Annotated in this window: 58 protein-coding genes, 1 rRNA gene and 1 other annotated feature (1 of these 60 only partly in view); of the genes, 39 read left to right on the top strand and 20 right to left on the bottom strand. The window is 43.0% G+C overall.

Annotation, left to right across the window (positions count from 1 at the left end; genetic code table 11):
• A 5S ribosomal RNA gene (gene rrf / locus NCCP2222_RS11775) occupies window positions 1-83 on the top strand; the annotation flags it as partial.
• A gap of 494 nt (window positions 84-577) precedes the next feature.
• On the opposite strand, the gene NCCP2222_RS11770 is transcribed toward rrf, so the two are convergent.
• Window positions 578-748 (bottom strand): hypothetical protein, encoded by a 171-nt coding sequence (locus NCCP2222_RS11770; protein ID WP_248512539.1) that lies wholly within the window; start codon window positions 746-748, stop codon window positions 578-580.
• 309 nt (window positions 749-1,057) lie between these two features.
• Between NCCP2222_RS11770 and NCCP2222_RS11765 the strand changes: the two genes are divergently transcribed.
• The 9 genes from NCCP2222_RS11765 (at window position 1,058) to NCCP2222_RS11725 (ending at window position 9,568) form a co-directional block, all read left to right on the top strand.
• Window positions 1,058-1,972 carry an MBL fold metallo-hydrolase gene (locus NCCP2222_RS11765; RefSeq protein WP_248512538.1) on the top strand — a complete coding sequence of 305 codons (915 nt, stop codon included), beginning with the start codon at window positions 1,058-1,060 and terminating at the stop codon, window positions 1,970-1,972.
• A gap of 86 nt (window positions 1,973-2,058) precedes the next feature.
• A complete protein-coding gene (locus NCCP2222_RS11760) occupies window positions 2,059-2,883 on the top strand; it encodes a YihY/virulence factor BrkB family protein (RefSeq protein ID WP_248512537.1) in 825 nt (274 codons plus the stop codon).
• Window positions 2,880-3,551 carry a response regulator transcription factor gene (locus NCCP2222_RS11755; protein ID WP_248512536.1) on the top strand — a complete coding sequence of 224 codons (672 nt, stop codon included), beginning with the start codon at window positions 2,880-2,882 and terminating at the stop codon, window positions 3,549-3,551. Before NCCP2222_RS11760 ends, NCCP2222_RS11755 begins: the two co-directional genes overlap by 4 nt.
• Window positions 3,548-4,927, top strand: coding sequence for a sensor histidine kinase (locus tag NCCP2222_RS11750; protein WP_248512535.1), 1,380 nt, complete (start codon window positions 3,548-3,550; stop codon window positions 4,925-4,927). Before NCCP2222_RS11755 ends, NCCP2222_RS11750 begins: the two co-directional genes overlap by 4 nt.
• Window positions 4,928-5,002: 75 nt before the next feature.
• Window positions 5,003-5,401, top strand: coding sequence for a hypothetical protein (locus tag NCCP2222_RS11745; protein ID WP_248512534.1), 399 nt, complete (start codon window positions 5,003-5,005; stop codon window positions 5,399-5,401).
• The gene (locus tag NCCP2222_RS11740; RefSeq protein ID WP_248512533.1) at window positions 5,398-7,515 is read left to right on the top strand and encodes an MMPL family transporter; all 2,118 of its coding nucleotides are present in this window, start codon (window positions 5,398-5,400) and stop codon (window positions 7,513-7,515) included. Before NCCP2222_RS11745 ends, NCCP2222_RS11740 begins: the two co-directional genes overlap by 4 nt.
• Before the next feature lie 233 nt (window positions 7,516-7,748).
• Complete coding sequence (locus NCCP2222_RS11735) at window positions 7,749-8,486, top strand: sigma-70 family RNA polymerase sigma factor (RefSeq protein ID WP_248512532.1); 738 nt, start codon at window positions 7,749-7,751, stop codon at window positions 8,484-8,486.
• The gene (locus NCCP2222_RS20810; RefSeq protein ID WP_309295960.1) at window positions 8,476-8,775 is read left to right on the top strand and encodes a YvrJ family protein; all 300 of its coding nucleotides are present in this window, start codon (window positions 8,476-8,478) and stop codon (window positions 8,773-8,775) included. Before NCCP2222_RS11735 ends, NCCP2222_RS20810 begins: the two co-directional genes overlap by 11 nt.
• 253 nt (window positions 8,776-9,028) lie before the next feature.
• The gene (locus NCCP2222_RS11725; RefSeq protein WP_248512531.1) at window positions 9,029-9,568 is read left to right on the top strand and encodes a peptidoglycan recognition protein family protein; all 540 of its coding nucleotides are present in this window, start codon (window positions 9,029-9,031) and stop codon (window positions 9,566-9,568) included.
• 410 nt (window positions 9,569-9,978) lie between these two features.
• Here NCCP2222_RS11725 and NCCP2222_RS11720 read toward each other — a convergent pair whose 3' ends face one another.
• Both NCCP2222_RS11720 and NCCP2222_RS11715 read right to left on the bottom strand, forming a co-directional pair.
• On the bottom strand, window positions 9,979-10,131 hold the full coding sequence (locus NCCP2222_RS11720; RefSeq protein ID WP_248512530.1) for a YvrJ family protein: 153 nt from the start codon (window positions 10,129-10,131) through the stop codon (window positions 9,979-9,981).
• Between the two features lie 173 nt (window positions 10,132-10,304).
• Window positions 10,305-10,499 (bottom strand): hypothetical protein, encoded by a 195-nt coding sequence (locus NCCP2222_RS11715; RefSeq protein WP_248512529.1) that lies wholly within the window; start codon window positions 10,497-10,499, stop codon window positions 10,305-10,307.
• A gap of 1,048 nt (window positions 10,500-11,547) precedes the next feature.
• Here NCCP2222_RS11715 and NCCP2222_RS11710 point away from each other — a divergent pair.
• Complete coding sequence (locus NCCP2222_RS11710; RefSeq protein WP_248512528.1) at window positions 11,548-12,903, top strand: sigma-54 interaction domain-containing protein; 1,356 nt, start codon at window positions 11,548-11,550, stop codon at window positions 12,901-12,903.
• A gap of 175 nt (window positions 12,904-13,078) precedes the next feature.
• Window positions 13,079-14,413, top strand: a complete 1,335-nt coding sequence (gene brnQ / locus NCCP2222_RS11705; RefSeq protein WP_248512527.1) for a branched-chain amino acid transport system II carrier protein — start codon at window positions 13,079-13,081, stop codon at window positions 14,411-14,413.
• Window positions 14,414-14,458: 45 nt separating this feature from the next.
• Here brnQ and NCCP2222_RS11700 read toward each other — a convergent pair whose 3' ends face one another.
• Window positions 14,459-16,594 (bottom strand): type IA DNA topoisomerase, encoded by a 2,136-nt coding sequence (locus NCCP2222_RS11700; RefSeq protein ID WP_248512526.1) that lies wholly within the window; start codon window positions 16,592-16,594, stop codon window positions 14,459-14,461.
• Between the two features lie 207 nt (window positions 16,595-16,801).
• On the opposite strand from NCCP2222_RS11700, the gene NCCP2222_RS11695 reads away from it, so the two are divergent.
• On the top strand, window positions 16,802-16,912 hold the full coding sequence (locus NCCP2222_RS11695; RefSeq protein WP_248512525.1) for a putative holin-like toxin: 111 nt from the start codon (window positions 16,802-16,804) through the stop codon (window positions 16,910-16,912).
• 226 nt (window positions 16,913-17,138) lie between these two features.
• Here the strand turns inward: NCCP2222_RS11695 and NCCP2222_RS11690 are convergent, their stop codons facing one another.
• The gene (locus NCCP2222_RS11690; RefSeq protein ID WP_248512524.1) at window positions 17,139-17,417 is read right to left on the bottom strand and encodes a hypothetical protein; all 279 of its coding nucleotides are present in this window, start codon (window positions 17,415-17,417) and stop codon (window positions 17,139-17,141) included.
• 292 nt (window positions 17,418-17,709) lie between these two features.
• Here NCCP2222_RS11690 and pdxR point away from each other — a divergent pair, with 292 nt between their 5' ends.
• The 6 genes from pdxR (at window position 17,710) to NCCP2222_RS11660 (ending at window position 23,873) form a co-directional block, all read left to right on the top strand.
• Window positions 17,710-19,143 carry a MocR-like pyridoxine biosynthesis transcription factor PdxR gene (pdxR, locus tag NCCP2222_RS11685; RefSeq protein WP_248512523.1) on the top strand — a complete coding sequence of 478 codons (1,434 nt, stop codon included), beginning with the start codon at window positions 17,710-17,712 and terminating at the stop codon, window positions 19,141-19,143.
• Between the two features lie 874 nt (window positions 19,144-20,017).
• A complete protein-coding gene (locus NCCP2222_RS11680; RefSeq protein ID WP_248512522.1) occupies window positions 20,018-20,593 on the top strand; it encodes a hypothetical protein in 576 nt (191 codons plus the stop codon).
• Window positions 20,594-20,816: 223 nt separating this feature from the next.
• Entirely contained in the window at window positions 20,817-21,152 is a 336-nt protein-coding gene (locus NCCP2222_RS11675; protein ID WP_248512521.1) for a PadR family transcriptional regulator, read from the top strand.
• Complete coding sequence (locus NCCP2222_RS11670) at window positions 21,153-21,692, top strand: DUF2812 domain-containing protein (protein WP_248512520.1); 540 nt, start codon at window positions 21,153-21,155, stop codon at window positions 21,690-21,692. It begins immediately after the preceding gene.
• Between the two features lie 32 nt (window positions 21,693-21,724).
• A complete protein-coding gene (locus tag NCCP2222_RS11665; RefSeq protein WP_248512519.1) occupies window positions 21,725-22,666 on the top strand; it encodes an ABC transporter ATP-binding protein in 942 nt (313 codons plus the stop codon).
• Entirely contained in the window at window positions 22,659-23,873 is a 1,215-nt protein-coding gene (locus NCCP2222_RS11660) for an ABC transporter permease (RefSeq protein WP_248512518.1), read from the top strand. Before NCCP2222_RS11665 ends, NCCP2222_RS11660 begins: the two co-directional genes overlap by 8 nt.
• A gap of 676 nt (window positions 23,874-24,549) precedes the next feature.
• On the opposite strand, the gene NCCP2222_RS11655 is transcribed toward NCCP2222_RS11660, so the two are convergent.
• From NCCP2222_RS11655 to NCCP2222_RS11650, 3 genes are all read right to left on the bottom strand, one after another.
• Complete coding sequence (locus NCCP2222_RS11655; RefSeq protein ID WP_248512517.1) at window positions 24,550-25,305, bottom strand: AAA family ATPase; 756 nt, start codon at window positions 25,303-25,305, stop codon at window positions 24,550-24,552.
• Window positions 25,306-25,313: 8 nt separating this feature from the next.
• The gene (locus NCCP2222_RS20735) at window positions 25,314-25,436 is read right to left on the bottom strand and encodes a hypothetical protein (RefSeq protein ID WP_282570696.1); all 123 of its coding nucleotides are present in this window, start codon (window positions 25,434-25,436) and stop codon (window positions 25,314-25,316) included.
• 135 nt (window positions 25,437-25,571) lie between these two features.
• Entirely contained in the window at window positions 25,572-26,159 is a 588-nt protein-coding gene (locus NCCP2222_RS11650) for a LysE family transporter (protein ID WP_248512516.1), read from the bottom strand.
• Window positions 26,160-26,271: 112 nt separating this feature from the next.
• Here NCCP2222_RS11650 and NCCP2222_RS11645 point away from each other — a divergent pair, with 112 nt between their 5' ends.
• From NCCP2222_RS11645 to NCCP2222_RS11625, 5 genes are all read left to right on the top strand, one after another.
• Complete coding sequence (locus NCCP2222_RS11645) at window positions 26,272-26,826, top strand: helix-turn-helix domain-containing protein (protein WP_248512515.1); 555 nt, start codon at window positions 26,272-26,274, stop codon at window positions 26,824-26,826.
• 92 nt (window positions 26,827-26,918) lie between these two features.
• Window positions 26,919-27,614 (top strand): response regulator transcription factor, encoded by a 696-nt coding sequence (locus NCCP2222_RS11640; protein WP_282570695.1) that lies wholly within the window; start codon window positions 26,919-26,921, stop codon window positions 27,612-27,614.
• Window position 27,615: 1 nt separating this feature from the next.
• A complete protein-coding gene (locus NCCP2222_RS11635) occupies window positions 27,616-28,554 on the top strand; it encodes a sensor histidine kinase (RefSeq protein WP_248512514.1) in 939 nt (312 codons plus the stop codon).
• Window positions 28,555-28,637: 83 nt separating this feature from the next.
• Complete coding sequence (locus NCCP2222_RS11630) at window positions 28,638-29,594, top strand: ABC transporter ATP-binding protein (RefSeq protein ID WP_248512513.1); 957 nt, start codon at window positions 28,638-28,640, stop codon at window positions 29,592-29,594.
• A gap of 59 nt (window positions 29,595-29,653) precedes the next feature.
• The gene (locus NCCP2222_RS11625) at window positions 29,654-30,325 is read left to right on the top strand and encodes an ABC transporter permease (protein ID WP_248512512.1); all 672 of its coding nucleotides are present in this window, start codon (window positions 29,654-29,656) and stop codon (window positions 30,323-30,325) included.
• Between the two features lie 106 nt (window positions 30,326-30,431).
• Here the strand turns inward: NCCP2222_RS11625 and NCCP2222_RS11620 are convergent, their stop codons facing one another.
• The 4 genes from NCCP2222_RS11620 to NCCP2222_RS11605 are packed head-to-tail and all read right to left on the bottom strand — an operon-like array spanning window position 30,432 to window position 33,510.
• The gene (locus NCCP2222_RS11620) at window positions 30,432-30,998 is read right to left on the bottom strand and encodes an NADPH-dependent FMN reductase (protein ID WP_248512511.1); all 567 of its coding nucleotides are present in this window, start codon (window positions 30,996-30,998) and stop codon (window positions 30,432-30,434) included.
• A 15-nt stretch (window positions 30,999-31,013) separates the two neighbouring features.
• The gene (locus NCCP2222_RS11615) at window positions 31,014-32,069 is read right to left on the bottom strand and encodes an LLM class flavin-dependent oxidoreductase (protein ID WP_248512510.1); all 1,056 of its coding nucleotides are present in this window, start codon (window positions 32,067-32,069) and stop codon (window positions 31,014-31,016) included.
• A gap of 2 nt (window positions 32,070-32,071) precedes the next feature.
• A complete protein-coding gene (locus tag NCCP2222_RS11610; protein ID WP_248512509.1) occupies window positions 32,072-33,016 on the bottom strand; it encodes a ring-cleaving dioxygenase in 945 nt (314 codons plus the stop codon).
• Between the two features lie 50 nt (window positions 33,017-33,066).
• Window positions 33,067-33,510 carry a MarR family winged helix-turn-helix transcriptional regulator gene (locus tag NCCP2222_RS11605; protein WP_248512508.1) on the bottom strand — a complete coding sequence of 148 codons (444 nt, stop codon included), beginning with the start codon at window positions 33,508-33,510 and terminating at the stop codon, window positions 33,067-33,069.
• Between the two features lie 245 nt (window positions 33,511-33,755).
• On the opposite strand from NCCP2222_RS11605, the gene NCCP2222_RS11600 reads away from it, so the two are divergent.
• The 5 genes from NCCP2222_RS11600 to NCCP2222_RS11580 are packed head-to-tail and all read left to right on the top strand — an operon-like array spanning window position 33,756 to window position 37,741.
• Window positions 33,756-34,433, top strand: coding sequence for a response regulator transcription factor (locus NCCP2222_RS11600; RefSeq protein WP_248512507.1), 678 nt, complete (start codon window positions 33,756-33,758; stop codon window positions 34,431-34,433).
• Window positions 34,430-35,485 carry a HAMP domain-containing sensor histidine kinase gene (locus tag NCCP2222_RS11595; RefSeq protein WP_248512506.1) on the top strand — a complete coding sequence of 352 codons (1,056 nt, stop codon included), beginning with the start codon at window positions 34,430-34,432 and terminating at the stop codon, window positions 35,483-35,485. The genes NCCP2222_RS11600 and NCCP2222_RS11595 overlap by 4 nt, the downstream gene beginning before the upstream one ends.
• Before the next feature lie 47 nt (window positions 35,486-35,532).
• A complete protein-coding gene (locus NCCP2222_RS11590; RefSeq protein ID WP_248512505.1) occupies window positions 35,533-36,246 on the top strand; it encodes an ABC transporter ATP-binding protein in 714 nt (237 codons plus the stop codon).
• Window positions 36,243-36,986: an ABC transporter permease gene (locus tag NCCP2222_RS11585; RefSeq protein ID WP_248512504.1), complete on the top strand. Its 744-nt coding sequence runs from the start codon at window positions 36,243-36,245 to the stop codon at window positions 36,984-36,986. The genes NCCP2222_RS11590 and NCCP2222_RS11585 overlap by 4 nt, the downstream gene beginning before the upstream one ends.
• Window positions 36,983-37,741, top strand: a complete 759-nt coding sequence (locus tag NCCP2222_RS11580; protein WP_248512503.1) for an ABC transporter permease — start codon at window positions 36,983-36,985, stop codon at window positions 37,739-37,741. Before NCCP2222_RS11585 ends, NCCP2222_RS11580 begins: the two co-directional genes overlap by 4 nt.
• Before the next feature lie 52 nt (window positions 37,742-37,793).
• On the opposite strand, the gene NCCP2222_RS11575 is transcribed toward NCCP2222_RS11580, so the two are convergent.
• Both NCCP2222_RS11575 and NCCP2222_RS11570 read right to left on the bottom strand, forming a co-directional pair.
• On the bottom strand, window positions 37,794-39,377 hold the full coding sequence (locus tag NCCP2222_RS11575; RefSeq protein WP_248512502.1) for a DUF4179 domain-containing protein: 1,584 nt from the start codon (window positions 39,375-39,377) through the stop codon (window positions 37,794-37,796).
• Window positions 39,367-39,894, bottom strand: coding sequence for an RNA polymerase sigma factor (locus NCCP2222_RS11570; protein ID WP_248512501.1), 528 nt, complete (start codon window positions 39,892-39,894; stop codon window positions 39,367-39,369). The genes NCCP2222_RS11575 and NCCP2222_RS11570 overlap by 11 nt, the downstream gene beginning before the upstream one ends.
• Window positions 39,895-40,101: 207 nt before the next feature.
• On the opposite strand from NCCP2222_RS11570, the gene NCCP2222_RS11565 reads away from it, so the two are divergent.
• From NCCP2222_RS11565 to NCCP2222_RS11550, 4 genes are all read left to right on the top strand, one after another.
• Complete coding sequence (locus tag NCCP2222_RS11565; RefSeq protein ID WP_248512500.1) at window positions 40,102-40,260, top strand: hypothetical protein; 159 nt, start codon at window positions 40,102-40,104, stop codon at window positions 40,258-40,260.
• Window positions 40,261-40,311: 51 nt separating this feature from the next.
• Window positions 40,312-40,548: a permease gene (locus NCCP2222_RS11560; RefSeq protein WP_248512499.1), complete on the top strand. Its 237-nt coding sequence runs from the start codon at window positions 40,312-40,314 to the stop codon at window positions 40,546-40,548.
• A 44-nt stretch (window positions 40,549-40,592) separates the two neighbouring features.
• Window positions 40,593-41,069 carry a hypothetical protein gene (locus tag NCCP2222_RS11555; RefSeq protein ID WP_248512498.1) on the top strand — a complete coding sequence of 159 codons (477 nt, stop codon included), beginning with the start codon at window positions 40,593-40,595 and terminating at the stop codon, window positions 41,067-41,069.
• 244 nt (window positions 41,070-41,313) lie between these two features.
• Entirely contained in the window at window positions 41,314-41,724 is a 411-nt protein-coding gene (locus tag NCCP2222_RS11550) for a GNAT family N-acetyltransferase (protein ID WP_248512497.1), read from the top strand.
• 83 nt (window positions 41,725-41,807) lie between these two features.
• On the opposite strand, the gene yedF is transcribed toward NCCP2222_RS11550, so the two are convergent.
• Together yedF and yedE are read right to left on the bottom strand one after the other, a co-directional pair.
• Entirely contained in the window at window positions 41,808-42,047 is a 240-nt protein-coding gene (gene yedF, locus NCCP2222_RS11545) for a sulfurtransferase-like selenium metabolism protein YedF (protein WP_248512496.1), read from the bottom strand.
• On the bottom strand, window positions 42,037-43,239 hold the full coding sequence (gene yedE / locus NCCP2222_RS11540; protein ID WP_248512495.1) for a selenium metabolism membrane protein YedE/FdhT: 1,203 nt from the start codon (window positions 43,237-43,239) through the stop codon (window positions 42,037-42,039). The genes yedF and yedE overlap by 11 nt, the downstream gene beginning before the upstream one ends.
• Window positions 43,240-43,325: 86 nt before the next feature.
• Between yedE and NCCP2222_RS11535 the strand changes: the two genes are divergently transcribed.
• Window positions 43,326-43,559 (top strand): protein rep, encoded by a 234-nt coding sequence (locus NCCP2222_RS11535; protein ID WP_282570698.1) that lies wholly within the window; start codon window positions 43,326-43,328, stop codon window positions 43,557-43,559.
• Window positions 43,560-43,843: 284 nt separating this feature from the next.
• The gene (locus tag NCCP2222_RS11530; protein WP_248512490.1) at window positions 43,844-44,497 is read left to right on the top strand and encodes a class I SAM-dependent methyltransferase; all 654 of its coding nucleotides are present in this window, start codon (window positions 43,844-43,846) and stop codon (window positions 44,495-44,497) included.
• Between the two features lie 128 nt (window positions 44,498-44,625).
• Here the strand turns inward: NCCP2222_RS11530 and NCCP2222_RS11525 are convergent, their stop codons facing one another.
• Complete coding sequence (locus NCCP2222_RS11525; RefSeq protein WP_248512488.1) at window positions 44,626-45,192, bottom strand: nitroreductase family protein; 567 nt, start codon at window positions 45,190-45,192, stop codon at window positions 44,626-44,628.
• Window positions 45,193-45,350: 158 nt separating this feature from the next.
• Here NCCP2222_RS11525 and NCCP2222_RS11520 point away from each other — a divergent pair, with 158 nt between their 5' ends.
• Together NCCP2222_RS11520 and NCCP2222_RS11515 are read left to right on the top strand one after the other, a co-directional pair.
• Entirely contained in the window at window positions 45,351-45,902 is a 552-nt protein-coding gene (locus NCCP2222_RS11520) for a hypothetical protein (protein WP_248512486.1), read from the top strand.
• Between the two features lie 495 nt (window positions 45,903-46,397).
• Window positions 46,398-47,567 (top strand): MFS transporter, encoded by a 1,170-nt coding sequence (locus NCCP2222_RS11515; protein WP_248512483.1) that lies wholly within the window; start codon window positions 46,398-46,400, stop codon window positions 47,565-47,567.
• Window positions 47,568-47,701: 134 nt separating this feature from the next.
• Here the strand turns inward: NCCP2222_RS11515 and NCCP2222_RS11510 are convergent, their stop codons facing one another.
• On the bottom strand, window positions 47,702-48,130 hold the full coding sequence (locus NCCP2222_RS11510; RefSeq protein WP_248512481.1) for a GatB/YqeY domain-containing protein: 429 nt from the start codon (window positions 48,128-48,130) through the stop codon (window positions 47,702-47,704).
• Between the two features lie 137 nt (window positions 48,131-48,267).
• Here NCCP2222_RS11510 and NCCP2222_RS11505 point away from each other — a divergent pair, with 137 nt between their 5' ends.
• Both NCCP2222_RS11505 and proS read left to right on the top strand, forming a co-directional pair.
• Window positions 48,268-49,011 (top strand): hypothetical protein, encoded by a 744-nt coding sequence (locus NCCP2222_RS11505; RefSeq protein ID WP_248512479.1) that lies wholly within the window; start codon window positions 48,268-48,270, stop codon window positions 49,009-49,011.
• 44 nt (window positions 49,012-49,055) lie between these two features.
• Window positions 49,056-49,270, top strand: a binding site (T-box leader).
• Between the two features lie 26 nt (window positions 49,271-49,296).
• The gene (gene proS / locus NCCP2222_RS11500; protein ID WP_248512477.1) at window positions 49,297-50,754 is read left to right on the top strand and encodes a proline--tRNA ligase; all 1,458 of its coding nucleotides are present in this window, start codon (window positions 49,297-49,299) and stop codon (window positions 50,752-50,754) included.
• A 29-nt stretch (window positions 50,755-50,783) separates the two neighbouring features.
• Here the strand turns inward: proS and NCCP2222_RS11495 are convergent, their stop codons facing one another.
• Both NCCP2222_RS11495 and NCCP2222_RS11490 read right to left on the bottom strand, forming a co-directional pair.
• Window positions 50,784-51,515 (bottom strand): HAD-IIB family hydrolase, encoded by a 732-nt coding sequence (locus NCCP2222_RS11495; RefSeq protein WP_248512475.1) that lies wholly within the window; start codon window positions 51,513-51,515, stop codon window positions 50,784-50,786.
• Window positions 51,484-51,828: the 3' end of a glycosyltransferase gene (locus NCCP2222_RS11490; RefSeq protein WP_248512473.1), read on the bottom strand. 876 nt of this gene lie beyond the right edge of the window; 345 of the gene's 1,221 nt are visible here — the last part of the coding sequence; the start codon falls outside the window, past its right edge; it ends in the stop codon at window positions 51,484-51,486. The genes NCCP2222_RS11495 and NCCP2222_RS11490 overlap by 32 nt, the downstream gene beginning before the upstream one ends.

Below are 51,828 nucleotides of genomic sequence, written 5' to 3'. Positions count from 1 at the left end.
CCCATACCGAACACGGAAGTTAAGTTCTTCAGCGCCGATGGTAGTAGGGGGCTTCCCCCTGTGAGAGTAGGACGTCGCCGGGCAAAGGCCATCCCCTGTGGGGGATGGTTTTTTTGTGCTTGAATCTAATAGATACCGTAAGGTATCTTTAAAGATCTTATAAGAAACACTTATTGCAAGCAGGAACCGAAGGCTAGTAAAGCGGCTTTGCCGCAAGAGCTTCCCTTTGGAGCGAGATCCTGAGAGATGATCAAATCGCCAATCTCCTTGAATTCCTTTCTATCACCGTCTAACCCAAATTGATCACCGCTTGACTACAATTCTAACGGATCTAACAAGTTAATTCTTCTTCAGCTAGAGATCTCCATATAACTAGGCCATGCCTCTCCTCGTTAGTCACATCCAGCAACGTGTAGTCAGCAAAACTACAAAAGTACAACTTATTAACCACACCTATTAAGGCAGGCAATCCTATCACAGCATACCGAGCCTTACCAGAATAAATGCCCCCATCACAAAAAAAGCCGCAGTCTCATCAGAAATCTGATAAGGCTGCAGCCTAAATCTTTAGAGGATCTCAAATTGTTGAAAGCTCTTGCTTTCTTTTGTAAACCATCGTTCCTGCAATGACGAGCAGCAGGAGTGATTGGCCAATCAATGTTTCTTGAGTGGGGTAGAAGCCGATGAGGTTGACGATCGGCAGACCCGAGATGATATGAGTTGGTAAGACATCTGTCACTTGTAGCAATGAAAGATATTTTGCAGTAGAGCACTAGATAACCGGCGCGCACGCCAGAAAAACGAGGTGAACGCCAGATAACCGGTGCGCACGCCAGAAAATCGACGTGAACGCCAGAAAACACGGATGAACGCCAGAAAATCTCCATCAACCTAAGAGTCCACTCAGAGATAACCCCACACCATCCACTCACCAAGCCAATGGCATTATGTAGAGTCGGTCTCCATCCTCGAGTTGCCATGGTTACTGCAGAAAGGGTTTTTCATTGAAGAGATGAATCTTAATTTCATAAAATAGGGAAAAGGGGGATTAATCAAGATGCGTTATTCTAATTTGGATGATGTGGATGTAACAGGTTCGTTCAAAGATTTGCTGCAATGGCAACGGGAGCGCCGAAAAAAACATAAAGATTTGTCCTATCATCATCCACAGGCAAAGATCAAAGAGGTCGGCTGGCTGAAGGAGAATCGGGATGTACCGACCATCACGTTCATTGGACATTCCACGCTATTGATCCAACTGGATGGTGTGAACCTAATCACAGATCCGGTATGGGCGAAATGGCTGGGCATGTACCGGCGGCTGACTGAGCCTGGACTGCGTCTTGATGAATTGCCGGACATTGACATTGTGCTGCTGTCCCATAGTCATTATGATCATCTCCATTATCAGTCGATCAAGCGGCTGCCCGGTAAGCCAAAGTTCTTTGTGCCGGCTGGATTGAAGCGTACATTTGAGCGGTATGGTCTTTACGATGTGCAGGAGTTCCAATGGTGGGAGCATGTTCAATTTAAATCGCTCTTGCTCACATTTGTACCCGCACAGCATTGGACCAAGCGTACGCTGTTTGATACGAATCGGTCCCATTGGGGCGGCTGGGTGATTGAGCCGGATAACGGGCCGACGGTCTATTTCGCTGGAGACAGCGGGTATTTCCGAGGTTTCAAGGAGATCGGAGATCGGTTCACCATCGATTACTGCCTTATGCCGATCGGGGCGTATGAGCCCGAGTGGTTCATGAAGGAACAGCATGTGAATCCCGAGGAAGCCATTCAAGCGTTCCTTGATGCGAAAGCGGGCCACATGGTTCCAATCCATTTTGGCGCCTTCATGCTGGCTGATGATACGCCGAAAGAAGCGCTCGACCGGATGCATGCGGAGTGGGACAGGCTGAAGATGGATCCGTCTCATCTGCATGTGTTGCAACTCGGGGAGTCACGAAAACTGACATAAGGTTTTGCGGACGAAGCGGATAGTGAATGTTCAATGGAGTGAATGCGTACACTTGTTTCAAGGCTTTTTCATAAGAAAAGGAGACGATGACCATCATCCGAAACGTAGCGGTCCGCTTTTTCAAGGAGCGATTTTTCGACCAGGCCGCCCAAACGGCCTATTACCTGTTGCTTTCGATGTTTCCGTTCCTTATTTTCCTCTTTTCACTGCTCAGCTATTTGCCGGTGAATGAACAATGGCTGCTTGCATTCATCCGACCATTCGCGCCAGAAGAGGCGTATGTCATCATTGAACAGAATGTCAAAGGCCTGCTCTATAAAGTGCAAGGCAATGTCCTCTATACGAGTCTTGCTGTGGCATTCTGGCTGTCTTCTGTGGCCGTCCAGTCGCTTGCCCGGTCACTTGACCTGGCGAACGGCTACATCCGGAAATACGGCATTCTGCAGGCGATTATCCGGGACCTCGGGGTAACGCTGCTGTTCATGGCTGTCATTTCGTTATCCTTATTTCTGCCTTTGATCGAACGGTCCTTGCATGAGGTCGTGTCCTATTACGATACCTTGGAGGATTGGCAAGGCTGGCTCTATGTATGGCCTTTGTTGAAATGGGGAATTGGGACGTTGTTCCTGTTCAACTTTTTTCTTCTCTTTTACAAGGTAGTCCCGACGGGGAGAATGACATTGATGGAAGTGCTGCCCGGTGCGGTGTTTTCGGCACTTGGCTGGCAATTGTTCTCGCTCGTATTTGACGGGTATGTGCAAAAGGTGGAGTATAATCGATTATATGGCCAAATATCGGGTGTCATTCTGCTTGTCCTCTGGTTTTATATGACGGCGGTTATCATCCTGGTTTCCGGGCTGCTGAATGCGGAATGGCGCAAAGCATTGAAAAGGAAGGGGAGGTCTGGATGAATATATTAGTTGTGGATGACGATCTGCATATTTTGGAACTGGTGGCGATTCACTTGACGCAGGCGAGGTATACCGTGCAAAAAGCATTGAATGGCATGGAGGCGCTTGCCATGCTTGAAAAGAATGTGCCTGATCTCGCAGTTGTCGATGTCATGATGCCCGGGATGGACGGCTTCACCCTAACGAAAAAGCTGCGTGAGGCGGATGTACCGGTTTTATTGTTGACGGCGAAAGGGGAACTGGAGGATAAGGAAAAGGGCTTTCTAGCCGGGTCTGATGATTATGTCGTTAAGCCGTTCGAGCCGAAGGAGCTGCTGTTCCGGATCAATGCCATTCTACGTCGTTACGATAAAGCGGTCGGTGTGCAGATCGAAGCCGGCCCATTGCAAATCAATCGACAGAGCTATGAAGTTACAGTTGGCAATAAAGTGCTGCTCCTGCCGCTCAAGGAATTTGAGCTGTTGTCGGTGCTTGCCTCCAAACCGAATCATGTGTTTGAACGCGACTTCCTGATCGAGCGCGTCTGGGGATACGATTACGCAGGGGACGAGCAGACACTCAATGTTCATGTGAAACGGCTCCGTGACAAGCTTGGAAGCCTTGGAGATCCTGTCCGGATCACGACTGTGCGCGGCGTTGGCTATAAGCTGGAGACGGATGAAGTATGAAGTCGTTATATGGAAGGTTTCTGTCTTTCACGGTCGGCATAATGATGACGAGTGCCCTGGTTGCCTTTCTCGTTGTCAATACATATTACCACCAGCAGCTTAAAGGGAAAAATGATGCGAAGAATATGAACATAGCAGAGCAGATTGCGTCATTCATCGAGAACGACGAGGAACTTGACCTAAATCTGTATTTGCAGACGCAGGCAGCGATCGGGTACAAGCTGTATGTAGTGAATGAAGATCGGGAGGCTGTTCTGTACGGCGCACCTTTTAGAAAAATGGATCTTTCGGCTGCTACATTGGACGAAGTTCTTGCAGGTGATTCCTACCACGGGATGCGAGACTTGAAGACAGAGACGTTCATGACTGGATTCTTCTCCGATCAGCTGGCGAACACGGTCGGCGTGCCGTTCGCGCATGGCGGGAAAAATTATGCGTTGTTCATGCGGCCGGATATCAAGTTCCTGTTCACAGAGGTCCATTATTTGCTGGGCGGCATGGTCATTGTCATGGCGATTTTCAGTTTGCTGTCGATGCTGATTGTCGCGAAGAAACTGATCGAACCGATTACAAAGCTGACAGCAGCTACGAAAAAGGTAGCGCAGGAGCGTTTCGATGAGCCGATCGACATTCAGCGGCGGGATGAAATTGGCCAGCTGGCGAGCAGTTTTCAAAAGATGGTCGATCGGCTTCAGCAGAGTGACCGGATGAGAAAACAATTCATCAGTGACGTGTCGCATGATTTCCAGTCGCCGCTCTTAAACATTAAAGGGTATGCGACGTTGCTGCTGGACCCGGCTGTCCGGGAAGAAGAACGGACGAACTACGTGAGCATCATTAATTCCGAAACAGACCGGCTGTCAACACTTACGAAGCAGCTGCTTCTCCTTACGTCACTGGACCAATTGGAATCCCCGTTGCGCTACAAAAGGTTCCGCTTGGATGAGCAATTAAAAGACATTGTCCGTAAATATCGATGGGCGCTGGAGGATAAAGTGCTGTCCTTATCCATGGATATTGAGAAGATCGAAGTGGAGGGGGATCCCGCATTCCTCGAAAAAGTGTGGGAGAATCTGCTTTCCAACGCGGTAAAATACACAGAAGAAGGCGGGGAAATTGAAGTGGCGGCAGTGAATGAGGAGGACTGCGCCATTGTGACGGTGCGAGATACAGGCATTGGCATTCCTGCGTCCCATTTGGATAAGCTGTACGAACGATTTTACCGGGTCGATGATTCCCGCACGCGGAATATCGAAGGGACCGGGCTTGGGCTCTCCATCGTCCAACAGGTCGTCACGCTACATAAAGGAACGATTGAAGTGGCTAGTGTAGAAGGAGAAGGAACGACGTTCACCATCACCATTCCAAAATTGTAATGTCTTGTTCATGTTCCGTTCATGTTGAGATTTTAAGATAGCCATATAACATGAACGGAATAGGAGGAAAATAGAATGCAAGAAAAATGGAGTTTACGGTTAATTCGAGTGGCGGCGATTTTTGGTGTGATCGGTGCTTTTTTAGGTTCCCATATGGCAGGTTCGGGTTCCTATGCATTCCGGCCGATCCACGCTCATATTCTCGTAGTCGGCTGGTTGTCTGTCTTTGCATGGGGCGTATTTTATAAGATTTATAAAGTGCGTGCGAAAAAGCTGGTGACCGTTCACGGCTGGTCTGCTATTTTAGGATCGATCGGGTTGACTGCGGGAATGTGGTTCCAATTCATCCAGCCATTCGGTGTGAATGAAACCTTCTCTCTCATTTTCTATATCGTCGGCGGAAGCATTCTCTTGCTAAGCTTTGCGCTCTTTGTCCTTGTGACCTTGTTTGTCCAAAAGGATGGAGATAAATGACAAAAGTGAATACGAGGAAACGGTTCTGGTGGATCTCCGTCGCGGTTTGGATCCTTCTGGCAGGCGTGCTGTCTGCCTTAGCTCCAGGAGGAAAAGAGTTTGTCGTTGCCAATAAAGACGGCGGGCTGCCTTCTGACGCCGCATCTATCATTGCCGCTCACGAAGTGGAAAAGTATTTCCCGAATAACGGTGGATTGCCATTATTCGCTGTGTTCCATACGGACCAAGGGTTTTCAGAAGAGGAGATAACAGAGACTGCCAAAGCAGTTGAATCTGCCTTGGCTAGCAATGAACAATTCAAAGATATTGAAGTGCTGCCGCTTTCCATGCTGCAGAAGGAGCAACGGCAATCGTTTGTTTCAGAGGATGAGAAAACGTTTTTCATCCCGCTCTCCTTGCCTGAAACATTGGAAGGGAAGCAGTTGAATGTGCTGGTAAGTGATGTGAAAACGGCTTCGGAAGCCGATTTGAATGATCGAATCGAGGCGTCCTGGACGGGGCCGGCAGGGATTGCATCAGATGCTGTTGAGTTATTCAGCCGCGCGGACCTGGTGTTGCTTTTGTCGACAGTCGGTTTGATCCTTGTGTTGCTGCTCGTCATCTACCGTTCTCCATTGCTGACGCTCATTCCGCTCGTTGGCGCAGGCATCGTCTATGCCGTGGTGGATCGCATCATCGGATTTGCGACGAAAGAGGCATGGTTCGGAGTCGACAGCCAAGCGCTGTCCATTATGACGATTTTGCTGTTTGCGGTCGTGACGGATTACTCCTTGCTCATTTTCTCCCGGTATCGGGAAGAGCTGAAACGGCATGAAAATGCCAGTGCGGCCATGCGCGAGACAATGCGCCATGTACGGGAGCCGATTTTCTTCAGCGGCAGCACGATCGTCTTAGGAGTGGCGACGCTCTTCTTCGCACTTTATGAACCATATCGCAATTTTGCACCAGTCTTCGCGATTGCTGCCGCTGCCATGTTGATAGCAGGATTGACACTGCTGCCTGCGTTGTTCGCTTTGATTGGCAGGAAAGCATTTTGGCCGGTCATTCCGAAGTTTGGAGAGGAAACGATCGAGAAGAAAACAGTCTGGGGCAAAGTGGCGCGCGTAGTGACAGAAAAACCGCTCCGTTTCATGATTCCTATCATCCTTCTTCTTATCCTAGGAGCTTGGAATGTCACGAATATGAAGGAGTCCTATGATTTGATCGCTTCCTTCCCTGAAGATCTATCTTCCCGGGTCGGATATGAACGGCTCGGTGACGCGTTTTCTGAAGGCAGCTTGGCTCCAGGTTCACTCCTCATCGTTTCTGACAAGGAGCTGAGTCAAGAGGGTCTCCAGTCCGTCGTCAGCGACATCAAAGAAACGCCAGGCGTTGCAAATGTGACGGCGCAAGGCAATCCGCTCAATGCGGATGGGAATGCGGCAAAATTCTCAGTTACATTCAAAGGGAATCCATACGATGCGCAAGCGTTGGATACAGTGCTTACGCTTCGCGAGAAGGCAGATTCTATATTGAAGGAAGCTGGGCTGGCTGGCGCTGAGCTTCATATTGCGGGAGAGTCCGCAATCAACGCTGACGTACGGGATTTCAATGGTCGGGATACATGGGTTGTCATAATTTTGATGACGATTCTGATTTCCATCATGCTTGGCTTGCAAACAAAGTCGGTTGTGGCCCCGATCTATATGATGGGAAGCATTCTTCTATCATTTGCAGCAACGCTCGGGCTATCGTACTTCCTGTTTAGCATTTTTCTGGATCTGGATGGCATTAGTTATCGAATACCACTCTATGCATTTGTTTTCCTCGTGGCGCTTGGCGTCGATTATTCGATTATGTTGATTGCACGAATCCGGGAGGAAATGAAAGCATTGCCGTTTGATGAAGCGGTCCGGAGAGGACTGGAACGGACGGGTGGCGTCATCAGTTCGGCCGGGTTGATTCTGGCAGCGACTTTCCTCGTCTTAGCGACGATGCCTATTTATGAATTGAAGTTGTTCGGGTTCATCATGGCACTTGGTATCCTGATTGATACGTTTATCGTCCGTCCTCTACTCATCCCGGCAATCCTCGTCAAATTAGGCAAGTGGAGTTTCTGGCCGAAGAAAATGTAAAGGTTAATATGAAAGGCATCTCTGTTGGAAGGACAACAGGGGTGCCTTTCCTTTTGATAAAACATTCCAAAAACAATCCGCCTTTACCATTAGAAGAAGACTAATCAAATGAAGTCCTCTGCCTAACTCTACCCCACTGGAACCTTTATATAATAAGAACACTTTTCAGAGGGTTGAAACAAAAAAAGTTTCCTTCCGTCTAATGATTAAATTGATCCAGTGAGAGGACGGAAATGTTTAAACAAGCGGATGGATCTGTTGAAAGTGGTGGAGTGGAATACTTCCTGTTTGTCTTTTTAATTGATAACTTTAATCTAAAAAGTAATAGGTCTTTTGGGTTTTATTTCAAAAGGGTTGTATTTAGTCCTTTTCTTCCACCTTTAATAGTTATAATTAAGAACGCCGACTCTATTAATGGGGGTGTATTCATGTTAATTAATGGCCGTAGTATAAAAAACCCTTTAATAATTGGATTTTTAAGCATTGATAGTAATCGACAATTGTATAATGAGTATCTCTTGAGCAATTCAATAGAGTTAGAAGAAAAAATCAATAAAAGATTCTATATTTATTGTTATAAGGCCAGGTTAGTATCATATTTCTCCAAAACGATTTATTTTGAAGCAATCAATTATGATAAAAAGATTCGAAAATTCTCGGAGAATACTCTTTTAATCCTGGACAAGCCAATCAGTGACGGAAATTCGTGTTTAATTGAACAAATAAAAGATGAGAGTATCAATAAATATTCTCTGGAGAGTAACAATATTGAAGATTATATAAACGACTCTAGACTGCTTAACGCTGTCAAAATTTTAACGGAAAGGCAGAAACAAATATTGTATTTAGCCTATATTAAGGATTTGAAGGACACGGAGATATCGAAATTATTATTAGTCTCCCAACAATCGATTAGTAAAACCAAAAAAACTGCATTGCGCAGAATTAGAGGTGAATTGGATGCTAGATGAAATTACGATTATTCAAATGATAGGTAATGGTGCTTTTCCTATTCTAATTACAATATATTTGTTACAACGATTTGAAAAAAAGATAAATAAACTTGAATTGGCCATACATGAGTTGATCAAATGCAATAGATGTGACGAAGAGATACTAAGCCACAGCTTGGATTATAAAAAGGTGAGGAGTAAAGTATATTTAATCGAGGCCTGCTCTACAACGAAGCAATTGTTAAGCAAAGAAATTAATTACTCAGGAACCCCTCAAGACAAAAACCTTGATAATCTCACTGAGTAAGCGTCTAACAGCAATAATGTGAAAAATTATACTTTAACATAACAGGAAACCTGGATTGGGCACGTTTTACGTGTTCTTTCTGGGTATTTTTTGTGGGAAAAAGGAAAAGAAAACGTCCCACTTTGAAAATCTCAAAGAAGAGGCATAAAAAAATTAAACATAGGTTGTAAATTTACTCGTAACTCCCCTTTAAGTAATAACAAGTGTATCAGCCAGCGATATACTTGAAATAATTTGAAAGAGGGGAAAACCCATGGCTAAAACTTATCAACCAAAACCTTCTATGACTACTAGAAGCCAATGGGGGTCAACAGCACCTAGTTGTACTCTTCCTAATTTAGCAAAGAGTTCTGTTACTCAAATCGTAGTTCATCACTGTGCTTCTAATAACACCACTGTTTCTAACCGGACAGAAAATCAGCATCAGAAATGGTTGCAAGATTATTTTAAAAGCATTAATTACTGTGACTTGGCTTATCATTTTACTATTGGGAAAAACGGTACTATCCTTGAAGGCAATCCTATTAATAGAATGGGTTATCATGCAGGTAATGCCAATAGTTATTCTATTGGTGTTTCCGTTCATGGTAACTACGAAGATCGGTCTTTTACTGCAACCCAAGAATCTAGATTAGTAAATTTATTAGCATGGCTTTGCTATGATTTCAACATAGAACCATCTAAAATTGTTGGTCACAAGGATATATCTGCAACATTATGTCCAGGTAAAAATGTTTATAGCAGAATACATGGTATTCGTAATGCTGTATTCGCTAAACTTTACCCGGACTGAGTTCAATAACAAATCTATAGTAACGATAAAACAGACTACGGAAAATTAACCCGTAGTCTGTTTAATTAAGAGCTATGAGATCTCAATGAGGGACTAACGTTAATTGGCTATGGGTGAAAGCTACATTCTTATAGAAAGGAGAAGAGGACACTGGGCATGATCTAGTGCTCTCTCTCCTCTACAGCAGCGCTTTTCTTTTCATTCCCCATACCGTGATTGGGTTTTTAATAGGCTAGCGGATATGTCCTGTTCTCTAGAGGAGTTACACAGACCCCGTTTCGATAATCGTGGTGAAAGATAGTTCCTCCGAATGAAAAAAAGGGTGCTGTCAAAGGTTGAGCTTTTTTAGTTTATTATGGTTTTCGTTATGAATTCTGTCACCCGGGCGGCGGTAATAGGCGAACAGGTAGTCATTTTCTATTGAAGGATATGATTTTAGCTAATTCTTGTACAACTTCTTCTAATCTTTCTATTTTCTTTTCGAACCGGTGTAATAAGTAAATCGTCATCACAATCGGAAAACCGAAATTGCCTATCATTTGAAATAAATCGACGTCACTCATTTTACATCCTCCTCTAATGTACGTATTAGTTTCACTAGTTCTGTTTTTGTTATGAAGGAACTGACATTGGCTTCGTTTTAATGTAAAGGGATAAAAATAAAGAAAACTACAACCAGTAATATAAAAATCCACAAAAACGAGCTATTCGGTTGTGAATAGCTCTCTGTTTTGATTTATTTTGGGATAATCTCTTTATCAAGAAGCTCGAAAAAATTGGGGATATTTACTTTGTTGATATCCGGTAATTTGGATAGTACTTTTAATTTTAGTTCTTGTTCGAGATCATTTCTTTCCTGGAAGTTAGTTTTTGACAAGACACTTTGAATCTTAGGCTGCAGCATTTCCAATACTTCGATATCTTCAAGCATATCAATACCCTCCTTTTTTATATGTAGCAATACTTTTGGGAACACAAGTTCTTGTTGTATGTAAATTAAAAGCCTTTTATTTTAAAGGCTTTTAATTTACATTATATACAAACCAAAAGATTGTTTATTTTAATAGAACGTCTTGATGCTTTCTTCCTCTGGGGAATTTCAGTATATTCTCAAGTGGATAAGTGACAAATTTTGAAAGGGTTATCAAAGGGGAGAATCACTATTTCGTTGTATAACTATATCAACTATATCACTACTATATCAACTATATCACTACTATATCAACTATATCACTACTATATCATATTAAAGTAAGCTAAAATAATTTGTGTGCCGACAAATATTTAGCACTTTTTAATGCGAAGAGTTGTTTATATATTTTTATGTTTTGATCAAAGACAATAAAATGGATATACGAATAGATTTAACTATGTTGTTAACATTATTTTATAAAATTAATTAAATTAATATGTTATTTAAAAATATATTTAATGAAAAAAAGATGATATTTTGAACCCTGGCAAAAGAATGAAGGATATTAGAGAGTTAGGGTATGATAGTGTCTTCAATAATTTCATTCCCAATGCCGGGGTTACCGGGAAGCCATCTTATCTGCCATTTTTGTGAGTATATTTGAAGTATTCACTTTCCCTTAGTGGTCGCCAGATTGCCGTTCAGTGAAAATGAATTTGCATGGCTCGTGCCGTCGCTCGTCGGATTTATAGCAGGGTTGATCTTGCACGACCCCTCAATTTCTTTCAGGATATCAGTTTCATCCATTTGATAAAACATTCCAAAAGCAATCCGCTTTTTCCGTCAGAAGAAGACTGATAAAATGAAATGAATTCATCGTAAGAAGGAAGCGAATAGTAAAAGGGTATCTGCCGTGTCTTGTGGAAGAAACAAGGCAAGGAGGGATTGCTTGTGTTGAAGAAAATTATGTTTTATATCGTTATACTGGCCATTATCATTGCACTGCTTCTATTCTTTCGAAATGGGTAAGCAGTGAATTATACAGCGTGGAGTAAGGGGGGGTTAGATGATACCAGACTTGGAAAGCTTCAAACGGTTAGCGGATTTCGACAATGTCCTGGTCGTAGATGATGAAGGGACGACGCTTTATTATGATCTGGCTGACTTGAATGTGTTGTCTAAATTAGGCCATCGCCCAGAGGATTTCTTAGGCAGGAAAGTTACTTCGTTTTATACGAATTTAACAGATGACAACAGTACCGTTATGACTGTATTACATACAGGTGAAGCAATGACGATGGTCCACCAGAAACTCGTCACGAAAACGGGACAAACCTATGATTCGCTCAGTTCCACGTATCCGATTGAGGAGAATGGTGTTATAGTGGGCGCCATAGAATTTTCCAAGCATTTTTATTCGAAAGAGCATATGCAATACTTGGATCACTACTCCTCCCATAAAATTTACCGCAAAAACAATACTATTTATACGATAGACGATCTCATTACGCAGAATGAGGGAATGAAAGCGATCAAAGAAAAAATGGAGCGCATTGCTCAGCACGATTCCACTATCCTGATCTATGGAAAGACAGGAACGGGAAAAGAGATCGTGGCACAGGCGATCCATAATCGAAGCAACCGTTTTGGCCAGCCGTTTATCACGCTGAATTGCCGTGCCTTATCTGAAGATCGGGCGGATCAGGTGTTATGGGGAACAGAGCATGACGGCGAAACGCAGTTCGGAATCGTTGAACAGGCGAACGGCGGTACATTATTCCTTGACGGTATCAATGAACTAAGCCCCCAGCTCCAAGCTAAGCTATTGCAGGTAATCGAAGAAAAGACGATACGCCGCCTAGGTGGAACAACGGATATCCATTTGGATGTCCACCTCATTTCTTCGACCAATGAGGACCCGGAAACATTATTACAAGAGAAGCGAATGCGTGAGGACTTCTATTATCGGGTCGGTGTCATTCAAATTGACCTGCCAGAATTGAAGGAACGGAAAGAGGATATTGAACAGCTCGTCTGGCATTTTATTCGTTTTTATCAGCAACATATGAATGTGGCAATTGAGACAGTGGAGCCCGAGGTTATGCAATTGTTCCATCATTATTCGTGGCCGGGCAACGTAAGGGAACTGAAAAACGCCGTGGAGACAGCGATCAATCAAATGCAGGCAGGCGTCATAACCGTAGGTGATCTGCCAAGGAAAATTCGGCAGCATGAAAACCGTCGGGACGTACCGGGAGAACGGAAAATAATGGACTTGAAAGAGAAAGTCGATGAGTATGAAAGAGCGATTATTGCAGAGGAATTGAGCAAGGCAAATGGCATAATTGCAGAAACGGCGCGACGTCTTGGTGTTTCCAAGCAGACATTGAAATACAAGTTAACGAAATATGAATTAAGGTAAAAATTTTTTGACGAGAGAGGGAAAAAACTTCCCCTCTTTTTTTTATGGAGACGTTCGGTATAGTGAAAGAATAGAAAACATTCTTATTACATGAACAACAAATGATGGAACGGTCGTTAATGAAAGAATTGAAAACGGTTCCATCCAAGACAGATACAACGAAGAGGTGAAAAGAATGGGACAAACAATACGACACAGCATCATTTTAGGTTTTGCCTTATTTGCACTTTACTTTGGTGCGGGCAATCTCATATTTCCGCCGAGCATTGGGAATATGACCGGAACGGATTGGATTCCGGCATTAGTCGGATTTAGTATTACGGGCATCGTCCTGCCATTGCTTGCGGTCATTGCCATCTTAAACGCAAACGGAAAATTTGAAGAGCTGACTAGGCCGATCAGTCCATGGTTCTATGCTGTATTCAATCTGGCCCTGATGGTGGGCATTGGAATGTTTGTCACAATTCCTAGAATGGCGGCAACCACGCATGAGCTAGGAGTGGGCATTTTATTTCCCCAAGTACCCCAAATTGTCACGATTGTCTTATTCTTTGCCATCAGTTTTTATTTTGCAATGGATAAATCGAATGTCATCGATAAAATAGGGAAAATCCTTACGCCGCTTTTGGTGATCATCCTCTTGTTCATCGTTGGAAAAGGCATTTTCTCGCCAATCGGAACGCCGATTAACACGGGTTCAAAGGCTCCGTTTTCAGATGCCTTCATCAGCGCCTACCAAACAGGTGATGTCGTAACAGGTATTTTATGTGCGCCAATCTTTATTGCGGCAATTGTCGGTTATGGATATAAAGGAAGACAAGTTCGTAAGATTGCTTTGATCGGAACAGGCATTGCAGGCCTAGGTCTTCTGATCGTTTACGGCGGTTTATTATTTATCGGTGCGAGCGGAAGTGCTATCTTCCCTTCTGATATTGAAAGTACAGCGCTTGTTTCGGAAATCGTACAACACCTGCTTGGAAACTTCGGTTCGATAGCATTAGCCATTGCCGTTGCGCTGGCATGCTTAACATCTACCATCGGCGTGATGGCCGTGATTGCTGACTTCTTGCATAAATTATCGAAAGAAAAAATCAGTTATCGGGTATGGGTGTTCATTATCAGCGTAGTCGGAGCCGGAGTCGGCTCCATGGGAGTGGGCAAAATTGTGGACTATGCAATGCCGATTTTCACAGTGCTGTATCCTGTGGCGATCGTATTAGTGTTCTTAGGTGTCTTCAATAAATTCATTCCCAATGCCGGGGGCTACCGGGGAGCCATCCTCTTTACCATATTTGTGAGTACGTTTGAAACGATCACAGCACACCAAATTCACATTCCTTTCATTAGCGAAGCGGTGGGCAGATTACCGTTCAGTGAAAATGGATTTGCTTGGCTCGTGCCGGCGCTTGTCGGATTTATTGCAGGATTGATCTTGCACGCGATCTTTTCAAAGAAACCAGTTGAAACGGCTGTTGTGGCGGAAACGGACAGCGATGCCAAAGTAGAATAAAAACAAAAACGACGGAGCCCTAATACAGGGGGTCCGTCGTTTTATTTATTGGAACACTAAATTCAATTTACCGTTTTCAAGCGACAGACTGGCATCGAATTGATTTCCATTGTTGGCGGTAAAACCTTTGATCACGTTTGTTTTACCTTTGGTGCAGAGCAGTTTCACTTGAGCGGGCGTCAGCTTTTTCTTTAAATAAAGGCCAGGGAATGTTTGCTTGCAGCCATTTTTATAATTGCTGCAACCATAAAAGCCTTTACGAGCTAAAATCATGCCGGTTTTGCAGGCTGGGCACGGGGCCACTTCGACCGTTTGATAGGAGCCGCGGGATTTGGATGGGCGGGGCGGCACTGCTGTTGCATCTATTGGCTTCGCCTCCAATTGCCTTGGCACTTCCTCTAATAATTTGGCAATGAACTTCGCAATATTATCGAGAAAATGCTGGCTCGTCCCTTCGCCATTCCCGATTTTTCGCAAATACGCTTCCCATTTTGCGGTCATCGATGGACTCGCCAGCAAGTTGCCTTCTATCGCTTGGCAGAGGACTCGTCCTTTAGCCGTCAAGGAGACAATATTTTTCGTTACAGAAATATAGCCGTGCTTTTTTATCGTTTCGATAATGCTGCTTCGTGTGGCTTCGGTCCCGAGCCCCTCAATTTCTTTCAGGATATCGGTTTCTTCCTTATCTTCGACGAGCTTCCCGCATGTTTTCATCATCGTAATGAGCTGGCCTTCCGTGTACGGCTTTGGCGGCATCGTCTTGCCTTCTTTGATGCCGATTTTACTCGAGACGGCTTCCCCTTGGCTAAGCGGCGGCAAAGCAGGTTCATCCTTATCGTCTTTCGAGCTTTTGAATAAAGCCTTCCAACCAATGTCACGCTCGGTCTTTCCGGTCGTAAAGAAAGGCAGGCCGTTCACATCGGTCGTCACCTTCGTCTCCGTATAGAGGTAATCACGGTGGAACATGGCGAGCGTGGTCCGCACAATTTCTTCGTATAAATTCCGCTCGAGCGGCGACAAGCGGCCAAGGACAGCCTGAGTCGGCACCTTTTTCGTCGGGATGATTGCGTAGTGCTCCTGAACTTTGGAGCTGTCCACATAACGCTTACTTGGCGACAGGGAAGCGACTTGAAATGGTTCGTTAATCAGTTGTTGATAGGCCCCGACCTGGTCTTTCAAATAAGCAAACTCATTCGGCGTAATATGCCGGGTATCAGTTCGGGGGTAGGTGACGAGCTTTTTCTCGTACAGCCCCTGCATTATTTTCAAGACATTCGCCGGGCTCGTCTTCCACCTGCGATTGGCCGTCGCCTGCAAGGTGGAAAGCGAGTGGAGCTGCGGTGGAGGCGTCCGTTTATCCGCATGAGTGACGGACATGATAGTGCCGGGTGAATCCGGCCGGATGCCATGCTTCGCGAGCAATTCCTGTACAATTTCCCGCTTCGGCTCTTTCACCTTCGCCTTGCCTTTGTACATGCCATGCTCCGCCTTAAATTCCGCTTCCACCTCAAAAAACGGCTCCGATACAAACGTCTCGATTTCCCGTTCGCGTTGATAAATCAGATAAACCGTCGGCGATTGCACCCGGCCGATCGGGAACACTTCCTGCACTCCTTTTGCCTTTAAGAGCAACGTATACAGCCGGGAGCCGTTCATTCCGACAAGCCAGTCGCTAATCTGCCGGGCTTTCGCTTCCTCATACATCATCAAGTCCTTGCGGTTGTCCCGCAAATTGGCAAACCCTTTACGGACTTCGTCGACTTCCAACGAATTGATCCAGAGACGCAAAATCCTCTGATTGCGGGCGCCCGTCTGGTTGTAAATGCTATAGAATATGTTCGACCCTTCCCGATCCACGTCACAAGCATTAATAACGGTATCCGTCCCACGAATTAATTTCTTCACCACTTGGAACTGCTTGAACTTCCCTTTTGCCACTTGAAACTCATAATGGTCTGGCAAGATTGGCAAGCTGCCGAGCGACCAGCGTTTCCAGGATGGATTGTATGCATGCGGCTCCTTCAGTTCGACGAGGTGGCCGACACCCCATGTAATATACGCGCCTTCCGGGAAGAGCGGACATGGGTTCACTTCCAAATAGCCTTCATGTTTGCGCACGGAAAAAGCGTCTGCATACGCTTTCGCTTGGGAAGGCTTTTCGGCTAGGATAACGGGTTTCATGGCGGACACCTCGATTTATGAATTGGTACGTTTGTTCTTATATTATCTCATAGTAGGTGGGAGATTGCTATGAGGAGGAGGTTTGGCGAGGGTTAATAGAAGTGTTGATTAGCTTCTAGAAAGAATATATTAATGATATAATTATAGATGCAGCTACATTTATAGCGGATGGGCGGTGGCACTCCCTTTGTGAAAGGGGGTGTTTACATGGTGACTTACGAAGCAATGGACATGCTAATGCAATTTGGAATGTTCCTCGCGATGATGACAACAGCTATCGTTGCGATAGTTGCTCTCTACACCAATAGAAAAAAGTAACCATCCTCCGCTATCAGCTAATAGGTGAGATAGTTACTTTTTCTTGTTAACATTCTTATTCCTAGCCAACCGCTCTTCAAGCGGATGTCAGCTGCAACTGACTGGGTGTTCGAGCACCCGGTCTTTTTTATTATATGTACATTATAAGTAATAATAAACAATATCTCAACTGATTGGACTAGTCTTGCTCGGTATCCGTCCCACGAATCAATTTCTTCAAATTTCTTCACCACTTGAATCTGCTTGAACTTCCCTTTGCCACTTGAAACTCATAACGGTCCGGCAAGACTGGCAAGCTGCCGAGCGACCAACGCTTCCAGGATGGGTTATATGCATGAGGCTCCTTCAGTTCGACGAGGTGGCCGACACCCCATGTAATATACGCGCCTTCTGGGAAAATGGGACATGGGTTAATTTCTAAGTAACCTTCGTGTCGGCGTGTGGAAAAAGCGTCTGCATATGCTTTGGCTTGGGACGGTTTTTCCGATAGAATAACTGGTTTCACAATAGGCCCTCTTTTCTTTCTACGATGAAACGTTAGTTCTATTATTATCGCATATATGGAAGAAGTTTTCGAGTTGAGGGCAGGGCAAGAATCTGAAGTAAGAATAGTTTTCATGGAGGAAAAAATTAGAAATTCATATTTGTCATGATTGTTTGGGTGACTGTCACTCGATTCCTGCTCTAGGCCATCTTTAACACTTCTATGGGATCCGGATGTCCAGGAGGTGATATAATAGCCTTAATTATATCGTTTTGAAAATAATTGAAAACTTATAAATAAAGGGTGGAGTATATTGCGATTTATGCTGGACCGTTCAATAAAAAAACCTATGTATAGGCAACTCGTAGAACAAATAGAGAATGGGATTATATCTGGAGATTTATCTCAGGACCAGCCATTGCCATCTGAACGTGAGTTAGCAAAAAAGTTACAGATAAATAGGAGTACAGTTGTGACTGCTTATGATGAGCTAGAGGCGATCGGATTAATTGTCAGAAAAAAAGGAAGCGGCACTTATATAAATACGGATATATGGGGACTAACTCATAAAAGGGTCCCCAATTGGGGGAGATATGTAGAGGATGGCTCATTTCTTCCGAATCTTCCTTTGGTACAGAAACTTCGTAATGAAACGGATCAAAAAGGAATGATTAACCTATCAAGCGGGGAACTTGCGGCTGATTTACTGCCTAATGTCCAATTCGCTAGGATTTTTAAGGAGCATGTGTTTGATGAGCATTTAGGTTACGATCATCCTTTAGGCGATGAAGGATTACGGGAGACCATTTGTAAGCATGTGAAAACATATAAAAATATGGATGTTGAGCCGAATTCCGTATTGATTACATCGGGTGCTCAGCAAGCAATCCACCTCATCGTTCAATGCTTGTTAAAACCAGGGGATACTGTAGCGATTGAAGACCCATCCTATGCATTCTCTTTACCGATCTTTCAATCATTTGGTGTTAGAACTCTATTACTCCCAGTTGATCAATATGGCGTAAATCCTGATGATATTGAAGCTTTACAACGAAAATATCGAATTCGTATGCTTTTTTTAAACCCTGATTATCAAAATCCTACGGGCACAAAAATGTCTCTGGAACGCCGAAAGAGAATACTTGAATTATCCTCCAAGTACGGTATTCCTATAATTGAGGATGATCCCTATAATTTGACTTCATTCGCCGGATGCATTGGACCTACGTTAAAGTCAATGGACGGTAATGAAAATGTTTTATATATTAGTTCGTTATCAAAAGTTGTTGCATCAGGACTACGCATTGGCTGGATTATTGGTCCCGAAAAGGTGATCAAGCGTTTGTCTGATGGCAGACAGCAAATCGACTTTGGCCATAGTGTTTTTCCTCAATGGATAGCGAATCGATTTCTAGATTCCCCCCAATTTGAAAAACATGTTTCAAATTTAAGGATTCAATTGAGGGAGCGTAGGAATGCGTTAATTCTAGCATTGGACAGCTTATCGAATGAGGTTACATATTTAGTGCCACAAGGCGGAATTCATTTATGGTGTAAAATAACTGACGAAATTGATGAATTTAAATTACTTGAAGAATCCATGAAAAATGGCGTTTCATTTGTACCTGGGAGAATAATGGGCTCAAAAAGTGGATACGCCCGATTTACTTATGGCAAAGGTAACGGAGCTTCAATACAAGAAGGCATTTCAAGGTTTGCCACCGCGCTAAGAAGTTATGGGGTTTAATGTTTGAAAAGTATCTACATTATTCCCTAGAACTGAGTTGCTGTGGTACATATTTCAGGGAACGAGTGCCTGTTATAAGGGTTTAAGGGGATCTGATAAATATAATATTGTAATAAGAACGTTGTAAGCAATTTTAGACGGCTCTGGGGACACGGAAAAAAGTGCTTTTTCACTGGTCACGAACCGTCTTTCGTTGTTAATAAAATATAGCTATAGCTATAAAAGTCACTATAATAATAAATGGAATTGTTAAAACATAAACCCATAGTAGACTGGAAAAACTTTTTCCCCCGTTGTAATCTCTATTCATAGAGTTAGCTACGGATATGGTCACAATTAGTCCGATAGCTAAAACAATGAATACAAAAATGGCTGAAACGATAAGAGCTACCTTCATGCCTTACTCCTTTTTATAAAAATTTTTTTTATTCTATACGTTATAATTTTAAAATATATAACGTTTCCGAGAACCATCCACTTAAGTATGATTTAAGCCAACCACTTTTCGAGGGAATTGAACAGTGACTAAAAATATCTATATTCGTTCCATTCATCTTTTTAAAGATATCGGAACTTTTTGATTTGAAATTTGTTGAATCTATATAAATACATGCATGGCAACCGTACAAATAAGATAAAAGAAATTTCAAAATGCACATAAATCCAGATGATGTTACATCTGATGATGTGCATTTTTATTTACGTGCAAATGAAGAAATAGCAGATATCTATGGCAGTTTTAGTCACTAACAACTCCCTTTAATCGCAATTCATCACTTTTATTCTTCTTTAGAATGAGGAAGTTTGCTACGTGAATTCTAGTTTGTGGCGAATTGGAGATGAGTTTGCGTAAGATTAGAAGTGAGGTGAGTTCATGCGACGCACATACATCCCGGTCCATTTCGATAAATCCATCTTCCGGACATTGTATTATGATAGCAAAGAGCGGCGGTTCTTCGAGAGTTCCGGCGGCCAGCAGAATTCGCTGCTCGGCCTGTTATCAGGAACCGCGGGCGTCGTCCTGTATTCGTATCTGAGCAGCTGGACTCTTTCATTCACGGACAGCCGGCTTACCATGATGTTGGTCGCCGCCATCCTGACATTGCTTCTGACCATCAGTTTGATCTGGCTTTGCTGGTATATCTCGGAGAAGAGCAGGCGCACGTGGGAATATGTACCAGTACCATCTCCGGTGGAACTGCATGGCCTGGTCCGCAACGGCCGGCGCTGGCTGATGTCGCAGGTGATGCTGTTGATAGGTTTTTTAGTGCTGAATGTTTTTTTTACGCTGTTCCTGTTCATATTCTTCAACAGCGGTATCGTATTTGTCGGCATGATCATACTGTGGGCTATCCTGTTTCTGATGCTGTGGCTACTACAGCCATTCGCCCGGCTCAGCCTTCTTCGCTGGTTGGAAAGCAGTACTGGTTTGTCCTCTAAAGCAGGGTGAATTGTTGTTAAGTGAAATGTTGACTATTAGAAACATACTAACTAGAACATAGGTGCCGGTGTCCAAATTTGTTTGGATACTGGTGCTTTTCATTTATTCAAATTTCTTTTTATCCGCAATTGGGTAATAGGTTTGCTTTTATTAAGTTGACACATATATCACTTAATGATATATTTCGTTTATTGATATATCATTAAGTGATATATGTGAGCAGGAGGAAAATATGGCTAGAAATCGTTCATTAGAGATGGGAGAGCTTACAGATACGGCTTATTACATTCTCTTGTGCTTTGTGCAAGAGAATCATGGATATGTCGTCATGCAGGCAGTGGAAGAGATGACAAATGGCCAATTCTCCATTGGACCGGCCTCTTTGTATTCCACTATTCAGAAGCTGCAGTCCGCCGACTTAATTGAAATTACAGAACTGGGGGATAAAAAGAAGAAGACCTATCGGGCGACGGGAAAAGGGATCGAGCTGCTAAAGCAGGAAGTGGAGCGCAGACGGGATATGGTGCAACATGCTGAGGAAATTTTGAAGAGCGCGGGTGAATTGTAAATGACAGAAACTAAATATATTTTTAGCGGCGGCTTGGCATTTACAGAACAGAGCGACATGGAACGATTACGGGAGCTTGCCAGTGAGGGGTGGCTGCTGGAAAAGATGCATTGCCTTGGATATGTGTTACGGAGAGGAAAACCGCAAGATATCGAGTACTCGCTTGATTATCAAAAGAGGCCGGATGAGGAGTACTTTTCTTTCTTTGAAATGTCTGGCTGGACACATGTTTGTTCAGTTGGAAAGGAGATTCATATTTTTAGTGCACCGGCGGGGACTACTCCGATTCATACGGATCGACTGACCGCAATTGATAAATACGAGACGCAAAAACAATATATGGGAAACATTGCGTTGCCGACTTTGGTGATTACAATTTTGTTATCCTCGGTCGCCATGCTGAGTAATTACATCTGGGTGCCTAAAGGGATGGGGAATGCGTGCGGAATATTGAGCTATCTATCCTCCATGGTATTAATTTTCACGGGGATGCCTTACATCGGATATAGCTATAAACTAAGCAGACTGCGAAAGGGTTAATGAATAAACAAAGGGAAAGGGAGAGGTTCAAAGTGGATACTGTATTAACAGTGACAGGCTTAGGCAAATCATTTAAGAATAAAAAAGTAATCGAAGATATCACCTTTGAGGTGAAAAAAGGGGAGATTATGGCGGTTTTAGGGCCGAATGGAGCCGGAAAATCGACAACCATACGAAATATAATGGGGATCATGTATCCAGATGAAGGAACAGTTCATTTTCATGGCTGCCAGCCAGGTGATATTCCCCGCCATAAAATCGGATACTTGCCGGAGGAACGGGGCCTTTATAAAAACGTAAAAGTAATGGATATGATTTTATATTTGGCGGAGCTTAAGGATTATCCGCTAAAGAAGGCGAAGCAACGGGCGCTTGACTATTTGAAGAGGCTTGGGCTGGAAGGGAAGGGAAATGTCTCGGTTGAAGAGCTCTCCAAAGGAATGGGGCAAAAAGTGCAATTTATCGGCTCGATTATACATGAACCCGAACTGCTAATTTTGGATGAGCCATTTTCCGGTTTGGACCCGGTCAGTCAAGAAGTGTTTAAGACAGAAATTCAGAACTTGGCCAACAATGGTACAGCCATCTTGTTGTCTTCGCATCAGATGAACATGGTGGAACAAGTATGTGACCGCTTATTTATGATCAATCGAGGCAAGAAGGTCATTTATGGGACGTTGGAAGATGTGAAAAATCAGTATGCTAACTTTAAATGCACAATCAGAGGGAAAAATGATCTTCAAGTATTGGAATCAATCCCGCAAGTGCAGCGAGTCGAAAACAGAGAAGAAGCAGCCGTTTTGTATCTCGAACCAGATATCCAGCCGGCTGCTTGGCTACACACGCTGCCTGAGACTCTCGCTATTCAAGAACTGTCGATCGATCGGATTTCATTGCATGAAATTTTCATTGATGTTGCAACAGACAACCACTCGCAGCTGTTAATCGAGAAGGGAGAGGGCGTATATGCGTAATAGTTGGAAAGTAGCCCGTTGGGAAATCAGGCGGAATTTAAAAAATAAATCTTTCTTGATTTCCTTAATTAGCACACCGATTATTTTTATGCTGTTTGCATTCGTTCCTTCCTTTTTTAATAAAGAGTCGAATGAGAAGGTTACGGTAAACGTATTAGATGAAATCGGTGTTTATGAACAAATCGTACAAATAGCAACCGAAAATGAAGCGAATTGGAATGTGCTGAGAACAGATGCAAATGAGTCGGAATTCCCGAAGCTTGTTAAGGAACATGAACATACAGCCTATATAGCGTTGACACAAGAAGGACTGGAGAACGGTACGATTCATGTTTATATGAGTAAAGACATCAATGATCGTTTTCTACTCGAAACGAGAGTGTTGCAAGAGCCGCTCCGTCAACAGCAGTTGGCTCAGCTGGAGCTGACCGATAAACAAATCGCAGTTGTCGGAAAGGGGATTCAAGTGGAAGCTGTTTCTTCCGGAGAGGAAGCGGCAACTGGACCAGGCAATACAGATCGGATGAAACACCTGATTCCAGGAGTAGTAGCAGGAATGGTTCTCTTTTCAATCGTCATGACAGGTATGATGATTTTCACGTCAGCATCGCAGGAAAAGAAAGAGAAAGTTGCAGAAATCGTACTCTCATCAGTTACGACAACGGAACTAATGCAAGGGAAAATTATCGGTTACTTTGTCCTCGGAATTACGCAAGTGACGGTTTGGATGCTCTTTTTAATTCCGATTGCTTTGTGGAAGATGGATTTCCCACTACTGGAATATCTACTTGTTCCCGAGATGCTTGTTTTGTTGTTTATTGCTTTAACAGGTTACCTTCTCTTCGCTGCCATTTTTGTCAGCATCGGGGCCACTGTAGAAGATATGACATCGACAAGCAATTTTCAAGGAATCATTATGATGATTCCGTTTTTCCCGATAGCCTTTTTAGGACCACTCCTTAATGATGCGAATGGGTTAATCGCCAAAGTGCTAACCTTTGTTCCCATTACGGCACCAAGTGTATTGCTATTCCGGCTGGCTCAGCTGGAACAATGGCCTTGGATGGAAATCATAATTTCCATCGCCGTATTAATTCTATCTATTTGGCTTGCAATGAAAGCTGCGGGGAAAATCTTCAAAATCGGTATTTTGATGTATGGAAAGAATGCTACGCCGAAAGAGATATGGAAATGGATGTGGACATGAGTGCCGTTGTAGGAAAGGTAAAGAAGTTTGACCATTACATTTAATAGTTTCTGCAATGTGGCATTCATAATTCAACAGGGTAGTTGCAACTTAGACTGGGTGGTCCTGCACCTGGTCTTTTTTGCGGGCATCTTTTTATGAAGGTTGAGCTGCGACTAGGGACAATTAGCTGGGGGTTCGTACTTTATTGAAAGTCAGATGAATACGAACAGGGCAGCCGTTTGAGTGGTTCCTGGGGAGTCAACTTGGGTGGGGAAATTGTAGTCAAGCGGTGATAGAAGTGGTTTACCCGGTGATAGATTTGTTTCAAGCGGTGATAGAATCGATTTAGCCAGTGATAGACCTATGTTAACCGGTGATAGAACCCATTTACCCGGTGATAGCACTTGGCAAATTCGCTGGGAAACACGAACGGTTCATATAAGAACAGAGCGGCCATTGTGTTACCACCGAGTTGGATGGCGTTACCACCGTTTCTAGGTACATAACCACCGACTTGCACCCCGTTACCACCGCTTCTCACACGATTACCACCGTTTCTCACTCCATTACCACCGACTCGGCAATTTTTCCGGTCCAAATTCAATTGTCACACACTTCATTCTAATTCTGAAAACCATAAAAAGGACAACCTTGTATAGAAGGTTGTCCCAATGTTCTATTGCGAACTTCATGCCTATTGAAAAAGATGGTGCAGCAATCGATCTTTGTCATCAAAAAACTGTTTCATAATTGAATAGTGTTCAGTTTCCTCTAATGTCGTCTCATGCATCCCGTCTTCTGTTATTTGAAGTATTTTGGAGAGCGGATGCGCCATGACGATAGGGGAGTGAGTGGAGATGATAAACTGAGACCTATCCTGAACGAGTTCATTGATCCGGGCCAGCAAAGAAATTTGCCGAAGGGGAGACAAGGCGGCCTCCGGCTCATCCAGGATATACAAACCGTTTCCGCTGAAGCGTTTCATAAAAGCGGAGAAAAAGGATTCGCCATGCGATTGTTCGTGCAATGAAATGCCCCCATATGAATCGATAATCCGTGGAAGACGAGGGAACTCCCGATCCAACTCCTCTATATTGGTCGCGACGTTGTAATAACTTTCGGCACGGAAAAAGAAATGATCCGTCGGTCGGTCTGTTCCTTTCACTAAACGCAAGTATTGATCTAATGGCGAATGGGAATCAAAACTCGAGAAATTGAAATTCAACGTACCGCCTTCCGGATTAAACCCATAGGCAACCGCGATCCCTTCTAACAAAGTTGATTTTCCCATCCCATTCTCCCCGATAACATACGTAATGTTCGGGTGGAGCCGCAGTTCATCCAAGTCTCGGACAAAGGGAAGGGTAAAGGGAAATGTGCCATGGGGCAGCTGTTCCTGCCGCAAGCGGACGGACCGGATGTATTGAGAGCTTGCATCTAAATTTGTCACAGGAAACTTCACTCCTCTTCAGCGTGGATATCACCAATCCGGATCTCGGCTTCATCCCACAACTGATCTACAAATTCGTCAATAGAAACTCTATCTGTGTAGAGTTGATTGACTGCTTTTTCGATGAGCATCATTTGCCTCCTTCCAAATAGTCTCTTATGTATTTGTACGGATGTAGATAGGATAGGTTCCAGTATTTGTTGGAAAGGAATGGACTTTAAAGAGTTTTAGAATTACAGAACGCTTGTCGCTGCAGCGTCCCTGCGCTATCTTAACAAAATAGAAAATGCACTGTATACAAGTAATAATGCCATGAGGATGTTAAACGGTTTTTGGTATTGCTTTACGACTGTTTGTAAAAGGGAGCCAAGTAAACTCCATGTAAATGTGCTTAAAATACCGACGATACCTAAAAAAGCAGAGAGCATTAGATAGCTGCTCATTGACGAATAGTAGGGAAGAATATATGTAGAGACGACCGCAACACCGTATAGAATGGCTTTCGGATTAATAAATTGCAGCAGCGCACCGATTAGAAAAAAATTCGTATGATCCTTGCCGTAGATATTGTTGCCCGTGTCTTTGCTCGTCAAGATTTTATAAGCTAAATATAACATGTAGCCTACGCCAAAGAGGGATAATGGCAGTTCGATCGCAGGCATGAGGTTCAACAGCAAACGATTAAACAGTAAACAACACAGGATAATGATAAAAAACCCGAAACCGACGCCGACACAAAAGGTTGTCGTTTTTTTAAATCCATGCTTGTTAGCAAACGCCATGGCCATCAAATTATTAGGACCGGGCGTAAAACTGGTAACCACTACAAACAGTAAAAACGATAGGACTGGCATCAAAAATCCCCCTGTAATTAGTTTTATATAACGTCTATAATGGACTTTATAACGTATTCGTTTTATTGTACAGAAAAGACGCTATATTGTAAATAGAGGAGGAGTGAGTTTGATGGAGGACATTCAACGCATTCTTGCAAGAAATTTGAAGGCGATTCGGGAGAAGGAAAAACTCAGTTTGGAAAAAGTCTCTGAGTTAACTGGGGTCAGTAAGACGATGATCGGACAAATCGAGAGAGGGGAATCGAGCCCCACGCTGACAACAATCTGGAAGATAGCCAATGGTCTGAAAATCTCTTTTACGTCGCTCATTCATAACCCGCAGCCTGACACTAAGATAATTTTGAGAAATAGGATGCAGGTGATATCTGAAGATGAAGGGAAGTATAGAGTCTACCCTTCTTTCCCTTTTCAAGAAGATAGACGTTTTGAAATCTATTCAGTTGAAATTGACGAGGGAGGGAAGATGAGCTCTGCTGCGCATAAACAGGGTACCGAGGAATTTATTACGGTTTTTGATGGAGAGCTTACCATTTTAGTGAATGACTGCGAACATACATTGAGTAATGGAGATTCCATAAGATTTAAAGCGGATCGACCTCATATGTATAGTAATTCGGGAGACCGTTTAGTTCGACTAAGCATGACGATTTTTTATCCAGATTAAATTGCTATTTGTAAGATTGGGATGCTATACCTTGCCTTCTATAATGAGAAAATTGAGATACAAAAACGGGATTATGAGAGGTGGAAAGGAAAATGGGGCATGTAATTCTGCTTGTAGAAGATGATAAATCAATTAGTGAAATGCTTGTTAATTACTTGGAAATTGAAGGTTTCCAAGTAGTTTGTGCATATGATGGCGAGGAAGCTCAACAGAAATTCAGAGCAGGTTCATTTGATTTGATTTTATTGGATCTAATGCTGCCTAAATTAAACGGAATGGATTTTTTAAAACAGATCCGCGAAGAAAGCAGCATTCCAATCTTGATTCTCTCTGCCAAGGACGGAGAAATCGATAAAGCGCTTGGACTTGGTTTTGGAGCTGATGATTATATTACGAAGCCTTTTTCGATGATCGAGCTTGTTGCTAGAATTCATGCGTCCATTCGCAGAGCGACAAAGTATTCGGGACATGAGAATAACTATTCCAATATCATTCGTGTCCATGAAATTACGTTGGACATTGAAAACATGCTAATTGAAAAGAATGGAAAACGAATCAAACTAACAGTAAAGGAATGGGAATTAGTAAAGCTGTTTTTTACAAATCCGAAAAGAGTCTTTACGAAAGAACAAATCTATGAAAAGGTTTGGCAGGATGTCTACTACGGAGACGAAAATATTATTAATGTGCACATGAGGAGATTACGGGAAAAAATTGAGGATGATCCCTCCAAACCGATCTATCTTAAAACGTTATGGGGTATGGGCTATCGCCTGGGAGAATTTTAAGATGGATCTATTATTAATTGGAATTATTCTTTTGCTAGTCGCCCTCAATTTACTTCAGTACTATCGAGCGAAACAAAGAGATAAAGAATTAGAATACTTGGCAATTCGATTAAAAGAAATGAGTAAAGAAACGTCTACTTTGGATCAAATCCTTCTTAGTACTGATGATAAAGCAATACAAAATTTATTAGTCCAGATGAATGAGTTCTTCGACCGCTACAAACAATCCAGTGCCCAGTTAAAAAAAACAGAACAGTCCATCAAAAAAATGCTTTCGAATGTGTCCCATGATTTAAAAACTCCCTTAACAGTTGTATTAGGCTATATTGAAACCATTCAGCAGGATTCAAGAAGGCCGGCGGAGGAGCGAAATAGACTGCTGAATAAAATCCACCACAAAACGTTGGAGATTATCCATTTAATCAATTCTTTTTTTGACCTAGCAAAACTAGAGGCAAATGACCAACGTATTGATTTAACAGGCGTCCACATTAATGAAGTTTGCCGGAAAAATATTTTAGGTTTCTATGATTTAGTACAATTGAAAGAATTTGAAGCTGTTATCAATATTCCGGAAACACCGGTTTATGCATTGGCAAACGAGGAAGCGCTTGGACGAGTTTTAAACAATTTATTCTCCAATGCACTCTATCACGGAGAAGCAGGGAAAACGGTAGGTTTTAGTTTGGAGTATGATGAGCATCATGTCTTCCTAAGTGTATGGGATAAAGGAAAAGGTATTGAGGAACACCATCAGGAACATGTATTTGAAAGGTCCTTTACAGTGGAGGAATCGAGAAATAAGGCGTTCCAAGGAAGCGGCCTGGGATTAACCATTACGAAAAAGTTGGTGGATTCCATGGGAGGAGACATTTTTGTAAAGAGTACACCCTTTCATAGAACCACATTTTCTATCCAGCTGAAACGAGTGTTTTTTTAATTTCGTAAGGTTTTCTTAAGAATTGTGAAAGAGGAAAGAAAGTATTGGATTGTAGAATAAGTAGTAGGAGAGGGGGGAAACAAATGGACATTGCCATTCAAACAACGGGCTTAACCAAAACGCTTCACGGAAATGAAATTATATCAAACCTTAATATGACTGTGAAAAAGGGTGAGATTTATGGATTGCTCGGCCCTAATGGGGCAGGGAAAACAACGTTAATGAAAATGCTGTTAAACCTGGTTAAGCCAACAGCAGGAGAAATACAAATTTTAGGTGAAACACTAACGCCTTCATCCTTTGAGTTGTTAAAAAGGATGGGGAACATTATTGAATATCCCATTTTTTACGAAAAGTTAAGCGCATTTGATAACTTAGTGCTCCATTGTGAATATATGGGCTTTTATAATCAAGATGCCATCCGCGAGACAATTGAATTAGTCGGGTTAAAGAACATTGATAACAAGCTTGTAAAAGAATTTTCTCTCGGAATGAAGCAACGTTTAGGGATTGGTAGAGCCATTTTGACGCGGCCGGAACTGTTGGTTTTAGATGAGCCGATTAATGGGCTGGACCCTGCTGGGATAAAAGAAATGAGGAACTTATTTCAAATGCTAACTAAGCAGTACGGAATAACGCTGCTCATTTCAAGTCACATTTTAGGGGAGATTGAACAACTTGCAGATACGATTGGCATTATCAACAAGGGGCAATTAATTAAAGAAATTACTATGGACAAAATACGTGAGCAAAATACTGAGTATATTGAATTAGTAACACCTCAACAAAGAAAAGCTTGTTTTATAATAGAAGAGCTCAATATCTCTAATTATAAAGTTGTCGATGAATCGACCATCAGGATTTACGATTCGAATGTCACCCAAACAGCCATTTCAAAAGAGTTAATTTTAAACGACATAGAAATAGATTCGATTAATAAAAAGGTGAAAAATCTAGAGGAATATTTTTTAGATCTTGTTGGTGAGCCTTCATCCACTAATATCCGTAAAAAAGGGCAGCAGCCTGTACATTATCTTTAAAGGCAACTTCATATTTGTAGCAATTTTTTCACGGTTTACTATTAGTGGAGGTGAAGCATATGTTCAATTTAATTAGGCTAGAGTTAAAGAAGGAAAGCTTTAAATGGTATGGCATCGGAACAGTTATTGCTAATTTGCTGATACTTGCTCTCATCATTCCAATTCAATATGTAGAAAAAATAGAGACAGATGAAATGTTTATGATTATGGGCGCATTAATAAGAGCCGTGTTCATAATATTTGGTGCTGTGTTACTTTCCAAATTAATCATAGATGAGTATAAAAATAAAACAATATTTCTTATGTATACCTATCCAATTCAACGGAAGAAGTTAATTACTGCTAAGCTACTGCTTATAGGTATACTTACTTTTATTACCATCTCCATTTCCAGTGCTTTAGTTGCTGTGGGTTATTTTATAATTCATAACATGTTTCAAATCTCCCCGGATACCATACCTGCTCAGCGATTAATTGTAGAAATCGTGAGTATGCTCAAGTTTGCCATAGCAGCGGCGGGTGCAAGTTTAATTCCCTTATACTTTGGTTTGCGAAAACAGTCAGTCCCGGCAACATTACTTTCCTCTATACTTATTGTGACTGTAATTACTCAAAGCAACCCATGGTTTTCACTTGCTGACAATATCTATATCTCTTTAGTTGCTGCTACAATAGGCGTCTTCATCGCATTTTGGACAATTAGGAATGTAGACAAAGTGGATGCTATTTAAATGTAATAAGCTAGGGAGTACTGACAATACGAATTAATCATACAGTTAGATGAAAAAAGGGAATTGTAAGGAGAAAATCCTTATCAATTCCCTTTTGTTATGTTAATTAGAAATCATATTCCTCATCTTGTTTCTTGCGAATGCCTTCGTAGGCTTCCACCGTCAATACGGTATCCTCCACTAAGCGTTCTAAACGAAACAGGACATCGTCGTTGACGATTTCCTTGCGTAAAAAGTCTTTTTCTTCAATAAAGACATAGGTGGGGACAATGTGCGCTTTCATATAGGCTAAGATCGGTTTTAACTGTTGCTCGACCATCAAGTAGTGCTTGGATGTGCCTGCCGTGACGATCATGCTAATGACTTTGTCCCTGAAGGCATTGACAGGCAGCAGGTCAAAAATATTCTTTAGAGTGGCGGGAATGGATGCTTGGAACGTAGGCGTGCCGAGAATAATGGCGTCAGCCCCCATAACTGTCTCAGCAACCAACTTGGTATCCCCGTCGTACTCAAAGTAATTGCGACCATCACTGAACTCGACTGTATAGTCGGCTAAATCAAGTAAGGTAACGTCATGCTGAGGGTATTTATTTTGAAGCATCTCGATGGCCGTTACAGCGGCTGTCCTCGTTTTTGAGCCTACAATAGAGCCAGCCAAAACAACAATTTTCATTTTGAATCCCCCTCGTTATTTGGCAGTATATTTTTTAATCGCCGGTATAATATCCCTTCCGATGATTTCAATGTTTTTCATAATCTTTTCGAACGGCACCCCGCCAAAATCAATTTGTGCCATAAATCGTTGCATGCCATACAGTTCATGTTGGTATAGAAGCTTTTCGATGATTTGCTGCGTGCTGCCAACCATTAAGGCATCGCGGGTATCAGGAGCTTGAGCGAATTGCTGTTTTGGATAGCCCCCGCCGCGAATGGCGATGAATCCGCCATTAATATGAGGATACATGCCTTGCAACGCTTCCTTTGTTGTATCCGCCACATAGAACAAGCTTGTTGTGGCGATTGGCAATGTTGCGGGATCAAAACCGCTTTGTTCTAACGCCTCACGGTAGGCATCAACAGAGTGTTTGAAATTGATGGCTGGTCCACCTAAAGTCGTCAGCATCATTGGAATCCCCATGTATCCCGCTTTAATGGCACTTGCGGGCGGTCCGCCGACTGCGCGCCAGATAGGAATTGTCCCGTTTACAGGCTGCGGCAGGATCTGGGCGTTTTCAAGGGGAGGACGGAATTCGCCTTGCCATGTCACCCGTTCCTCTTCATTAATTTTCTTAAGAAGCTCTAATTTCTCTTCAAAAATTTCCTCGTAGTCCTGTAAATCAACTCCGAGCAAGTGGTAGGCACCGACACGGGAGCCACGTCCAGCAACGATTTCTGCTCGTCCCCCTGAAATCAAGTCGATCGTGGCAAAATCCTCATAAACACGAACGGGGTCCGACACACTTAAGACGGTTGCGGAGCTCGTAATTTTAATGTCATTTGTAGCTTGTGCGATAGCCCCGAGCACGACCGTATGGGCTTGCGTTGTAAAGTACGTCTGATGACTCTCGCCAACGCCGAACACATCGATTCCAGCTTGTTCAGCAAGCTTGGCTGCCTCGATTAATTCATGGATTCGCTGCTGGGCGGACACCCGGTCGCCCGTTAGCGGGTTAGGAATGTGATCACCTAGAGAATAGAGGCCAAATTCCATCCCCTTTGAGGGATTTATACGATATTGTTCCATTCCTATTCCTCCTCAATAGGTTGAAGTTTTTGTTCGATTTCGTGGCGGCGTTCCTCTAAAAATGGAGGCAAGTCCAGTTTTTCACCGAGTGTTTCGATCGGCCCGTCGATTGTGAACCCCGGTCCGTCCGTAGCAATTTCAAATAAAATTCCGTTTGACTCGCGGAAGTACAAGCTTTTGAAATAAAATCGATCCACGATGCCGGAAGAATGAAAGCCGCGTGCGCGCACTTGCTCGTCATAGTAGGCGAGCGCATCTTCATCTTTTACACGAATCGCCAGATGATGAATACTGCCTCGCCCTGGTTTTTCGGCAGGTCCATCCATTGCTTTCACGACGATTTCACCAAATAGTTCCCCGTTAATTGATTGGTAAATAGCTTCTTTTTCCGAACGCGATACTTCGGTATAGCCGAATATGTCCGTAAGCGTGCGTCCTATCTTCTCGAGCCGGCGCACTGTGATTTCAACGGGACCCATGCCTTGGATTTGATGTTCAGCAGGGACGGATGATTGTTCCCAAGTTTCCCAGTGGTCGATTTTTTGTCCATACGACGGTAACAGCACCATCCGCAAGCCTTCTGCGTCTTCAAAGTGTAGGGCAGGTCGGTCGGTGTATGTTGTGATGTCGCTATGTTGTACACTAAATTCTTTAAAACGGGATTTCCAAAAAGCTAAACTCGCTTCAGAGGGAACAAGCAAGCCGATTTGTGTAATGGCATTTGTACCTCGGTGTGTGCTCCCGACAAACGGCATTTCAAAAAAGGATAACTCCGTGCCCGGACTGCCTGTTTTGTCTCCGTAGAATAAGTGATACATCGACGGATCATCTTGATTCACCGTCAGCTTCACCCGTCGCAACCCAAGTATGTCGCGGTAAAAACGATTATTTTGCTTGGCGTTTTTCGTAATCATTGAAATGTGATGATGGCCTGGTATTGGATGCATTGTATGTTCCTCCTTTTTCATTTGACTAATCAAGTGACCAGGTAAAAAAATTACCGATCCGGCAATTTCTTTTGTTCACTGTTTTTATGGACACGTGACATGAGCGTATATAACGTCTTTTTCTCTTCCTCCGATAAACATTCATCGAAAAACGAAGATTGGAATGCAAGTTGAGCGTCAAAGGCATTCTCTAATTTGTTTCGGCCTTTATTTGTTAATGAGATCGTTTTAGTCTTCCAATCCTGCTTGCGTTCAATGAGTCCGTCTTTTTCAAGGCGAGCGAGCATACGCGAAATACCGCCTTGCGTTACGGTTACCTTCTCGGCTAATTCACTTTGTGTTAAAGGTTCGTACGTCGAAATCTGCATCAATACATCAAACTGGGCTGTCGTTAAATCATAAGGCTTTAAAAATTCATTGGATAGCAAATTGCTCTGATGGGTGAATCGAGTCAGTCTCAGCCAAATTAATGATCCGCGCGTATTCCTTTGCATATTGTTCCTCACTCCCTTTCCTACTATTCACTTTACTACTCAAGTGATGGTCTTGCAAGGTTTTTATCTCGAATTCAAGATACTTGTTCTTTATATATTCTTATATTCTTATCCACCGTGAGATAATCGCTCCATAGTTACAAATCTAATTGAAGAAGCAAGCTGATTAAGCTGATTGGAAATTAGATTCCTATGTTAATGTTATAATATAGGACAATTTCGAAACTTAGAGTGAGGGATGCTGCTTGAAAAGAAGCGTATTATATATTGAAGATAATGAGAAGATAGGCAGTTGGGTGAAAGAAGAATTAGAACAGCGAGGATTTTCCGTTCAATGGCTGCTGACTGGAGAAGGAGCCGAAGAACAAGTAAAACAGCATGAAATTGTTATTTTGGATATCATGTTGCCTGGCTTGGACGGATTTACTATAGGTAAACGGCTAAAAAAGGCAGCTCCTGCTGTTCCTATCTTGCTGTTATCCGCTCGAACATCGATCCATGATAAGGTAGATGGTTTACAATTTGCCGATGACTACGTTACGAAACCATTCCACACAGATGAATTAGTGGCAAGAATAGAAGTGTTAATCCGTCGAAGTGGTGGAAACCATTCCGAACGTATTTCATTAGGAAATCATATTGAAGTAGATCCAGAGATTCAAATGGTCTATGACAAACGTACAGGAGAAGAAATTATTTTAACAGGGAAACAACATCAAATCTTAATGTATTTCTTACGCCATCCGAATCAAGTGTTGCCGAAAGAACAAATTTATGAAGCGATTTGGAACGAACCTTATATGACTGGCGATAAAACAGTATTGGTCCATATCAGCCGATTGCGCCAAAAGCTGGAACGGTATCCCGATTCCTCGGAGATTATTGAAACGTTGAAGGGAATTGGCTATCGGGTGAAACTATGAAACAGACTAGATCATTATTTCATCGTTTTCTAATGGGTCATTTTCTATTCATCTTTTTTCCTCCCATTGTGCTCATTATTCTCCTTATGCCCATTGGGTTTTCGGGTATTAATGAAGAAGATCTGAATACGGTAAACCAATTTTACTTTATCCTGCTTTTGTTTGGTTTTATTATGATCGCGTTTGTTGTAATATCTTGGATTTTCTTTTTAAGACTTCGCAAGCGTCTTACCTACTTGCAGGAAGCCATGTCATTTTCAGCTGCAACTACCTCATTTCCTAAACCAATATCTGTTCAATCGGGTCGGATGGATGAAATCGATCAGTTAGGAAGTTCATTTAATTGGATGATTCAGCAGCTTGAAGACAGTCAAAAACGCGAATATGAAGAGGAATTATTACGACATCGGCTCATCGCAAATTTATCTCACGACTTGCGAACGCCCCTTACCATTTTGAGAGGGCATGTCACGAAATTAAATAAAGAATCAATGAGTTTAGAAGGTCATAATTCATTGACAGAAATGAACTATACGATTTCAAGAATCGGAGAACTCATGGATGATTTACTTTCTTATACATTGCTTACTTCGGGGAAACATCCATTTCACCCTAATTCAACAGACATTGGGCGTTTGGTACGAGCATCTGTTGCTTCGTGGTATCCCGTTTTTGAAGAAAAAGAAATTCAGGTGGATGTTGATTTACCAGCAGAAGAAACATTTTATTGGGAGGCAGATCCTGTATGGATCGCAAGGGTTTTGGATAATTTATTTCAAAACATTCTTCGCCATGCAGCCGATGGGAAATATGCAAATATTGCAGTGAATGTAGAAAAAGAACAGATCATTGTGGCAGACAGAGGGCCAGGTATGGAGCATTCTTCTTATGAGCAAGGGGCGGGAATTGGTTTATCGGCTTCTAATTATATGTTGAAGAAAATGGATCTGAAAGCGGAATTTATATCAAGTGAAAAAGGCACAAGAGTCGTGATTGGCAGGGCTTTACCTAAAGTTAACCCAGAAGTAAACAACATGATAACCGAGATGTAACATTGCTTCCTTATAATGAGAGCCATAACAGAAAGGGCGTGTTATGGTTGCTTACAATTAATAACTTAGTCAAACAGCGAGGAAATCATGAAATCTTATCAGGTATCAGTTTTAAAGCCAGGCCAGGCAGAGTAACTGGTTTTTTAGGTCCAAACGGGGCAGGGAAAAGTTCTACACTTCGCATATTGCTTGGATTGGATCGTGCAACCTCTGGAAGCGCACTAATTGATGGAAAGCCATTTGCAGAATTGCAGAATCCACTTTCAACGGTAGGTGCTGCACTTGATGGATTTGGAGCGCATCGTATGCGAACAGGACGTGCACACTTGCGATGGATTGCCCGAGCTGCAGGATTGCCTCGATCGCGTGTCGAGGAAGTTCTGGAAATAGTAGGTTTGACAGACGCAGCGGGGAAACGGGTCGGCACTTATTCCCTTGGTATGGGAAGAAGACTTGGAATGGCGGCTGCATTACTTGGAGATCCTGAAATATTGATTTTGGATGAACCCGTAAACGGACTCGATCCAGAAGGAATTCGCTGGATTCGGACATTTTTACGTGAACGTGCTGCATCTGGAAAAACCGTCTTGCTATCCAGTCATTTAATGGGCGAGCTTGCAGAGACTGTGGATGATGTGGTGATCATTAATCGTGGGAAAGTCGTGGCAAATGGAACTTTGGAAGAAGTGATCGGTAGCCATTCCACACTGGAGGAAGCCTTTTTTGCCCTGACTACTGAACATGCAGGTGCTGTTGTATGAGAGCATTTAACGCGGAACTATCAAAATTATTCTCCCTGCCGGGCATATGGCTTGCCTTTCTCATTGGCGCTTGTGCCCCCGCAATCATTGCTGCGCTTGACAGCATGGCAGAAAAAGACGATATTCTAGCTGGAGTCAGCACGCGGCTATCGGAAGTAGGTCTTATAGGATTAGGTGCTGGTGTGCAAGGGATTATTATTCTTGGAGTGCTTGCTGTCAGCAGTGAGTATTTGACAGAGAGCAGTGAATCTGGCGGAGGGAACCAGATTACAACGAGTTTAACCGCCGTTTCATCCCGTCTCCAATTTTTGCTCGCAAAAGCAGGTGCTGTGGCAGTGATCAGCATACTCCTTTTCGTTGTTGCTATTGTAACAACTATGTCAGCAACAAAGCTTATTTTGGGTGAATATGCCCCTGTATTTGAAGCATCGAAACTAGTCGGAGTTGGTTGCTACTGGACATTTACTGCTCTACTAGCATTTGGAATGACTGTCCTGACAAAGAATGGTATTATTCCGCTTGCTGTACTCATTATCAATTCATCTGTTGTAACAATCTCGTACCTATTAACGAAGGTTACAAAGTTAGCGTTTTACTTACCGGATCGAGCTGGGATGGATATGTTTATGAGCGACGGATATCACACCCCAATTACAGGCGGGTTCATTATGTTTGCTTGGGTAACCGTTCTTTTCATAGTAGCAGCCATTGTATTTCATAGGAGGGACGTTGCATCATGATGGTCTCTTCTAGTAGAAAAATAACATCGATCCTTGGCTCCGAACTGGATAAGTTAGTAACACTGCCATTGATTTTGCGCACTTTGATGGCTACATTCATTGTGAATGTAGTGTTAACCGCAGCTTTTACTTCTGCCAACCTCCAAGGGACAACAGGTGCGCAAAGTATACTGGATACAGGACTTGCTTCTATGGGTTATCTTCAAGCAGGGTTCATTATTCTTGGCATCTTGGCCACTTGTTCGGAGTATACGGGAGGACAGATCCGAACTACTTTAATTGTGATACCTTGGCGGGGATTTCAATTATCAACAAAGCATTTGGCATTGGCAGTTATAACGGTGCCTATGGCGTTCATCATGGCTGCATCAGGTGTACTCTATGCTTTTATTATGATGAAAGACACAGCAGCAGGGATTGAAACAGGCACCGTTATAAGAACGGTAATTGGTGCAACAGGCTACTTAACATTAACTACACTTCTCAGTGCCGCTGTAGGGGCTTTATTCAAACGAACCACTCCTGCGTTAGTGGTATTGCTTGGTTACTATTTCATTGTCAGTCCGTTGATGAGAAATTATTTGCCACGGATTAAAAATTATTCTCCCGATACGGCAGGATCTTATATGTACATGCCGCTTTCCACTGACGAGATAAATGCTCTGACAGTGATGCAGGGGACAGGTATTTTACTGTTATGGACACTGCTCTTTATTACAGTAGCTATCATACTTTACCGAAGACGAGATGCCTAAGTTTTGAAGGGAAAGAGAAAAACGAGAGCCGCATAATAGGCTCTCGTTTCCTTCAATCCAAAGGAATATCCACAACTTTTTCGTTATACTCGATCATCCGGTACCCGTCGATTGACAGTTTGGCTGGAATGAAGTCTTCTCCATCTTCCCTAGAAATTTGGATTTCATGCTCGGTTGGATAGAGGATCGGTTCTTTCAGTTCATGGAGGCGATAAAAATTTTCATATGCTTTGTATTGCTTGCCGTTTTTATCAATGATATAACCGTCCGCGTTAATAACAGTGGATTTATTATGTCCCTCTGCATCTGAGAAATGATAGTCGAGAGATTGGTACATACGATTCGCATTCAGCTCTTCACTCATCGTGATCAAAGTTGGTTGTCCAATCTCTACCTTATCGATGGAAATTTTCGTACCTAAATAAGTAAAGGTTTGCGGGAACGGTTTAGAAGGTTCGATTGGGAAATCGGCTTTCTCCGTGACGTTAAATTCCATCTTTCCAAAGTGGACTTTTACATGGGTCGGATTCTCAAAATAAAGGGATTCAAATGTTGCATTTTCCTCTTGCCATCCATTGCTACGATATGTGGACCCGCCGACCCCCGCAAAATCGAACGTGCTTCCGGTTACATAGTTTTCTTTGCTTTCGATCCCGGCAATCGAGATGGATAAGCCATCTAGCTTACGCTCTTCATTCTCGTTGCGATAACGATAGGAAAGAACTGTCACGGTTGGAGCGATTGTCAGTTTGTCGATAATCACCGGATTCCCCTCATACTCTGTCTCCACGTTAAGATCATGGATAATGGCCGGGTGTTTTTTGACGGGTATCTCAAAATGCCAGTCCCCTTCAATATATTCAGGTACTCTTATGCTTGAATCTACTCCATCAGTTCCGTCCAGACTTTGGACTTTATTCAAAGTCAGCTGAATGGTTCCTTCTTCTTTCGATAAAGGTCCCATCCCCAATCTGCCTTTGGAAATATGGGGATTCTCGGAAGGCAACCGCAGATGGTTACTGACAGGAGAATAATGCGGTTCATCTTTTGAGTTGAAAATTTCCTCCTGATTGTCTACCTTGAGTCCTTTCGTAAAGTCAATCAAATATTCGTTTTCTCTTTTCTGATCTTCTATTTCATAATAAACAAGCGTTTGCATTTCATCTGCTACGACATTGGTAATCGTGATTTTGATGCCATTGCTCTCGGCTACAGCATTCACTTTGTCGCCCAAGCCTTTCTGCACGAAATTCTCCACCTGCTCTTCCTGCTTGTTGCCAAAGTCTTTCCACCAGTCCGCAAAAGTAGCAAACCCATTCGTCGCAATCGCTGTACCGACGAAGACGGTTAGAAAGAGAGCCGCGGCGGCGCCAATTAAGGTCGTGCGCTTAACGGTCTTTCGTTTACTCCATTGCATGCTTGCAACAGAAGCCCGCACGTTCTTCATAAGACTCTCCGGCACATGAATGGCCTCACTCTCTTCCTCCAGTGAGGTGATCAGCTGTTTCAGCTTTACCAATTCCTCTTTGCACGCAGCGCATTCCTCTATATGAAGTTCAAACTCTTTTCTTTCCCATTCATTCAAGTTGCCTTCAAGATAATCTATCATGTGGTCCTGTGCATTTTTACACTCCATGCTTTTCACCGCCTTCAAATAGTTTCCGAAGCAACGTCAACCCTCTATAAAGCCTCGATTTTACTGTCCCTACAGGCACGTTTATGATGTCTGCAATTTCTTTTTGCGAATAACCCTGTATGTATTTCAAGAGGATAACTTCCTTATGCTGGCTATCGAGCTGGTCCAAGCTTTCCATCAGTTCCAGCCGATGCTCAATCGGGCGCTCATCTGCTCTCTCCGGCGGGCTTTCGACCACTTGCTTATTTTTTCTTCGATAAATCGCCCGACATTCATTGATAAAAATGGACGTTACCCATGTTTCAAAGTAGTGATCCTGCTTCAACTGACCGATATTCTCATGAATTTTTAAAACGGTATTATGAAATACATCTTCAACGTCGTGATAATCTTTCAAGTAGCTCCATCCGATCTTATAGAACTTTGATTGACGCTCCTCAAACCAATCTAATATGGCTTGCATATCTTGCTTTTTAATTCGTTTTAAATAAATTGACCCTGCCGTCGATGTTTTCACAAATGGTGCTCTCTCCTTTCCGAGTGGCCCTTTTCCAATTAGAGTAACGACAATGGAGAAAAGTTCCCTTTTAAAAAAATTGTTTTGCAGATGAGATGAAGAGTGAGAATACGTTAAATGCCATAGAGGAAGATTATTCCGTTTTTAAATGGTATAATATTGGTAAAAGATATAAGTAGATAATAGTTTGGGGAGGAGGGGGTCTATTTGAATAACTACATGTATTCGTTGTATGCCTTGATTCTAGGTGTCGTATCTTTTTTTACGGGTGAAATGGTTACGTTTATCATGCTCGGTTTTATATTAATTGCGCTTGTTAATATTAACACGACTTTGAAAAGAATTTATTTGAAAGAGGAGAAATAAGATCCTTTGGAATCGGGAGGTAGCTAATTTCAGCACTGCTAGGGGGATTGCATGTTTATTTTTAAACCCTATAAAGATAAGCGTTATTGGATTCTGCTAATTACATTCTTGATCTTTTTAGTAGGTTTTATTGTCTTTGTCCCGAGTGGATTTTTCGAAAAGAATTGGAATGGGCTGTTATTCATACTCTTTTATGGGGCTGCATTTTGGTTACTATATTATATCTGGACTTATTTAGGGGATAAAAAAAGAAAAAGTAAGGATGCATTGATTGATGAATGTATTTAATGAGATGACATATTGTTGATCACCAAAAGGAGAGTGGCATTTACATGACTCAATATAGCGTCCTTGTAGCAAATGAGCCTTTGAAGGAAATGGATTGTTCTGGAATTAAGGAACTGACAGTTAGGGAGTTGAAAAAACTATATCCCATTACTGAAACGACAGTTGAGCAGCCTTGGCATTCAATGGATGATGATGTGCGAATCTTACATGCAGCGGATGAATTAGCATTTGGCAGGCTGAACATATTTGAATGGGATAATCCTCCTTGTGAATTGGACGATTACAACCAGAAAGCTTACATATACGGTGTCGAAGGAAATTGGGATACACAATTCATTATGGATTTACGGAGTTACTTGAGAAGTCATATTACACAAGAGCAGAAGGTAGAACTGCTTCGATTTTGGGCGGGAGATGGGTATCGGCCATTAGAAGAACAAAACTTATCTGTTAATGATATAGAATTGCATCATCTTGAGAGTTTAAAGAATGAATTTTTTGCACGTATAGTTTTTGAATAAGAATCAGTTAATGCATTTTGCAAGCAATACAAAGTTGAAACACCAGAGGTAAGATTTCTATTGCTCCACTTTTATATTTGAAGAACTGTGTATTGTGCAAACTGTTGAAATTCAGTATGATGGAAATAATAAATCCATTCTGAGCGTAAAATAGAAATAATTATCCAGACAGTAAAGGAGGCATCAGACAGTGGATAAATTATGGAATAACTCTTCAAACTAAAAATTTGAGGAGGAAAAATAAATGGCGATCAGTTTACAAAGCAGTAAAGAGATAAATGTGAATCAATTGGAAAAGTTATATAATGATGTGAAATGGTATGCGTATACAAAAGATTTAGCTGTTCTGCAGCAAGCGCTATGCCAATCATTAGATGTTATTTCAGCTTGGGACGGAGATGAGCTAGTGGGACTCATACGGATTGTTGGCGATGGGTTAACCATTATATATATCCAAGACATCCTTGTCCTGAATGCATATCAAAATCAAGGAATCGCGACTCAACTCATGCAGCAGGCTTTGAATAAATATAAAGACGTTCGGCAAAAAGTTCTTTTAACAGAAGAAGCACCGGATGTCAGGCACTTTTATGAAAAGAATAGCTTCCAATCTTGCGATCAAGGAACATTGGTAGCATTTGCTTTGTTGAATTAATCGTATATAATCTTGCTAAATGCATAATTACAAAACACACAAAAGCCAGAACCCCACTACAGAGGGCTCTGGCTTTTGCTATTTTACGCATATATATAAAACAAATATTCCTGACCATTCTTTACGGGTTCCTGGGCAAATGTATAACCATGTGCCTTGGCTTCCTCGGGCACATTGCGGAACGAGCCGGGGCAATCGGTAATGACGAGTAGCAGCTCGCCTTTATTCATGCCTTCGAGTGCCTCCAACGTATAGATGACGGGGTACGGGCAGGATTCTCCCCGAAGGTCTAGTGTGAAGTTGGGTTCTAATTCAGCCTGCATAGTCTGTCGCTCCTTTCTTCATTGTCCGTTTTTGATGGTATCGTTTTTCTCGATAGATTGTCAGTGCATACAGCAAGCCGAGCATGGCCAAGGTGGCGAGGATGGCTCCGACTGGGTGGAGCGAATCCAAGAGGTTGATGGGTGCTCCGCTTTGAACGAGCGTCGAATAGATGCCGAGATGATCCCACGCGCAGGCAAGTAATGTGGCACCGATAATGTTGCCTGCAAAGACGGGCAAAAAAAGAACCTGTCCTTCCATCAGCCGATACATCATGCCGGTTTCGCAGCCGGATGCCATCACAATACCGAGGCCAAACAAAATGCCGCCAATAAACGTGCTAGGCGCGGCAATCTGCGTAATTGGCGTTAAATCGTAAACGGAAATGATGATGATCGTCAACACAGAGCTGACGGCCATCCCAAGGATGATCGCTTTTGCCATAAGGCTCCGTCCGACGAGAAATAGATCGCGGAAGGCGGAGGTAAAACAGATTTGTCCGCGTTCAATAAGAATGCCAAAGGCCAGGCCAAACAACGCACCAAGTCCAAGCAATTTCTGCCCGGTTGCAAAGAAGTAAACGATCAATCCGATATAGAGAACGGCAATGACGCTGCCTACATAAGGCTGGATTACACGTTTTTTTACCGTCGACGGCTTCGCAGCCCCTTTTGTGAGTGTGGGGCGTCCTTTCCACCAGCGTGTTTTGGTCAATTTGGTTCCGAAGAAGGTACCAATGCCTGTTGCCACAATAAAAATCCAGGAGTGAAGCGAAAACTGTGGCACGCCTGTAAAGAAAGCAGCTAAATTACAGCCGAGTGCCAGCCGGGCGCCGAATCCTGCAATGATGCCGCCGATCAGCCCTTGTACATAACGGCGTTTCTGCTGTGGTTTGCGGATTTTAAAATTATTGCTCAGCAGTACCATAATTAAAGCACCTATAAACATGCCCCATACCATCCAGCCATCAGGGCGACTCCACGTCGTACCTTGCAAATGCACCTTGTCATAATAGGCCCAGCCTGTTATATCGACTCCTAATAAGTTTAGAAGATCGCCTCCAAGGCGTGTGAATTCACCGGTTACCGCCCAGACAGTTGACGTGAGACCGAAATAGAAAGCGCTCAGGATTCCCGCAATCACAAGGACGACGTAAGGATTCCAGTAGCGCATAAATAGAGTATGTTTTTTCATGTTGTGGGTCCCTTCCGTAAAGTACTTTTCTATTGTATTCCTAATTCAATAGAAATCAAGGGTTTGGGACTCTTTGGAAGAAATCGATAAAGGCTGTCGTTAAGGATTTGGAAGAGGGTTTGTTCCGTGAAAGGTTAATTTCATACGGTGGATTGCTGAAAGAGATACACAAAGAAGTAAATTTAGATGATGCAGAAGATGGTGATTTGATAAAAGTGATTGATGAAGATGATGAGGAAAAAGAAGATGAAGCCTACACAGTCACAGCAATGTGGAACTGGAATAGGCAAAATTACTATATAAAAAATGATGGTTCTTGATATTCAACAAACGGGCCAAATTCTAGAACAAGAAAAATGCACTTATTATGATGAGCCAAAGTGTTGAATAATATTGTAGCTGAAAGTGTGTAAATAGCTTATTAATCAGGAAATATATGTTAAACTAAAAGATAAATATATTTAAGATCCTCCAAGATAATTCTTAAAATACAAATACTGTAGGAGTAAAAATACCTTGCATAGAAATTTGAAGGAGGTTCAAAACAGTGGAGAAACTATGGGATTTAGCCTTCCAGAAATAATTAAATATTAGGAGGCTAACAATGATAAATGATATAAACACAAAAATAATTCCCTTTTATGGTGGAATAAAACCTGATCTATTTGAAATAGAAAGAAGATGTATGGATAGAGACGGAAAGGTTATTCAGTATTTAGATTCATTTTTACCTAATGGTATAGTTATAGACATTGGTGCAGGAAATGGATATACTGCAGAAAAGTTAGTACACGAAAATCGTATTGTAATTCCTATGGAACCAGATGAAAAGATGATTGATCTAAGTAAGGATTTGGCTTGGTCTAATGGTGTTGCTCAGTCGATACCATTTCATTCAAATACCTTTGATGCGATGTATTCTACTTGGGCATTCTTTTTCGATGGAATTACAGATATTGATGAAGGATTAAACGAAATTGAAAGAGTTGTCAAAAACGAAGGGCTTATTATCATAGTGGATAATTACGGTAACGATGAGTTTTGTAGTTTTTCACCAAATGATATTTCAAACCCTGTATCTAAGTGGGTAGAGCGAGGGTTTAAATACGAGATAATAGATACGGAATTTGTTTTTGATACTGTTGAAGAAGCAAAAAAGCTTCTCACATTCTATTTTGGAGAACAGGGTAATAAAGTGAATAAAACAAGACTTGAATATAAAGTTGTTGTATATACGAAGGTAAATAAACAGGTCTAAATATTTTTTTTAAAATAGGTGTGTTTCTAATTTGGAAACACACCTTTAATTATAAGTAAATGTTCTTTAATAATATTACTGAAACAATCGTCTGGTAGGGCGCGATTGTTCGAAGACGCGGTTTCTTGTCAATTGTCGATAATCATTAGCCGTTCACGAATGTCAGTCCGTTCTTGCGGGTTCGGAATATGCTTTGGATAGCCGATCATCAGTGTCGCTACAACTTTTTCGCCCGGCTGGACACCGATCGCTTCTCGGAAGACAGGATCGTAAATCCAATCATTGGAGCGCCAGATCATGCCAATACCACGTTCCCATGCTGCAAGCTGGAAGTTTTGGATCATGGTAGAGACGGCGCCATAATCTTCATCCCATCTTCTTTGCCGCGGGTCTTCGGGCATAATGACAACGAGATGGAGGGGGATATTGCGGAAGTACTCGGATTTTCGCTGCACTTTCTCTGGAATGTCTCCATCTGCTTTAGTTTGTGAATCAACATAGGCTTGGACGAATTTATCTTTTCCTTCTCCCGTATACAATTGAAAACGCCATGGCTCCGTCAGCTTATGGTTTGGTGCCCACTTTGCAACGTTCAGTAATTCTATAATTTCTTCAACGTCGACCGGGTCTGGTTTGAATGCTTTAATCGTTCTACGGCTGATAATGGCTTGCTCTACTGGATTCTTCCCTTTCACTTCTCATACCCCTATCTTTTATTGAAAATGAAAATCATTATCAATAACAATATAACACAAGTAATACTTACTTTCTAACTTCGTATTCAATTAATTAAATTTAAAATGAATTGTAACTATTTCACTTTTCATCCGTATCATTACAGGGAGGTGAGGATATGTTGGATCAGAATGAGCCCCGCCATGTAATGATGGCTATTACGTTCGGAGTTTTTCTGTTATCACCCATATTTCTAATAGCGGCCCCTATATTTATCGCCATTTCCATGCATGGGGTATCAGACTCATGGGTAGTGCTTCCACCAGCGAAAGCCTATCTATTCTACGGAATTGGCCTTCTGTTCTTATTCATTGCTTGTTTCATACTATTTTTATTGCGCCTAAATAAAACTTCAAAGTGGATCAGTGTCGTCAGTGTGTTATTATGCATTCTATTCATGGCCGAGGGGACCCAGCATTATGTGGGCGTGTCAACGGATGATGTATCCTTTAAGCGTGGAATGTTTGCGTCTGAACAACGGTATCCATGGAGTGAGGTGGAAGTGGTAACATACCGGGAATTTCCAAAAGAAGGAGGTTTCCCGAAGTTCGATTTCCATTTTATCGATGGAGATGTCATTTCGCTCCCGGAGACCGAGCATGTCCGGCTACTGCATAATGCAATTAGAGAGAAACTGACTAATAATGACATTGAATTTCAGAGAAGATGATTCGCCCAAAACAAAAGCCGCCGTATGGTGGCTTTTTTGCGTGGGATTTTCTGCATAATAGAAAATTGTATTTTTATATTTTAATATGTACATTATTCAAGTGCATAATATGAAACCGAAGTTCCAGGAAATTTCCCCTTGGAGCTTTAACAATGGTGAGCGCCTAAATTGAGCGCTCACCATTGTTCATTTTATGGGTTTGTCGTGTGGATTTGGCGGATTTGCGGGGTTATTTGGCGTGTAGGTGGTCGGATTTGGCGGGGCTGCGAGTTAATTTGGCGCATGGATGGCCGGATTTGGCGCGTTTGCCGGTTAATTTGGCGTCAAACCCAATGGATTTGGCGAATCTCCTGTTTCATTTTACAAAAAGATAGAATAAGCAAACCGATTCATAGATTCGTTACCCAGCGCCGTCTTTTTGACGTACCTGACTTATGGTACGATGTGGTATAGCGTTTCGGTAGCAGGGGGGAGTCTGTCATACATATTCATCAAATGGTTGAACGGCATCGCTTCTGGGTGCTTGTTCTCATCGTGTCGGTCGCGGGTTTTTCGCAGGGCATGCTGCTTCCGCTGATTTCGACCATCTTTGAAAGGGAAGGGATCTCGAGTACGTTGAACGGTCTGAATGCGACCGGATTGTACATAGGGACGCTGCTCGTCTCCCCGTTCATGGAGGCGCCGCTGAGGAAATATGGGTATAAGCCAATTATCATTTTTGGCGGTCTTTGCTTGCTGGTATCGTTGCTGGCGTTTCCACTGTGGAAGAATGTTGTCTTTTGGTTTGTCCTCCGCATGCTAGTCGGAATTGGGGACCATTCTCTCCACTTTGCGACGCAGACGTGGTTGACCAGCACCGTACCCCAGCATAAATTAGGCCGGAGCATATCCATCTATGGCCTATCAGTCGGGCTTGGTTTTGCAATCGGACCTATGTTTGTACCGCTCGTTGATATTTTTGAAGGTTTGCCGTTCATTGTGTCGGCCGGTTTGAGCGTTCTAGTGTGGTCTTCTGTTTTCCTCTTGCCCAATGATTTTCCGGACGTATTGCCTGGAGAGGTTGCGAAGGGACATCCCGGTTCCCAATTTAAGGCGACAATCCTGATCTCAGGCATTGCTTTTCTTGGGCCGTTTGGCTTCGGCTTTTTGGAATCCTCGCTCAATGCGATGTATCCCGTTTACGCTCTGCGCAATGGAATTCCTCTTTCGATGGTCTCCCTGATCATTCCTGCTTTTGCGCTCGGCGGCATACTGACGCAGATTCCACTTGGTATGTTGTCGGATAAAATTGGACGGAAGCCCGTTTTATTAGTGGCATTTGGCGGCGGCAGCTTGTCTTTTCTGGGAGCCGGCTTGGTAGGAGATCATGCGGTCCTCGTCATGGTCATGTTTTTCATGGCGGGCTTGTTCGCAGGTTCTGTCTTTTCGCTAGGTGTTTCCTACATGTCCGATTTGACGCCAAAATCGCTCCTGCCTACAGGCAACTTGCTGTGTGGCATCTTCTTTAGCATTGGCAGTTTATCAGGCCCAATATTAGGCGGCTTTTTCTTGGAGCTCGATACGGAAGTAAGTTATCTCTTCTTGTACGCTTTGTTCCTTGGTGTTTTATTTCTGACTACGTTGTTTGGTAAGAGAAGGAGGACACCTGTTTCTGCAGCTGACTGACATGGGGACAATTTCCTCGTCCTGCTGCTCGGTCGCCGGAATCAGGACGGAAAGCCGGCGATGAAAAGGGAGCAGCTTCAGTTCCCTTTTTTTATACAAAAAATCCCCTGCCTACAGCAGGGGACTTCAACTTCTTATTGAATTAAGCTCTTCACCACTTTTGACATGGTGGCGCCATCTGTCTTGCCCGCGAGCAATGGTTTGGCGATTTTCATCGCATCGCCCATATTCATTCCTTGGGAAACACCCGCTTCTGTCAATAAAGCTGCGACTTCTTCCTCAGTTAATTGCTTTGGCAAAAATGATTTCAACAGGGTCAATTTTGCTTTTTCCTGTTCGATCAAATCATCCCGCTGTGCACTTTGTGCTCCTTCAAGCGCCTGGTTAGTTTGTTTGATTTCCCGATTGACGATCGCTGTTTCTTCTTCCTCTGTGAGCGGAGCCCCTTTTTCTTTCTCAGTCAGGTCAAGCGCCGATTTCAATAAAGTGAGCACGCCTTTTGATAACGTATCTTTCTCTCTCATAGCCGTTTTCAACTGTTCAAATACTGTAGTTTTCAACATATATAAAACCTCCCATTAATAAGTAACGAAAAAACATTTTGTGTAAAAAGTATAGAAGAGCGGCATCGGAAAAGCAACTGTATGAATTAATGTGAATCCGTCTGCTAGAATGTTTGTATAAAGAGGGGGAATGTTTCATGAAATCTATCTTATGCTTTGAAACTGCGGAGGAATGCGAACAGCATGCAGCTCTGATCAAACGCCAAATGGAAAGGCTGGGGAAATACGAGGAAGTACTGCGGTCCTCCTATCAACTGGAGGAAACACCGAAAGCTGTTATGTGGACATCCGCAGAACTGGCGACGACTGTTTTTTCCGCTCTTCCGATTCCAGCATATACGAATGAGGAGTTCATTTACCTATCACCGGAGCTTGAGCAATGGCGGGACTTGATGTTGCTTCAATTGGATGGGAACGAGTTGCCTGGGATCAAGTCTTATTATGAGAAATTTGGCGAGGATCATCTGTTTGAAATTCTGGCACATGAATTGACTCATCATAGTGAGCTGTTTTTGGACGAATTTGATGATGACCGGGAAGATTCGATCTGGTTTGAGGAGGGCATGTGCTTTTATTTGCCGCGACGTTTTCTTGGCGAAGACTATTTCAATGAATTGACGAAAGTGGAAGGTACTCTTGTAAAAACTTTTCAGGAACAGTATGGCGGTCATTCATTGGATGACTTCGGAGCGGGTACATATGCAGGATCGATATCAAGCATTATGTTCGATTACTGGCGCAGCTTTTTGAAGGTGAAAGACATCGTTGAGTTTCATCATGGGGATGTCCAGCAGGTGTTCCGACTTTATCACGAGTGGCATGAGGCGGGGCGCAATCAATCACTGTCTGCCTATTTTGACGATATTTGCACAACTGTATAAACGCGATTGTATATGACAATCCTATTTGGTATAGTAGAGTCAATATGAAATCCATGAAGTGGCCGAGTAGATGGAAATTGTGATACAGAAAGCATAGCGATTGCTGAGAGTTATGCCACCGCTTTTCATTGAAACCTACCACGGAGATGTCATGCAAACATGACCGGGTCGTTCCGTTACGAAACGTTTGAGGGCTTATGGCAACCATAGGCCGAACAAAGGTGGTACCACGTCGACCCAGCGCAAAGACGTCCTTTTTTATAGGACGTCTTTGCGCTTTTTATTATGCAGAAGGAGGTTATACTTTTGAGCAATCAACAAAATGATTTTTCAAAATGGTACATTGATACGATCCAAAAGGCAGATTTGATGGACTATACACCAGTTCGTGGATGTATCGCATTCAAACCGGATGGCTTTGAGATTTGGGAGCATATTCAGGAAGAGATGAACCGCCGTTTCAAGGAAACGGGTCATCGCAATGCGTATTTCCCGATGTTGATTCCTGAATCGTTTTTCCAAAAAGAGAAGGACCATATCGAAGGCTTCTCGCCAGAGCTTCCTTGGGTAACTGAGGCGGCAGGTGAGAAATTGGAGGAGCGGCTGGCACTCCGTCCGACGTCCGAGACGATGATCGGTCATTTGTATTCCGATTGGATTAAGAGCTACCGCGATCTTCCGGTTTTGATCAACCAGTGGGCGAACGTCTTCCGTTGGGAGAAAAAGACGCTGCCGTTCATCCGGACGTCTGAATTCCTATGGCAGGAAGGGCACACAGCTCATGTGGATGAAGAGGAAGCACGCCAAGAGACGATGCAAATGCTGAACATCTATAAGGAAGTAGTCGAAGGACTTCTTGCTATTCCTGTTTATGATGGTCAAAAGACGCCATCCGAGCGTTTTGCGGGAGCAGTCGATACGTATTCCATTGAAGCAATGATGAAGGACGGCAAGGCAGTTCAAGCCGGGACTTCCCATTACTTAGGCACAAAATTCGCGGAAGCATTTGATATTAAGTATTTAACGAAAGAAAATCGTCATGAGTACGTTCATACGACATCATGGGGAACGTCCACTCGTCTCATCGGATCGGTCATCATGGTGCATGGGGATGAGCAAGGATTAGTCTTGCCGCCGCGCATTGCACCAACGCAGGTTATTTTGATTCCGGTCGGTCCGTGGAAGAAAAATCCGGCGATCATGGAGAAGCTGGATGAGGTTTACGCGGCACTGAAAGCGAAAGGCATCCGCGTCCGTCTGGATGATTCCGATCAATCTCCTGGCTTCAAGTTCAATGAGTGGGAATTAAAAGGAGTACCGGTCCGTCTGGAGCTTGGTCCGCGTGACCTGGAGAATAACCAGGCATTGATGAAGGCTCGTGATGAAGCGGATAAAGTAGCAGTCGATCTTGCGAATGTCGTAGAACGCATCGAACAAGAACTCGAAACGATGCAAACGCGCCTGCTTGAAAAAGCACGGAAATTCCGGGAAGAGCACTCCCACACGCATATCGACAAATTGTCGGAGCTAAAAGAGCATATTGCCAGCTCTCAAGAAAAAGGGGAGATCCCTGGATGGATCCTTGCCGGCTGGTGTGGAGATGATGCGTGTGAAGAGCATGTGAAAGAAGAAACAAAATTCACGACGCGCAATATTCCATTCAACCCGCCTGCAGAAAAACATGTATGTATTAACTGTGGTAAAGAAGCGAAGCATACGGTTTGGTTTGCAAGAGCGTATTAATCAAAAGAGACAAGCATGTATAGGTTTCCCTATGCGTGCTTGTCTTTTTTATCATAAAAATGCACCCATGCCTCATGGATACCGGCGGCGCAATGGGTTTTGGCACGGAACAGATTGGGATGATCGACCATATCAAGCAACTCCGGCTGGGCGTTTCCGACAATAACAGCAGGGTGTCCGAGCGACAACATGTCAATGTCATTTCCTGAATCGCCTGCGATGAGCAGCTTGACATCTGGAGCCGCATAGCGCTCGATGACATACTTCAGTGCCCGTCCTTTCCCGGAAGAAGGCGGCAGCACATCGATGTCCCGATTGGAGCTGAAGATGAACGTATGGGGGATTCCCTCCTGTTCTAGTCTCTTCTTAAACTTCCCTGCCGCGCTAGGATTGCTATCTACCGTATAGGATACGCGGTAATCGTTCGGAAGCTGCTGCCGCTTTAGCTCCGGGAAGTCAGTGGCAATCTCGACAATCCGATCAGGCAGCCAATGCTCATTCATTTTCTGCTTCCAATCGGAGTCTTCGCCATCGTGATGGTAGATAGCAGTCCCGACATCTGTAATGAGCAGGTCCGGGATAGGCAAGGATACTTCTTTGATCAACGATTTGGCAGAGTCGAGATGTCGCCCCGTTACATATACAAGGGCCACCTCATAAGGTGCTCCGTCGTAATAAGCAAGCAAATCTGCAAGCCCCTCCTCGTTTCCGACAAGCGTTCCATCCAAATCAGTCGCCAGCATAAATTTTTTCTGTTTCACGTATGACCACCTCATAAATGTTGTCCATCTTCTTGGCAACGGTTGGCCAATTAAACTCCCGCCTAGCAAAAGAAGCGGCTTTTCGTCCAAGCAGGCGGGCGAACTCTTGATTGGCTGCTAAGAACTTCATCGCGCGAGCCAGTTGCAAGGGGTTTTCCCGTTCCACATGGAGGCCTGTTTCCCGATGTTGTACGACGTCTTTTAATCCGCCAACAGCTGATGCGATGACAGGACAGCCGCACGCTTGCGCTTCCGCAGCAACCATGCCGAAGGATTCGTATGTGGAAGGAACGACAACAGCCGTTGCTCCATT

Origin of the sequence: Sporosarcina sp. NCCP-2222 (assembly GCF_023168145.1) — a bacterium.
GTDB lineage: Bacteria > Bacillota > Bacilli > Bacillales_A > Planococcaceae > Sporosarcina.
The sequence above is the reverse complement of the archived record's forward strand: the minus strand, read 5'-3'. Positions and strand labels throughout refer to the sequence as shown.

What these genes read in the sequence shown, in the direction of transcription:
- NCCP2222_RS11765 (WP_248512538.1), top strand. Translation starts at nt 1,058, where the DNA reads ATGCGTTATTCTAATTTGGATGATGTGGATGTAACAGGTTCGTTCAAA.
- NCCP2222_RS11760 (WP_248512537.1), top strand. Translation starts at nt 2,059, where the DNA reads ATGACCATCATCCGAAACGTAGCGGTCCGCTTTTTCAAGGAGCGATTT.
- NCCP2222_RS11755 (WP_248512536.1), top strand. Translation starts at nt 2,880, where the DNA reads ATGAATATATTAGTTGTGGATGACGATCTGCATATTTTGGAACTGGTG.
- NCCP2222_RS11750 (WP_248512535.1), top strand. Translation starts at nt 3,548, where the DNA reads ATGAAGTCGTTATATGGAAGGTTTCTGTCTTTCACGGTCGGCATAATG.
- NCCP2222_RS11745 (WP_248512534.1), top strand. Translation starts at nt 5,003, where the DNA reads ATGCAAGAAAAATGGAGTTTACGGTTAATTCGAGTGGCGGCGATTTTT.
- NCCP2222_RS11740 (WP_248512533.1), top strand. Translation starts at nt 5,398, where the DNA reads ATGACAAAAGTGAATACGAGGAAACGGTTCTGGTGGATCTCCGTCGCG.
- NCCP2222_RS11735 (WP_248512532.1), top strand. Translation starts at nt 7,749, where the DNA reads ATGTTTAAACAAGCGGATGGATCTGTTGAAAGTGGTGGAGTGGAATAC.
- NCCP2222_RS20810 (WP_309295960.1), top strand. Translation starts at nt 8,476, where the DNA reads ATGCTAGATGAAATTACGATTATTCAAATGATAGGTAATGGTGCTTTT.
- NCCP2222_RS11725 (WP_248512531.1), top strand. Translation starts at nt 9,029, where the DNA reads ATGGCTAAAACTTATCAACCAAAACCTTCTATGACTACTAGAAGCCAA.
- NCCP2222_RS11720 (WP_248512530.1), bottom strand. Translation starts at nt 10,131, where the DNA reads ATGAGTGACGTCGATTTATTTCAAATGATAGGCAATTTCGGTTTTCCG.
- NCCP2222_RS11715 (WP_248512529.1), bottom strand. Translation starts at nt 10,499, where the DNA reads ATGCTTGAAGATATCGAAGTATTGGAAATGCTGCAGCCTAAGATTCAA.
- NCCP2222_RS11710 (WP_248512528.1), top strand. Translation starts at nt 11,548, where the DNA reads ATGATACCAGACTTGGAAAGCTTCAAACGGTTAGCGGATTTCGACAAT.
- brnQ (WP_248512527.1), top strand. Translation starts at nt 13,079, where the DNA reads ATGGGACAAACAATACGACACAGCATCATTTTAGGTTTTGCCTTATTT.
- NCCP2222_RS11700 (WP_248512526.1), bottom strand. Translation starts at nt 16,594, where the DNA reads ATGAAACCCGTTATCCTAGCCGAAAAGCCTTCCCAAGCGAAAGCGTAT.
- NCCP2222_RS11695 (WP_248512525.1), top strand. Translation starts at nt 16,802, where the DNA reads ATGGTGACTTACGAAGCAATGGACATGCTAATGCAATTTGGAATGTTC.
- NCCP2222_RS11680 (WP_248512522.1), top strand. Translation starts at nt 20,018, where the DNA reads ATGCGACGCACATACATCCCGGTCCATTTCGATAAATCCATCTTCCGG.
- NCCP2222_RS11675 (WP_248512521.1), top strand. Translation starts at nt 20,817, where the DNA reads ATGGCTAGAAATCGTTCATTAGAGATGGGAGAGCTTACAGATACGGCT.
- NCCP2222_RS11670 (WP_248512520.1), top strand. Translation starts at nt 21,153, where the DNA reads ATGACAGAAACTAAATATATTTTTAGCGGCGGCTTGGCATTTACAGAA.
- NCCP2222_RS11660 (WP_248512518.1), top strand. Translation starts at nt 22,659, where the DNA reads ATGCGTAATAGTTGGAAAGTAGCCCGTTGGGAAATCAGGCGGAATTTA.
- NCCP2222_RS20735 (WP_282570696.1), bottom strand. Translation starts at nt 25,436, where the DNA reads ATGCTCATCGAAAAAGCAGTCAATCAACTCTACACAGATAGAGTTTCT.
- NCCP2222_RS11650 (WP_248512516.1), bottom strand. Translation starts at nt 26,159, where the DNA reads ATGCCAGTCCTATCGTTTTTACTGTTTGTAGTGGTTACCAGTTTTACG.
- NCCP2222_RS11645 (WP_248512515.1), top strand. Translation starts at nt 26,272, where the DNA reads ATGGAGGACATTCAACGCATTCTTGCAAGAAATTTGAAGGCGATTCGG.
- NCCP2222_RS11640 (WP_282570695.1), top strand. Translation starts at nt 26,919, where the DNA reads ATGGGGCATGTAATTCTGCTTGTAGAAGATGATAAATCAATTAGTGAA.
- NCCP2222_RS11635 (WP_248512514.1), top strand. Translation starts at nt 27,616, where the DNA reads ATGGATCTATTATTAATTGGAATTATTCTTTTGCTAGTCGCCCTCAAT.
- NCCP2222_RS11630 (WP_248512513.1), top strand. Translation starts at nt 28,638, where the DNA reads ATGGACATTGCCATTCAAACAACGGGCTTAACCAAAACGCTTCACGGA.
- NCCP2222_RS11625 (WP_248512512.1), top strand. Translation starts at nt 29,654, where the DNA reads ATGTTCAATTTAATTAGGCTAGAGTTAAAGAAGGAAAGCTTTAAATGG.
- NCCP2222_RS11620 (WP_248512511.1), bottom strand. Translation starts at nt 30,998, where the DNA reads ATGAAAATTGTTGTTTTGGCTGGCTCTATTGTAGGCTCAAAAACGAGG.
- NCCP2222_RS11615 (WP_248512510.1), bottom strand. Translation starts at nt 32,069, where the DNA reads ATGGAACAATATCGTATAAATCCCTCAAAGGGGATGGAATTTGGCCTC.
- NCCP2222_RS11610 (WP_248512509.1), bottom strand. Translation starts at nt 33,016, where the DNA reads ATGCATCCAATACCAGGCCATCATCACATTTCAATGATTACGAAAAAC.
- NCCP2222_RS11605 (WP_248512508.1), bottom strand. Translation starts at nt 33,510, where the DNA reads ATGCAAAGGAATACGCGCGGATCATTAATTTGGCTGAGACTGACTCGA.
- NCCP2222_RS11595 (WP_248512506.1), top strand. Translation starts at nt 34,430, where the DNA reads ATGAAACAGACTAGATCATTATTTCATCGTTTTCTAATGGGTCATTTT.
- NCCP2222_RS11585 (WP_248512504.1), top strand. Translation starts at nt 36,243, where the DNA reads ATGAGAGCATTTAACGCGGAACTATCAAAATTATTCTCCCTGCCGGGC.
- NCCP2222_RS11580 (WP_248512503.1), top strand. Translation starts at nt 36,983, where the DNA reads ATGATGGTCTCTTCTAGTAGAAAAATAACATCGATCCTTGGCTCCGAA.
- NCCP2222_RS11575 (WP_248512502.1), bottom strand. Translation starts at nt 39,377, where the DNA reads ATGGAGTGTAAAAATGCACAGGACCACATGATAGATTATCTTGAAGGC.
- NCCP2222_RS11560 (WP_248512499.1), top strand. Translation starts at nt 40,312, where the DNA reads ATGTTTATTTTTAAACCCTATAAAGATAAGCGTTATTGGATTCTGCTA.
- NCCP2222_RS11555 (WP_248512498.1), top strand. Translation starts at nt 40,593, where the DNA reads ATGACTCAATATAGCGTCCTTGTAGCAAATGAGCCTTTGAAGGAAATG.
- NCCP2222_RS11550 (WP_248512497.1), top strand. Translation starts at nt 41,314, where the DNA reads ATGGCGATCAGTTTACAAAGCAGTAAAGAGATAAATGTGAATCAATTG.
- yedF (WP_248512496.1), bottom strand. Translation starts at nt 42,047, where the DNA reads ATGCAGGCTGAATTAGAACCCAACTTCACACTAGACCTTCGGGGAGAA.
- yedE (WP_248512495.1), bottom strand. Translation starts at nt 43,239, where the DNA reads ATGAAAAAACATACTCTATTTATGCGCTACTGGAATCCTTACGTCGTC.
- NCCP2222_RS11530 (WP_248512490.1), top strand. Translation starts at nt 43,844, where the DNA reads ATGATAAATGATATAAACACAAAAATAATTCCCTTTTATGGTGGAATA.
- NCCP2222_RS11520 (WP_248512486.1), top strand. Translation starts at nt 45,351, where the DNA reads ATGTTGGATCAGAATGAGCCCCGCCATGTAATGATGGCTATTACGTTC.
- NCCP2222_RS11515 (WP_248512483.1), top strand. Translation starts at nt 46,398, where the DNA reads ATGGTTGAACGGCATCGCTTCTGGGTGCTTGTTCTCATCGTGTCGGTC.
- NCCP2222_RS11510 (WP_248512481.1), bottom strand. Translation starts at nt 48,130, where the DNA reads ATGTTGAAAACTACAGTATTTGAACAGTTGAAAACGGCTATGAGAGAG.
- NCCP2222_RS11505 (WP_248512479.1), top strand. Translation starts at nt 48,268, where the DNA reads ATGAAATCTATCTTATGCTTTGAAACTGCGGAGGAATGCGAACAGCAT.
- proS (WP_248512477.1), top strand. Translation starts at nt 49,297, where the DNA reads ATGCAGAAGGAGGTTATACTTTTGAGCAATCAACAAAATGATTTTTCA.